This is a genomic window from Streptomyces sp. NPDC048441 (assembly GCF_043200235.1).
In the GTDB taxonomy this organism is placed as follows: Bacteria; Actinomycetota; Actinomycetes; order Streptomycetales; family Streptomycetaceae; genus Streptomyces.
Genome location: NZ_JBICXM010000002.1, coordinates 1 through 56,648, shown reverse-complemented (window position 1 = coordinate 56,648; position 56,648 = coordinate 1). Strand labels below are relative to the sequence as shown.

The 56,648-nt window shown below is 68.9% G+C and carries 47 protein-coding genes, 1 tRNA gene and 6 pseudogenes (1 of these 54 running past the window's edge); 33 read left to right on the top strand and 21 right to left on the bottom strand.

Annotation, left to right across the window (positions count from 1 at the left end; all coding sequences use genetic code 11):
* Positions 1-201, top strand: the 3' end of a protein-coding gene (locus ACGFSB_RS04580) for a GAF domain-containing protein (RefSeq protein WP_393395728.1). The gene continues 372 nt to the left of window position 1, outside the view; only the last 201 of its 573 coding nucleotides appear in the window; the start codon falls outside the window, past its left edge; its stop codon occupies positions 199-201.
* 1 nt (position 202) lies between these two features.
* On the opposite strand, the gene ACGFSB_RS04575 is transcribed toward ACGFSB_RS04580, so the two are convergent.
* From ACGFSB_RS04575 to ACGFSB_RS04565, 3 genes are all read right to left on the bottom strand, one after another.
* Positions 203-2,089 (bottom strand): DUF2264 domain-containing protein, encoded by a 1,887-nt coding sequence (locus tag ACGFSB_RS04575; RefSeq protein ID WP_393393983.1) that lies wholly within the window; start codon positions 2,087-2,089, stop codon positions 203-205.
* Between the two features lie 67 nt (positions 2,090-2,156).
* Positions 2,157-4,586, bottom strand: coding sequence for a polysaccharide lyase 8 family protein (locus ACGFSB_RS04570; RefSeq protein WP_393393981.1), 2,430 nt, complete (start codon positions 4,584-4,586; stop codon positions 2,157-2,159).
* 229 nt (positions 4,587-4,815) lie between these two features.
* Positions 4,816-5,880, bottom strand: coding sequence for a LacI family DNA-binding transcriptional regulator (locus ACGFSB_RS04565; protein ID WP_393393978.1), 1,065 nt, complete (start codon positions 5,878-5,880; stop codon positions 4,816-4,818).
* 160 nt (positions 5,881-6,040) lie between these two features.
* Here ACGFSB_RS04565 and ACGFSB_RS04560 point away from each other — a divergent pair, with 160 nt between their 5' ends.
* The 6 genes from ACGFSB_RS04560 to ACGFSB_RS04535 all read left to right on the top strand — a co-directional run bounded on the left by ACGFSB_RS04560 (position 6,041) and on the right by ACGFSB_RS04535 (position 14,411).
* A complete protein-coding gene (locus tag ACGFSB_RS04560) occupies positions 6,041-7,540 on the top strand; it encodes a M1 family metallopeptidase (protein ID WP_393393975.1) in 1,500 nt (499 codons plus the stop codon).
* Between the two features lie 11 nt (positions 7,541-7,551).
* Positions 7,552-9,765: a right-handed parallel beta-helix repeat-containing protein gene (locus ACGFSB_RS04555; protein ID WP_393395725.1), complete on the top strand. Its 2,214-nt coding sequence runs from the start codon at positions 7,552-7,554 to the stop codon at positions 9,763-9,765.
* A 44-nt stretch (positions 9,766-9,809) separates the two neighbouring features.
* Complete coding sequence (locus ACGFSB_RS04550; protein WP_393393973.1) at positions 9,810-10,994, top strand: Gfo/Idh/MocA family protein; 1,185 nt, start codon at positions 9,810-9,812, stop codon at positions 10,992-10,994.
* A gap of 131 nt (positions 10,995-11,125) precedes the next feature.
* A complete protein-coding gene (gene tdh, locus ACGFSB_RS04545) occupies positions 11,126-12,154 on the top strand; it encodes an L-threonine 3-dehydrogenase (RefSeq protein ID WP_393393970.1) in 1,029 nt (342 codons plus the stop codon).
* Positions 12,155-12,215: 61 nt separating this feature from the next.
* On the top strand, positions 12,216-13,418 hold the full coding sequence (locus ACGFSB_RS04540; protein WP_393393967.1) for a glycine C-acetyltransferase: 1,203 nt from the start codon (positions 12,216-12,218) through the stop codon (positions 13,416-13,418).
* Between the two features lie 93 nt (positions 13,419-13,511).
* Positions 13,512-14,411 (top strand): LysR family transcriptional regulator, encoded by a 900-nt coding sequence (locus ACGFSB_RS04535; protein ID WP_393393964.1) that lies wholly within the window; start codon positions 13,512-13,514, stop codon positions 14,409-14,411.
* On the opposite strand, the gene ACGFSB_RS04530 is transcribed toward ACGFSB_RS04535, so the two are convergent.
* Together ACGFSB_RS04530 and ACGFSB_RS04525 are read right to left on the bottom strand one after the other, a co-directional pair.
* Positions 14,317-14,958: a hypothetical protein gene (locus ACGFSB_RS04530; protein WP_393393961.1), complete on the bottom strand. Its 642-nt coding sequence runs from the start codon at positions 14,956-14,958 to the stop codon at positions 14,317-14,319. The genes ACGFSB_RS04535 and ACGFSB_RS04530 overlap by 95 nt on opposite strands.
* Before the next feature lie 11 nt (positions 14,959-14,969).
* Positions 14,970-15,731, bottom strand: a complete 762-nt coding sequence (locus ACGFSB_RS04525) for a sulfite exporter TauE/SafE family protein (protein WP_393393959.1) — start codon at positions 15,729-15,731, stop codon at positions 14,970-14,972.
* Between the two features lie 84 nt (positions 15,732-15,815).
* On the opposite strand from ACGFSB_RS04525, the gene ACGFSB_RS04520 reads away from it, so the two are divergent.
* Positions 15,816-16,706, top strand: coding sequence for a LysR family transcriptional regulator (locus ACGFSB_RS04520; RefSeq protein WP_393393957.1), 891 nt, complete (start codon positions 15,816-15,818; stop codon positions 16,704-16,706).
* 327 nt (positions 16,707-17,033) lie between these two features.
* Here ACGFSB_RS04520 and ACGFSB_RS04515 read toward each other — a convergent pair whose 3' ends face one another.
* A complete protein-coding gene (locus ACGFSB_RS04515; RefSeq protein ID WP_393393955.1) occupies positions 17,034-18,089 on the bottom strand; it encodes a LacI family DNA-binding transcriptional regulator in 1,056 nt (351 codons plus the stop codon).
* A gap of 244 nt (positions 18,090-18,333) precedes the next feature.
* Between ACGFSB_RS04515 and ACGFSB_RS04510 the strand changes: the two genes are divergently transcribed.
* The 5 genes from ACGFSB_RS04510 to ACGFSB_RS04490 all read left to right on the top strand — a co-directional run bounded on the left by ACGFSB_RS04510 (position 18,334) and on the right by ACGFSB_RS04490 (position 22,439).
* Positions 18,334-19,215, top strand: coding sequence for an ABC transporter permease (locus ACGFSB_RS04510; RefSeq protein ID WP_393393952.1), 882 nt, complete (start codon positions 18,334-18,336; stop codon positions 19,213-19,215).
* Between the two features lie 72 nt (positions 19,216-19,287).
* Complete coding sequence (locus tag ACGFSB_RS04505; protein WP_393393950.1) at positions 19,288-20,316, top strand: ABC transporter substrate-binding protein; 1,029 nt, start codon at positions 19,288-19,290, stop codon at positions 20,314-20,316.
* Positions 20,317-20,357: 41 nt separating this feature from the next.
* Positions 20,358-21,167 (top strand): ABC transporter ATP-binding protein, encoded by an 810-nt coding sequence (locus ACGFSB_RS04500; protein WP_393395722.1) that lies wholly within the window; start codon positions 20,358-20,360, stop codon positions 21,165-21,167.
* Positions 21,168-21,231: 64 nt separating this feature from the next.
* Positions 21,232-21,795, top strand: coding sequence for a helix-turn-helix domain-containing protein (locus tag ACGFSB_RS04495; protein WP_393393947.1), 564 nt, complete (start codon positions 21,232-21,234; stop codon positions 21,793-21,795).
* Positions 21,792-22,439 carry a GNAT family N-acetyltransferase gene (locus ACGFSB_RS04490; protein WP_393393944.1) on the top strand — a complete coding sequence of 216 codons (648 nt, stop codon included), beginning with the start codon at positions 21,792-21,794 and terminating at the stop codon, positions 22,437-22,439. The genes ACGFSB_RS04495 and ACGFSB_RS04490 overlap by 4 nt, the downstream gene beginning before the upstream one ends.
* Here ACGFSB_RS04490 and ACGFSB_RS04485 read toward each other — a convergent pair.
* The 3 genes and pseudogenes from ACGFSB_RS04485 to ACGFSB_RS04475 form a co-directional block, all read right to left on the bottom strand.
* Entirely contained in the window at positions 22,409-23,278 is an 870-nt protein-coding gene (locus ACGFSB_RS04485) for a sugar phosphate isomerase/epimerase family protein (protein WP_393395720.1), read from the bottom strand. The two genes, ACGFSB_RS04490 and ACGFSB_RS04485, sit on opposite strands and share 31 nt — an antisense overlap.
* A gap of 55 nt (positions 23,279-23,333) precedes the next feature.
* Positions 23,334-26,897 (bottom strand): ThuA domain-containing protein, encoded by a 3,564-nt coding sequence (locus tag ACGFSB_RS04480; RefSeq protein ID WP_393393941.1) that lies wholly within the window; start codon positions 26,895-26,897, stop codon positions 23,334-23,336.
* Positions 26,898-27,144: 247 nt separating this feature from the next.
* Positions 27,145-27,234 (bottom strand): annotated as a pseudogene (locus tag ACGFSB_RS04475) (IS5/IS1182 family transposase); the annotation flags it as partial.
* A 405-nt stretch (positions 27,235-27,639) separates the two neighbouring features.
* Between ACGFSB_RS04475 and ACGFSB_RS04470 the strand changes: the two are divergent.
* A complete protein-coding gene (locus ACGFSB_RS04470; protein ID WP_393393939.1) occupies positions 27,640-27,777 on the top strand; it encodes a hypothetical protein in 138 nt (45 codons plus the stop codon).
* Between the two features lie 112 nt (positions 27,778-27,889).
* Entirely contained in the window at positions 27,890-28,183 is a 294-nt protein-coding gene (locus tag ACGFSB_RS04465; protein WP_393393937.1) for a DUF1330 domain-containing protein, read from the top strand.
* Positions 28,184-28,452: 269 nt separating this feature from the next.
* Here ACGFSB_RS04465 and ACGFSB_RS04460 read toward each other — a convergent pair whose 3' ends face one another.
* Positions 28,453-28,587: a transposase gene (locus ACGFSB_RS04460; protein WP_393393934.1), complete on the bottom strand. Its 135-nt coding sequence runs from the start codon at positions 28,585-28,587 to the stop codon at positions 28,453-28,455.
* Positions 28,588-28,726: 139 nt separating this feature from the next.
* On the opposite strand from ACGFSB_RS04460, the gene ACGFSB_RS04455 reads away from it, so the two are divergent.
* The 3 genes from ACGFSB_RS04455 (at position 28,727) to ACGFSB_RS04445 (ending at position 31,770) form a co-directional block, all read left to right on the top strand.
* Entirely contained in the window at positions 28,727-29,776 is a 1,050-nt protein-coding gene (locus tag ACGFSB_RS04455) for an alpha/beta fold hydrolase (protein ID WP_393393932.1), read from the top strand.
* Between the two features lie 89 nt (positions 29,777-29,865).
* A complete protein-coding gene (locus ACGFSB_RS04450) occupies positions 29,866-30,246 on the top strand; it encodes an MmcQ/YjbR family DNA-binding protein (RefSeq protein WP_393393929.1) in 381 nt (126 codons plus the stop codon).
* A gap of 171 nt (positions 30,247-30,417) precedes the next feature.
* Entirely contained in the window at positions 30,418-31,770 is a 1,353-nt protein-coding gene (locus ACGFSB_RS04445; protein WP_393395717.1) for an MFS transporter, read from the top strand.
* On the opposite strand, the gene ACGFSB_RS04440 is transcribed toward ACGFSB_RS04445, so the two are convergent.
* Both ACGFSB_RS04440 and ACGFSB_RS04435 read right to left on the bottom strand, forming a co-directional pair.
* The gene (locus ACGFSB_RS04440; protein ID WP_393393926.1) at positions 31,736-32,677 is read right to left on the bottom strand and encodes a transketolase family protein; all 942 of its coding nucleotides are present in this window, start codon (positions 32,675-32,677) and stop codon (positions 31,736-31,738) included. The genes ACGFSB_RS04445 and ACGFSB_RS04440 overlap by 35 nt on opposite strands.
* 93 nt (positions 32,678-32,770) lie before the next feature.
* A complete protein-coding gene (locus tag ACGFSB_RS04435) occupies positions 32,771-33,529 on the bottom strand; it encodes a transketolase (protein ID WP_393393924.1) in 759 nt (252 codons plus the stop codon).
* Between the two features lie 130 nt (positions 33,530-33,659).
* On the opposite strand from ACGFSB_RS04435, the gene ACGFSB_RS04430 reads away from it, so the two are divergent.
* The 3 genes and pseudogenes from ACGFSB_RS04430 to ACGFSB_RS04420 all read left to right on the top strand — a co-directional run.
* Positions 33,660-33,733 (top strand) — tRNA-Pro (locus ACGFSB_RS04430).
* A 351-nt stretch (positions 33,734-34,084) separates the two neighbouring features.
* Positions 34,085-34,915, top strand: a complete 831-nt coding sequence (locus tag ACGFSB_RS04425) for an HD domain-containing protein (RefSeq protein WP_393393922.1) — start codon at positions 34,085-34,087, stop codon at positions 34,913-34,915.
* Positions 34,870-35,238, top strand: a pseudogene (locus ACGFSB_RS04420) (CRISPR-associated helicase Cas3'); the annotation flags it as partial. The gene ACGFSB_RS04425 and the pseudogene ACGFSB_RS04420, both read left to right, overlap by 46 nt.
* Before the next feature lie 241 nt (positions 35,239-35,479).
* On the opposite strand, the gene ACGFSB_RS04415 reads toward ACGFSB_RS04420, so the two are convergent.
* Entirely contained in the window at positions 35,480-35,857 is a 378-nt protein-coding gene (locus ACGFSB_RS04415) for a hypothetical protein (RefSeq protein ID WP_393395846.1), read from the bottom strand.
* On the opposite strand from ACGFSB_RS04415, the pseudogene ACGFSB_RS04410 reads away from it, so the two are divergent.
* From ACGFSB_RS04410 to ACGFSB_RS04400, 3 genes and pseudogenes are all read left to right on the top strand, one after another.
* Positions 35,774-36,662, top strand: a pseudogene (locus ACGFSB_RS04410) (integrase). The gene ACGFSB_RS04415 and the pseudogene ACGFSB_RS04410 sit on opposite strands and share 84 nt — an antisense overlap.
* Before the next feature lie 46 nt (positions 36,663-36,708).
* Positions 36,709-37,101, top strand: a complete 393-nt coding sequence (locus tag ACGFSB_RS04405; RefSeq protein WP_393393920.1) for a serine hydrolase — start codon at positions 36,709-36,711, stop codon at positions 37,099-37,101.
* Between the two features lie 324 nt (positions 37,102-37,425).
* Complete coding sequence (locus ACGFSB_RS04400) at positions 37,426-38,718, top strand: GNAT family N-acetyltransferase (RefSeq protein WP_393393917.1); 1,293 nt, start codon at positions 37,426-37,428, stop codon at positions 38,716-38,718.
* A gap of 297 nt (positions 38,719-39,015) precedes the next feature.
* On the opposite strand, the pseudogene ACGFSB_RS04395 reads toward ACGFSB_RS04400, so the two are convergent.
* Positions 39,016-40,009 (bottom strand): annotated as a pseudogene (locus ACGFSB_RS04395) (integrase core domain-containing protein); the annotation flags it as partial.
* On the opposite strand from ACGFSB_RS04395, the gene ACGFSB_RS04390 reads away from it, so the two are divergent.
* Positions 39,977-40,159 (top strand): hypothetical protein, encoded by a 183-nt coding sequence (locus ACGFSB_RS04390; RefSeq protein WP_393393915.1) that lies wholly within the window; start codon positions 39,977-39,979, stop codon positions 40,157-40,159. The pseudogene ACGFSB_RS04395 and the gene ACGFSB_RS04390 overlap by 33 nt on opposite strands.
* Before the next feature lie 446 nt (positions 40,160-40,605).
* On the opposite strand, the gene ACGFSB_RS04385 is transcribed toward ACGFSB_RS04390, so the two are convergent.
* From ACGFSB_RS04385 to ACGFSB_RS04370, 4 genes are all read right to left on the bottom strand, one after another.
* Positions 40,606-43,830: an RHS repeat-associated core domain-containing protein gene (locus ACGFSB_RS04385; protein WP_393393913.1), complete on the bottom strand. Its 3,225-nt coding sequence runs from the start codon at positions 43,828-43,830 to the stop codon at positions 40,606-40,608.
* Positions 43,831-44,415: 585 nt separating this feature from the next.
* A complete protein-coding gene (locus ACGFSB_RS04380) occupies positions 44,416-45,051 on the bottom strand; it encodes an integrase core domain-containing protein (protein ID WP_393393910.1) in 636 nt (211 codons plus the stop codon).
* Positions 45,052-45,226: 175 nt separating this feature from the next.
* On the bottom strand, positions 45,227-45,496 hold the full coding sequence (locus ACGFSB_RS04375) for an integrase (protein ID WP_393393907.1): 270 nt from the start codon (positions 45,494-45,496) through the stop codon (positions 45,227-45,229).
* A 272-nt stretch (positions 45,497-45,768) separates the two neighbouring features.
* Complete coding sequence (locus ACGFSB_RS04370; RefSeq protein ID WP_393393904.1) at positions 45,769-46,707, bottom strand: LysR family transcriptional regulator; 939 nt, start codon at positions 46,705-46,707, stop codon at positions 45,769-45,771.
* Positions 46,708-46,796: 89 nt separating this feature from the next.
* On the opposite strand from ACGFSB_RS04370, the gene ACGFSB_RS04365 reads away from it, so the two are divergent.
* Both ACGFSB_RS04365 and ACGFSB_RS04360 read left to right on the top strand, forming a co-directional pair.
* The gene (locus ACGFSB_RS04365) at positions 46,797-47,444 is read left to right on the top strand and encodes a LysE family transporter (RefSeq protein ID WP_393393902.1); all 648 of its coding nucleotides are present in this window, start codon (positions 46,797-46,799) and stop codon (positions 47,442-47,444) included.
* Positions 47,445-47,575: 131 nt separating this feature from the next.
* Positions 47,576-48,094, top strand: a complete 519-nt coding sequence (locus tag ACGFSB_RS04360) for a cupin domain-containing protein (RefSeq protein ID WP_393393899.1) — start codon at positions 47,576-47,578, stop codon at positions 48,092-48,094.
* A 287-nt stretch (positions 48,095-48,381) separates the two neighbouring features.
* Here ACGFSB_RS04360 and ACGFSB_RS04355 read toward each other — a convergent pair.
* Positions 48,382-48,528 (bottom strand): annotated as a pseudogene (locus ACGFSB_RS04355) (IS701 family transposase); the annotation flags it as partial.
* 73 nt (positions 48,529-48,601) lie between these two features.
* The gene (locus tag ACGFSB_RS04350) at positions 48,602-49,615 is read right to left on the bottom strand and encodes a reverse transcriptase domain-containing protein (protein ID WP_393393897.1); all 1,014 of its coding nucleotides are present in this window, start codon (positions 49,613-49,615) and stop codon (positions 48,602-48,604) included.
* Here ACGFSB_RS04350 and ACGFSB_RS04345 point away from each other — a divergent pair.
* From ACGFSB_RS04345 to ACGFSB_RS04320, 6 genes and pseudogenes are all read left to right on the top strand, one after another.
* Positions 49,586-49,804, top strand: coding sequence for a hypothetical protein (locus ACGFSB_RS04345; RefSeq protein ID WP_393393894.1), 219 nt, complete (start codon positions 49,586-49,588; stop codon positions 49,802-49,804). The genes ACGFSB_RS04350 and ACGFSB_RS04345 overlap by 30 nt on opposite strands.
* Positions 49,805-49,816: 12 nt before the next feature.
* A pseudogene (locus ACGFSB_RS04340) lies at positions 49,817-50,035 on the top strand (helix-turn-helix domain-containing protein); the annotation flags it as partial.
* A 1,321-nt stretch (positions 50,036-51,356) separates the two neighbouring features.
* On the top strand, positions 51,357-52,949 hold the full coding sequence (locus ACGFSB_RS04335; RefSeq protein WP_393393891.1) for a hypothetical protein: 1,593 nt from the start codon (positions 51,357-51,359) through the stop codon (positions 52,947-52,949).
* A 345-nt stretch (positions 52,950-53,294) separates the two neighbouring features.
* The gene (locus ACGFSB_RS04330) at positions 53,295-54,803 is read left to right on the top strand and encodes a serine/threonine-protein kinase (RefSeq protein WP_393393889.1); all 1,509 of its coding nucleotides are present in this window, start codon (positions 53,295-53,297) and stop codon (positions 54,801-54,803) included.
* Between the two features lie 218 nt (positions 54,804-55,021).
* Positions 55,022-55,243, top strand: a complete 222-nt coding sequence (locus ACGFSB_RS04325; RefSeq protein WP_393393886.1) for a hypothetical protein — start codon at positions 55,022-55,024, stop codon at positions 55,241-55,243.
* Entirely contained in the window at positions 55,147-56,139 is a 993-nt protein-coding gene (locus ACGFSB_RS04320) for a tyrosine-type recombinase/integrase (RefSeq protein ID WP_393395714.1), read from the top strand. Before ACGFSB_RS04325 ends, ACGFSB_RS04320 begins: the two co-directional genes overlap by 97 nt.
* Positions 56,140-56,204: 65 nt before the next feature.
* On the opposite strand, the gene ACGFSB_RS04315 is transcribed toward ACGFSB_RS04320, so the two are convergent.
* Positions 56,205-56,402: a hypothetical protein gene (locus ACGFSB_RS04315; RefSeq protein ID WP_393393883.1), complete on the bottom strand. Its 198-nt coding sequence runs from the start codon at positions 56,400-56,402 to the stop codon at positions 56,205-56,207.
* Positions 56,403-56,648 lie beyond the last annotated feature (246 nt).

The window sequence follows — 56,648 nt, the reverse complement described above, 5'->3', positions numbered from 1 at the left end:
GGGAATCCGGTGGTCGACGAGATCGGGATCCGCTCGTATCTGGGCGCCCCGCTCATCGACCGCACGGGCATCGCCCTCGGCACGGTCTGTGTCGTGGACGTCGAGCCACGGCCCTGGGGAAGGGCGGGCCTGGAGACGATCAAGGCGATGGCGGCGGAGCTGGTCGAGCAGATTCACCGCCGGGAGGACGGCGGGATCTGAGTCACAGCTCGAGCTCGGTGCCGTCGGGGAAGCGCAGAGTGACGCTTTCGCCGTCCACCGTGCAGGAGATGGACTCCCGCAACGCCGTCGGCCGGACGGTGTCTTGGGACAGCGCGACGAGCGTGACGTGGATGCTCGCGCCGCCCGGGTGTCCCGCGGACGTCAGGTACGGAGTCGCCGAGTGCGGCCCGTACGCGTTGGCCGCCACCTCGCGGGCGATGCCCGTCCCCTCGTCCCAGCCGTGGAGTGCGACGACGGCACTGGTCAGCCCCGATGTCGTACGCGCGAGAGCCCAGCTGGGGCCCTGCTCCGCGTCCGGCTGCGTCTCATCGGCCACCGCATAGCCGCCCTCGCGGACCGTCACGCCTGCCGGGGCCTGGACGCGGTGGACGCGGATCTCCCAGGGGCCGTGCAGCGCGCTGGTCGTCCGGATGGGGAACTCTTCGCCGACACCCGGTAGTTGAGCATCATGCCGGGAGGAGGCGATACGTCCCTCGCAGCTCACCGGGTGGATCCTGCGACGGCGTGAGGGGGTGCCGCCCGGCGTGAGCAGCGCGAGGTGGTTGTCCACGGTGCGCTCCCATGCGCTCGGGGCCGTCTCGGGGGCGGTCGCCGTGGAGTAGCCGAACTTGGCGTAGTGCGGGTCGTCGGCGGCGGGGCCTTCGAGGGGGTTGTGGTCGCTGCCGTGGTTGACCAGGCGGACGATGCCGTCGTGCCGCGTGCCGTGCAGCAGCCAGCCGGGCTCGGGGAGCGCCGTGTACTGGTCGGACTCCTCGACGGGGAGCGGTAGTTCACGCTCCGTCCACACCGGGTGATCGGCGGGCAGGAGCAGACCGAGGAAGCCCTTGCTCGCCCAGTACGGGGACGCGGGGCCCGAGTAGGCCTGCGTGGACGGCAGGAACGTCCCGTACCAGCCGAGCGGAAGAAGGCCGCGCTCGTCCGGGACGCCGCGCTCCACGAAGTGCCGTGCGGTGCCGGACGCGAGGCGCCGGGTGAGGCCGGGCGCCAGCGGAGTGCAGTCCGCGAGGGCGCCCATCCAGACGGGCGCGGTCGCCGCGAAGCGGTACGTCAGCGAGCGGCCCTGATGGACAGGGGCGCCGTCGGAGCCGAAGAAGTGCGGGTAGGTGGTGAGGAACTGGGAGAGGCGCTCGCGGTAGACCTCGGCGCGACCGCCGTCGTCCTGGCCCGCCATCCGTGCCCAGAGGAGCGGGTAGAGATGCATCGCCCAGCCGATGTAGTAGTCGAAGTTGCGTCCGTCGCCGTCGCTGTACCAGCCGTCGCCGCGGTACCAGTCCTCGATGCGGTCAAGGCCGCCGTCGATGTCCGCCTTGCTGTACGGGGCGCCGACGGAGGCCAGGAACTGCTCGGACACCACCTGGAACAGGCGCCAGTTGTTGTCCCACGTCCTGCCGCCGACGAAGCCGGAGAACCAGTCGACGACCCGCTCCTGGACCTTGGGGTCGAGCTTGTCCCAGATCCAGGGGCGGGTCTCGTGCAGGGCGACCGCGATCGACGCCGCCTCCACCATCTGCTGGGAACAGTCGGTGAGTTCGGGCCAGGCCTCACCGCTCGCGGCGCCGCGGTCCGTGCCCGTTGTCAGACCCTGCGCGTAGCGTTCTATGAGGTGAGGGTCCACCTCACCGCCCGCTCCCGCGATCCGGAAGGAGGCGAGGAGGAATGACCGTGCGTACCCCTCTAGGCCGTCCGACACGACCCCCGACCAGCTGCTGCGCCCCGGCAGCCGGTATTGAGCGAAGTTCGGCGTTGCGTAAGGGACGAGCGCCTCCAGCTGCCGGTCGGCGAGCGCCTCCCAGTGGGCGCGGGTCCAGCCGGTGAGCGGGGAGCGGACGCGGTCGGTGGGCGGCAGGGCCAGGTGCGGTGCGGGCATGGTGGGTCTTTGCTCCTTATTGCTGGGGGCCCGGTGAATCACCGGGGGGCCCGGTGGCGGGCGGCCGTCACCTCAACTGCGCGGTGTGCGTATGTCCGCGCGAGCCCGCGACGCGGACGGTGACGACCGGGCGGCGGCCCGGAGTGACGGTGACCGTGTCGTCGGCGCGGACCACTCTCCCTACGGCGAAGGGCAGTTCCAGGGTGACCGTCGTGCCGGTGCGGCCGGGGTCGGCCACGGCCAGTGATATGCCGTCGTCGCCACGTCGCGCGATCACGGTGCAGGGGCCTGATGCCGTGAGCCCTGCCGCGCTGCCCGCCTGCCAGAAGTGCGCGGCGACCAGCCCCGAGCGGCGGTCCTCGACGGCCTGTGCGGTGGCGTTGTTGGCCATGATGCGGACCGGCCGTGAGCGGGCCCAGACGGCGGTGGCGGTGGCGCTCGCACCGGGGAGGAGGACGTAGGCGTACGAGGACGTGGTGGGGGAGATGCCGTGATCGAGCCACAGGGTCAGATAGCGGCGGGTGACCGGGGTGGTGCTGCCGCCGGTGTCCGCACCGGTGTTGACGGCCCGCCAGGTGCCGGTGCGTTCCTCGCGCAGGGCGTGCAGGTCGGGGTGGCCGTCGTGGTCGTCGGGGAAGACATAGCCGCCGGTGCCGTCGAGATGGGCCCAGCGGACGCCCGGCAGGGGCGCCGACCAGCCCGTGCGCGAGGGCTGCTGCTGTCCGTCGACGGTGAGGCGGGGCGCACCGTCCGCGTACAGATTGCGGTTCTCGACGACCGTTTCGATGCTTCGGCCGTCGCTCGCCGTGATGTCCGCGCCCAGGGCGACGATCGCGTTGTCGAGGAAGAACCACGCCTTCCTTGCCCGCAGCGTGCTGCCGTCGGCGATGAGTTCCATCGCGGCCGCGCCGTACCTGCCATCGAGTACGGCACCGCCCGCGACGGCGTTCTTCGGGCGGTACGTCCCCGTCCCGCCGCCCGAGCCGATGTCGGTACGGGCGCGGGTGTCCACGGTGGTGCCCGGCAGGCGGTGCGGATCGACCGTCGCCCAGAAGCCGTCCCCGAACTGGCCGAGGTCGTCGCCGTCGTACAGGTAGGCCATGCCGTCGCCGGTGTACCAGCCGTGCAGGTTCTCGCCGTTGCCCGCCTCGTACGCGGCGATGCGCTTCGAGGAGAGCGAGAGCGTGAGCGCCCAGCCGGGGCGCCTGTGCACCACGCGGTCCATGTCGGCGAACGCGAAGTGCCCGGTGAGCCGATCGGCGGTCGGGACGGCGGGGTCGTCGAGCACGGCCTTGACGCGGGCGAGCGCGGGGACGCCCACCAGGCCCGGATAGGGGTTCGTCGTGTTGCGGGTGACCCACCCCTTGGCCAGCGCGCGCCAGCGTTCGGCGTACTCGGCGGGGGCTCCGGCCGCCAGTTGCAGGATGTTGGTGAGGGTCACCGCGCCGTCCTGATGGTCCGGCGCCTTCTCGCGGGAGATCGCACGGCCGCGCAGGGCGTCCATCATCAGGCCGTCGAAGACCACCGGCGAGAATGTCCGGTCCACCGCCTCGTAGAGCACGGACGTCTTCGGGTCGCTGACCGCCCACTCGGATTCCGCGAGGAGCGCGATGAGCTGGCCCGCGCTGCCGAGCAGGACACTGCCGTACGTCCCTGTGTACGCGACGGAACCGTGCTGCACGAACGACCCGTCCTCGTAGAACCCGTCGCCCGAAGTGACGTACGTGAACAGGCTGTTCCTGCCCTGGTCCCGGACGTCGGACAGGCCGTCGCGGGCCAGCGCCAGCGTGGCCGCGTCCCGGGCGAGGAGGCCGCGAAGGGCCACGATGACGGCCTTGTCGGCGCGGTTGGCGCCGGTCTCGGACAGGGTCGGGGCGTTGGTGCGGCGGTCCGGGTCCGGGCAGAACTTCGCCACCGTGGAGACGTAGGCAGACAGGTCGGCCGGGGGCAACTGCGCCCGGAGCAGCACGCAGGTGTCCATCAGGGCGCGGGGCGCGCCGATCTCCCAGAACCACCAGTTGCCGGATTCGGGGCGGCTCGTGTTGTAGGCGTCGGAGTGCAGGAAACGCAGAGCTGAGAGCAGGACGTCCGCCGCTTCGGCGCTGTCGCTGAGGGAGGTGCCCGGTGTGGCCCAGGCGGTCGCGATCGTCCGCAGGCGGGTGTAGCTCTGGCCGAAGTTGCCGGGGTCCTTCGCGGGGGTGAGGTCGGGCCACAGAGTGGTCCGGTCGGCGGATCTGTCCAACTCCCGCCACCAGTCGGACGCCTGGGTGCCCAGGACCTTCAGGGCCGCCGCGAAGTCCGGGTCGGCGGCGTCGAACGCGCCGCCGGTGAGCTGGGCCGCCGCTCGGGCGAGCAGGGTGTCGTACGGGTCCGCGTCCGATGCGCCCGCGCCCCATGCCGTACCGCCGGCCGTCAGTGACACGGCGGCGGATGCGGCACTCGCGGCGAGGAGCGTGCGGCGTGTCGGGCCGGTGGAACCGGAGAGGGGCGTGTGCATAGGGAACTCCCATGAGGCGTCAGGGCATCGGAGTGGGGGAGAGAGGCGGGGTGGCGGGGTGGGGCGGGGTGGGGCGAGTGAAGTGCGTGTGCGATTCCGCGACAGCATGTAAGCGGTTGCTGTGCGAGGGCAAGAGGGCCTGGGATCTTTCTACGTTCTTTCTGTGCTGGCATGGTCTCTGCGGCGCATGGCCGGGGGTTAACCGGTTACTGCATCTGACGCGCCGCCGTCACCGCGTCCGCCGTGCCGCCACCGAGTCCCGCACCACGATGTGCGTGCCGAGGGTCAGCCCGCCATCGGCCGGCTGCTGCCACGCGTCGGCCTCCGCGCCCGCGTCCGGAACCGCGAGCCGCACCGCCTGGCGGCCCATCTCCTCCAGCGGTACGTGCACGGTGGTCAGGCGCGGCCGAAGGACCTGGGCGGTGGGCACGTCGTCGTAGCCGACCAGGGAGACGTCTTCGGGGACCCGCAGGCCCGCCTCCTCCAGGGCCTGCAGCGCGCCGATCGCCACCATGTCGTTGGCCGCGAAGACCGCGCTGAAGGTGAGCCCGGACGCCAGGAGTTCGGTCAGCCTGCGGTGGCCGAAGGCGGGGCTGAAGGCGCCGGTGTGCACAAGATCCGGCACGGGGGTGACGCCGCGCAGGTCGAGGGCCCTGCGGTGTCCTGCGATGCGGTCACGGGTGGTGGAGAGGTCGGGTGGTCCGCCCAGGTAGAGGATGCGGTCGTGGCCCTGGGTGAGGAGATGGTCGGTCAGGGCGAAGGCGCCACCTTCGTTGTCGTACTCCACCGAGACGGTCGGCACATCGCGGCCCACCGACGGCCTCCCGCACAGCACCAGGCGTGAGCCGCCCACATGCAGGTCCCGTGCCCTGCGGGCGACTTCGCGGCCGTACGCGCGATCCGAGTGCGCGCCGCCGACCAGCACCACCGCGTCCGCGCGCTGCTCGTGCAGCAGGTCGACGAAGGCCAGCTCGCGCTGCGGGTCGCCGTGCGTGCAGCAGACCATGCAGAGACGTCCGGCCTCCGCTGCCGCACGCTCGACGCCGCGCGCGATGTGGGCGAAGAACGGGTCGACGACGTCGTGCACGATGATGCCGACCGTCCGGCTGGAGGTCCCGGCGAGCGCCCGTGCGTGTGCGTTGACGACGTAGCCGAGCTCACGGACGGCTTCCTCGACTCGCGCGCGGGTGGCCCGCGCCACCGGATAATTGCCGTTCAGGACGCGGGAGACGGTGGCCGATGAGACCTCTGCCCGCCGTGCCACGTCGATGACCGTCGCCCGTCGCGACACCACTTGGCTTTCCCCCTTCGCTGCGGAGGGGCCACTGCCCCTGGCGTAGTAAGCGTGTACTGGTGAGCGCCTGTGCGCCAGAGAGCTGATGAAGTTTTCTCCAAGGGGACAGGCTACCGGGGGTATTGACGCTGACAGTAAGCGATTACTACGTTGCGGCCCCATGGCTGAGAAAAGGACCCGAACCGTACGTGCTCGCAGTGCCCGGACCGTCCCAACTCGCGGTACCCGGACCGTCCGCGCCGCGACAGCGACCGCAGCCGCGGCCGCCACCCTCGCGCTCGCCCTCCCCGCCCACGCCGTGCCCTTCGACCCCGCCCCGGGTGCGGACGGCGTCGGCGACCCGCTGTTCCCGACGCTCGGCAACGGCGGCTACGACGTCCGCCACTACGACCTCTCCTTCGACTTCACACCGGTGACGTACGACTTCACCGGCACCATGAAGATCAAGGCGAGAGCCACTCAGGACCTCTCGACCTTCAACCTCGACATCGACTCGCTGGCCATCGACGCCATCAAGGTCGACGGCAAGAACGCCACCTGGGCGATCGGCCCCGGCAAGACGGGCCAGGAGCTCACCGTCACCCCGCCGGGCGGCCTGCACGACAACCGCGCCTTCGACGTCGAACTGACCTACCACGGCAACGGCAAGACCAAGCCGATAGGGCAACCGGGCTGGCGCTACATGTCAGACGGCGGCTTCGCGTCCGCCGCCCAGGCCTCCCGCGCCGACACCTTCGCGCCGGTCAACGACCACCCATCGGACAAGGCCACCTGGTCCTTCCACCTCACCGCCCCCGACGGCTGGACGCCCGGCGCCAACGGCAACCTCACCGGCACGCGCAAGGCGGCGGACTCCGGGAAGACCTGGGACTTCGCCCTCAAGTCCCCGATGGCGCCCGAGCTGTTGGGCATCTCCGTCAACAAGCAGACCTACGTCTACGGACGCGGCCCGCACGGAGTGAAGCTGCGCCACCTCATACCCGAGGACCAGCAGGCGAAGTACAAGCCCATCGCCGAAGAGACGGGCGGACAGCTGGCATGGCTGGAGAGGACCCTCGGCGTGCGCTATCCGTTCGACACCTACGGGGTGCAGATCGTGCGGGACGGCTACAGCGACGCGCTGGAGAACCAGACCCTGTCACTCTTCGGTCCTTCCTGGTTCGACCGTCCCACCTACTCGACCACCATGGTCCATGAGCTGACCCACCAGTGGTTCGGCGACTCCGTCACCCCCGCCACCTGGCAGGACGCGTGGATGAACGAGGGACCGGCCGTCTACTACGCGGCCGTGTGGGCGGACCAGAAGGGGTTCCAGCCCATCGAGGAGAAGATGAAGACCGCGTACGCGAAGCTCGACGCGGTCCGCAAGACCGACGGCCCGCCCGGAAAGCCCACGGGGCTCGGCGGCTTCAATATCTACGACGGCGCCGCTGTCTCCCTCTACGCCCTCAACCAGCAGATCGGGCAGGAGGAGTTCGACGCCGTCATGAAGTCGTGGCTGACGAAGCACCGGCACGGCAACGCCTCCACCCAGGACTTCATCGACAACGCCGTCAAGGTCACCGGCGACGAGTCGGTCGGCACGTTCCTGAACCACTGGCTGTACGACCTCGACAACCCGCCCATGCCGGGCCACCCGGACTGGGGTGTCGCGAAGTGAGGCGCTCACGCATCGCCGCGGGGATCGTCGCCGTCGCGGCGCTCGGAGCGGTCATCGCCCCGCAGAGCGCCGCTCAGGCCGCTCCGGGCCCCAGGACCCTTCACGCGGCCCCGAACGGCTCGGGAGAGGCCTGTACCCCCTCCAGCCCCTGCTCCCCACAGGCCGCCCGCGACGCCGCTCGCACCGTCGACGGACGGGACGTACGCGTCGAACTCGTCGGCGGCACCTACGAGATGAGCGAGCCGCTCGAGCTGGGCGCCGCGGACTCCGGGCGCGACGGGCACACCGTCACCTGGGCCGCGGCCCGCGGGGCCGAGCCGGTGTTCTCCGGAGGGCGGCAGCTCAAGGGATGGTCCGAAGCCGCCGACGGCACCTGGACCGCCGATGTCCCCGAAGGGATCACCCCGCGCCAGCTGTTCGTGGACGGCGACCGGGCGGTGCGCGCGCGTGGCGGGGCTTGCGCCGCGAGCACCTGTGACGCGACGAAGACCGGCATGACGGGCGCCACGGCCACCGGTATCGCGAAGTGGCAGCAACCCACCGGCGCCGAGGCCGTCATCAAGGTCCGCTGGCGGGACTACCACTGCCGGATCGCTGGCGTCGAAGGGGACGACCTCACCTTCGCGCAGCCCTGCTGGACCAACTCCGCGAGCGGCACGAACCGTACGGGACCGGCCTGGGACTCCACCACCGTCGACTCGGCGCGCTACTCCGGAGTCGCCTTCTTCGAGAACGCCCGTGAACTCCTCGACAAACCGGGCGAGTTCGTCTGGGACGCCGATGACCGCACCGTCACCTACCTCCCACGCAAGGGCGAAGACATGCGTCACGCGCGCGTGCTCACCCCAGTGACCGAGCGGCTCATGGTCATCGACGGCGCCCACGACCTCCGCGTGCAGGGCATCGGCTTCGCGTACGCCGCGTACCGCCAGCCGTCCACCGACGAGGGCTACGCGGGCACCCAGGCGGGCCTCACGCTCACCGGAGCCACCGGCCCTGTCGATCACGCGGGCCGCCACTACACGAAGCCGAGCGGGGCGCTGACCGTGCGCGGTGGCCGTGATGTGGCCGTCAGCGGCAGCGAGTTCACGCATCTGGGTGGTGCCGGAGTGATTCTCGAATCCGGCACCAAGGACACGTCGGTCACCCGCTCCCGCTTCACCGACCTGTCGTCCGGCGCCCTGTACGTCGGCGACACCGAGCCCGAACCGGCCGCGGAACTCGCCGGGGAGCGGAACACCGTCGCGTACAACACGATCCGCCGCACCGGCGTCGAGTACACCGACTCGGTGGGCATCTGGGCCGGATACGAGGCCTCTCTCGCCATCGACCACAACACCATCGACGACCTGCCCTACTCAGGGATCTCGGTCGGCTGGGGCTGGAACCAGCCGGAGGCCCAGAAGTCCGTCCTCCGCGACAATCGCATCACCGGCAACCGGATCACCAACGTCATGCGCGTCGAGCACACCCAGCACGACGGCGGCGCCATCTACACGCAGGGCGCCCAGCCCGGCACGGTCGTGTCCGGCAACTACATCAACCGCTCCGCCTACGGGAACACCGAGCGCGACGGCAACGGCATCTACCTCGACGAGCAGTCCTCGTACATCCGTGTCGAAGAGAATGTGATCACGCGGATCGGCTACAAGTGGGTCTCCAACTGGGCCGATTACGGCATCCAGAACCACGCCACCGGCAACTGGACCGACACGCCGCCCCTCGCGGGCACCGGGTCGACGATGAAGGACAACCACACGAAGCTGGACCGGCTGCCTTCGGAGGCGCTCGCCGTGGCGGCACGCGCGGGCGCGCGCGAGGCACCGGCCGAGCAGCTGCGCCCGGACCTCGCCCGTACGGGCACGGCGTCGCAGTCCTCCACGGACGGCGCGGCCCCGGCGGCATACGCGACCGACGGTGACACCTCCACCGACACCCGCACCCTCGCCGAACCGGGCGCCTGGTGGCAGGTCGACCTCGGCGAAGCGCGGCGCGTGGGACAGATCGAGGTCTGGAACAACACCTCCATGACCACGGCCGACTTCGACGTCCAACTCGCCCGCACCGCGGACTTCGCCGACGCCACGACCGTGCACGTCACCGGACGATCACTTCGGCCCACACTCCTCGACACGGACGCGGAAGCCAGATACATAAGGATCAAGCTCACCGGCACGGGACGCGTGGCACTCTCCCACGTACTCGTGCATCCTGCACGGACATAGGCAACACCCGCACCCGCACAGGTATTTGTACGGAAAGGCACACCATGACCGACCTCCGTCTCGGCGTCATCGGCTACGGCTTGCGCGGCTCACTGGCCCGCACCGCACACCGGCCAGGCGCGGGCTCCCGCGTCACCGCGCTCGCGGACCACGACGCCACCGCACGGACGGAGGCGGCCGTGGCCTTCCCCGGCGCCCTGATATCCAGCGATCACCGCAAGGTCATCGAGGACCCGGACGTCGACGCGATCGTGATCCTCACCCCCGACCACACCCACGCACAGCTCGCCTGCGAGGCGCTGCGCGAGAAGAAGCCCGTCTTCGTGGAGAAGCCGATGGAGATCGGCATCGAGGCCTGCGACGAGATCCTGCGGACCGCCCACGACACGGGAACCCGCCTCTACGTAGGCCACAACATGCGCCACATGCCCGTGGTCAGGCTGATGCGGGACATCATCCAGCGCGGCGAGATCGGCGAGGTCAAGACGGTCTGGGTACGCCACTTCGTCGCCTACGGAGGGGACTGGTACTTCAAGGACTGGCACGCCGAACGGCAGCACACCACCGGCCTGTTGCTTCAGAAGGCCGCCCATGACATCGACGTCCTGCACTGGCTCGCGAACGGCTACACCCGCCAGGTGCAGGCCCTCGGCGACCTCATGGTCTACGGAGACAACCCGCACCGCCGCGAGCCGGGCGAGCCGAAGGCGGACGACTGGTACACCAAGGACGGCCACTGGCCGCCGCACACCCAGCGCGACCTCAACCCCGTCATCGACATCGAGGACGTCTCGCTGGTCAACATGCGCCTCGACAACGGGGTGCTGGCCTCCTACCAGCAGTGCCACTTCACCCCCGACTACTGGCGCAACTACACCGTCATCGGCGACGCGGGCCGCCTGGAGAACTTCGGTGACGGCCCCGGGGGAGTGGTGAAGGTCTGGAATGCGAAGCGTTCGACCTACCGTCCCGACGCCGATGCCGAATATCCGGTCCCCGACGCCCAGGACGAGGGCGGGCACGGCGGATCCGACCCGCTGCTCATCGAGGAGTTCGTACGGTTCGTCCGCGAGGGAGGGCGCACCGACACGTCGCCGGTCGCGGCCCGGATGGCGGTGGCGGCGGGCGTGCGCGCCACGCAGTCGCTGCGGGGCGGGGGCACGCCGCAGGAGGTGCCCGCCCTCGACCCGGAGCTCATCGCGTACTTCGAGCGGGGGCAGACCCGCTAGGGCCTGTCCGGCCAGGGCCTGAAGGAAAGCTGCGGCGGCGCTTAAGAAATCCTCGATGGACCGGGGCGCCGCCGTAAGGAAGATTCCTGTGTCGTCGGTGGAAGAAGCGACGTACGACAGGAGCCGTTGCGTTGAAGGCGCTGGTCAAGGAGAAGGCGGAGCCAGGGCTCCGGCTGATGGACGTACCGGAGCCGGTCATCGGCCACGGAGACGTCCTGATCAAGGTGCTCCGCACCGGGATCTGCGGCACGGATCTGCACATCCGGGCCTGGGACGGCTGGGCGCAGCAGGCGATCTCGGCGCCGCTCGTCGTCGGGCACGAGTTCGTCGGCGAGGTCGTGGCGACCGGGCGCGACGTCGCCGACATCAAGATCGGCGACCGGGTCAGCGGCGAGGGCCACCTGGTCTGCGGCAAGTGCCGCAACTGCCAGGCGGGCCGCCGCCATCTGTGCCGCGCGACGGTGGGGCTCGGCGTCGGCAGGGACGGGGCGTTCGCGGAGTACGTCGCCCTGCCCGCGGGCAATGTGTGGGTGCACCGCGTTCCCGTCGACCTCGATGTGGCCGCGATCTTCGACCCGTTCGGCAACGCGGTGCACACCGCGCTCTCGTTCCCGCTGGTCGGCGAGGACGTACTGATCACCGGGGCGGGCCCGATCGGCCTGATGGCCGCGGCCGTGGCCCGGCACGCGGGCGCCCGCAACGTCGTCATCACGGACGTCAGCGAGGAGCGCCTCGAACTCGCCCGCAAGATCGGCGTGAGCCTGGCGCTGAACGTCGCCGAGACCTCCATCGCCGCCGGACAGCGTGAGCTCGGCCTGCGCGAGGGCTTCGACGTCGGCCTGGAGATGTCCGGCAACCCCGTCGCGATGCGCGACATGCTCGCCAACATGACCCACGGCGGCAAGATCGCCATGCTCGGTCTGCCGTCCGACGAGTTCGCCGTCGACTGGTCCCGGATCGTCACCTCCATGATCACGATCAAGGGCATCTACGGCCGCGAGATGTTCGAGACCTGGTACTCCATGTCCGTGCTGCTCGAAGGCGGCCTCGACCTGGCCCCCGTGATCACAGGACGCTACGGCCACCGCGACTTCGAAGCGGCCTTCGACGACGCGGCGAGCGGCCGCGGCGGCAAGGTCATCCTCGACTGGACCTCCTGAACTCCGACCGCCCCGACCGCCCCGAGCGTCCCGACCGCCTCAGCTGCTGAAGGAATCAAGCATGTTCGACTCCGTACGCGACGACCTGCGCACCACTCTCGACGAGATCCGCGCCGCCGGTCTTCACAAGCCCGAGCGCGTCATCGGCACCCCGCAGTCCTCCACGGTCGCCGTCACCACCGGGGGCCGCCCCGGTGAGGTACTGAACTTCTGCGCGAACAACTACCTCGGCCTCGCCGACCACCCCGAGGTGATCGCCGCCGCGCACGAGGCACTCGACCGCTGGGGCTACGGCATGGCGTCCGTGCGCTTCATCTGCGGTACGCAGGAGGTGCACAAGGAGCTCGAGGGGCGCCTGTCCACGTTCCTCGGCCAGGAGGACACGATCCTCTACTCGTCCTGCTTCGACGCCAACGGCGGTGTCTTCGAGACGCTGCTCGGCGAGGAGGACGCGGTCATCTCGGACGCGCTCAACCACGCGTCGATCATCGACGGTATCCGCCTCAGCAAGGCGCGTCGATTCCGCTACGCCAACCGTGATCTCGCCGATCTGGAGCGGCAGTTGAAGGAGGCCCAGTCGGCCAGGCGTCGCCTGATCGTCACCGACGGTGTCTTCTCCATGGACGGATACGTCGCCCCGCTGCGGGGGATCTGCGACCTCGCCGACCGCTACGACGCGATGGTGATGGTCGACGACTCGCACGCCGTCGGCTTCGTCGGCCCCGGCGGCCGAGGCACGCCCGAACTGCACGGCGTCATGGACCGCGTCGACATCATCACGGGCACGCTCGGCAAGGCGCTCGGCGGTGCCTCCGGCGGCTACGTCGCCGCCCGTGCGGAGATCGTCGCGCTCCTTCGCCAGCGCTCGCGCCCGTACCTCTTCTCGAACACCCTCGCCCCGGTGATCGCGGCGGCCTCGCTGAAGGTGCTCGACCTCCTCGAGTCCGCGGGAGACCTGCGGGAGCGCCTCGCCGCGAACACCGCGCTTTTCCGCTCGCGGATGACCGAGGAGGGCTTCGACATCCTGCCGGGTGACCACGCGATCGCCCCGGTGATGATCGGTGACGCCTCGGTCGCCGGGCGCCTCGCGGAGCTGCTCCTCGAGCGGGGTGTGTACGTGATCGGCTTCTCGTACCCCGTGGTGCCGCAGGGCGCGGCCCGGATCCGCGTGCAGCTGTCGGCCGCGCACTCCACGGAGGACGTGAACAGGGCGGTGGACGCGTTCGTGGCGGCGCGGGCGGAGCTGGACGCTGCGGGTGCCTGAGCGCATACGGGTGCCTGAGCGCATACAGGTGCCTGGGTGCTCGCTCGGGGCCGCTGGTGTCGGTGAGGCCCGCAGTTTGGGACAATCGACCTCATGATCGAAGCGCGGCGGCTGCACATCCTCCGTGCGGTGGCCGACCACCGCACGGTCACGGCCGCTGCCGCCGCGCTCTACCTCACGCCGTCCGCGGTCTCCCAGCAGCTGACCGCCCTGGAGCAGGAGACGGGCCACCGGCTCGTGGAGCGGGGCGCCCGCGGGGTCCGGCTGACCCCGGCGGGGGAGATCCTCCTCTCGCACACGAACGAGGTCCTCGCCCAGCTGGAACGGGCCGAGGCGGAGCTCGCCGCGTACAGCTCGGGGGCGGCGGGGACGGTGACCGTGGCGTCCTTCGCCACCGGGATCGCCCTCGTGGTCGGCCCCGCCCTCGCCCGTCTCTCGTCCGGCGCGCCCGGGATCCGGGTGCGGGTCCAGGACGCGGAGGGCGACGCGAGCCTGCCGATGGTGCTCGACCGGCAGGTGGACGTAGCGGTGGCGGTGGAGTACCGGGGCGCGCCGGGTGCGGACGATCCGCGCCTTACACGGGTGCCTCTGTACGCGGAGCCGTTCGACGCGGTGCTTCCGGTGACGCATCGCCTCGCGGGCGCGGAACGGGTGCCGCTCGCCGAGCTGGCCAAGGACGCGTGGATCGGCCCCTTCGTGGGGAACCCCTGCCATGACGTGGTGATACTCGCCTGCGAGGCGGCGGGCTTCCAGCCCCTGCTCGAGCACTGGTCGGACGACTTCCGGGCGGTCGTCGCCCTGGCTTCGGCGGGCGTCGGCGTGGCGCTGGTGCCCCGGTCGGCGTTGCGGGGGATGGACGTATCGGGGGTGGTGATCCGCCCGGTGGACGGCGTCGCTCCTACCCGCCGGGTGTTCGCCGCGGTGCGGTGCGGGGCGGAGGAGCATCCGCTGATCCGTCCGGTCCTCGACGCGTTGGGGGAAGCCGCCGAGTAGGGGCTTCCTGCCGGGCCAGGCCGCCGGAGACCGGCGCGGTGCCGAGGTCGTCGTTCCCGTCCGCGTGGCGCAGGACCCAGTCGTCGAGGTCGAGCGCGGTTTCCAGGGGGTCGGCGGGAATGTGGCCCCGCCACCAGCTCATCTCTCCGTCGGCCCCGTCAGCTCCGTCACCCGTGTCGGCCCTGACGCTCTCGGGGGAGCGAAGCTGCTCGCGGAAGCAGGCCTCGGCCATGGCGAAGCGGACGCGTGCGGTGGCTGCCTCCGTGCCCAGGACATCGCCGACGCGTTGCCAGCTCGCGCCGCCGAGCCGCTCGAACACCACGGCGGCCTCGAAGAACCGACGCGCGGCCCGGAGGACGTGGGCGGCGTCGGCCAGCACGGAGCCCGGCGATTCGACGCCGCCGTCGGAACGCAGTTCGTGCCCGCCGATCGGGACCGCGGCCCGCGCGAGATCGGCCAGTTCGTACGCCTCGTACGCCATCACGACACGCGCTCGGCCGGCATCGGTGTACGACGGTGCGGCGGCAAGGGAGTCGTCATCGGTCATGTCGGTGGGCCTCAACCGCGGAGGAAATAGAGGACGGTCATCGTCACGGCGGTCGTCAGGATGATGCTCCGTAGTACCCGGGCGGGGAGACGGCGCGCGAGGTGGGCTCCGGTGAAGCCGCCCGTCACCGCTCCGATCAGCATGGCGGTGAGGAGCAGTGGAGTGCTCAGGGCGTCCGATGCGACGAGGAACAGCGCGGTCGCGCTGAGATAGATGGCCGCGACCTGCACGACCCGCATCGGATTGCTGACCGCGGCGTCGAGTCCGAGGCCGACGCTCCACAGGGCCAGCATCATGATGCCTACGGCTCCGCCGAAGTATCCGCCGTACAGCGCGAGAACGAACTGGCCGATCAGAACGGTCCGCGAGCCCATGCTGAGCGGCCGCCCGCGCGAGCTGCTCAGCGCTTTGGAGAGGTGCCGTCCGAAGGCGAGGAGCACCGTGGCGAAGGCGAGCAGCCACGGCACGGCGGCGTCGAACGACGCGGCGGGCAGCGCGAGCAGCAGTCCTGCGCCGAGTCCGCCGCCGAGCACGCTGATCATGGTCAGCGCGGGCGTGGGCGTCGCCCCGAGCGGGGTGAGTTCACGCCGGTAGACCCAGCCGCTCGCCACCGCCCCCGGCACGAGGGCGATGGTCGACGACGCGTTCGCCGTCACGGGGGACAGGCCGGACGCGACGAGGGCGGGCAGCGCCACGAAGGTGCCGCCGCCCCCGACGGAGTTCAAGGCCCCGGCCGCGACACCGGCGAACAGGACCAGCAGGATCTCGGACACCCGCCGAGCATCACCCTGTGAGTAGGGGTCCCACAATGCGTAATCGCGGTAGTGAGCCTAAGGCTGTGGCATAGGCTCGTGAGGGTGCGCTACGACCTGGACGATCTGCGGCTCTTTCTCGACATCGTGGAGGAGGGGTCCATCACGGCGGGCGCCCGCCGGATGCACCTGAGCCTGCCATCGGCCAGCGCACGGGTGCGTTCACTTGAGCACCAGGCCGGAGTGGCACTGCTGATCCGTGGCCGGCGGGGCGTGCGTCCCACTCCGGCGGGGACGACGCTTGCCCGGCACGCGCGCGAGGTCCTCGCCCAGACGGTGCGGCTCGAGAGCGCCGTCGCGAGCTACACCCGGTCGCCGACCTCCCCGCTGGTCCTCCTGGGGGGTGGTTCCGCCATGCATCAACTGGTGCCGCGGGCCCTGGTCTCGTTCCTGCGGGACTACCCGGACGTCGACGTCCAGGTGTCCGAGAGCCGCACCCCGCAGACCGTGCGGACACTTGTCGACGGCGAGGCGGACCTGGGGGTCGTGGTCGACGACGAGGCCCGGGGCTGCGGCCTGGAGATGGAAACCCTCGGCGACGACTCCCTCGTAGTGATCGGCCAGGCCGGAGGGATCCTCACCGGTCGCACCGCCCTGACCTACAGCGAAGTCGCCGAGCACCCGCTGGTCGGGCTCGACGCGGCCTCCGCGCTGCGACGCTGGGTCGAGAAGCACGTCGGTCCCCACGCGCCGGTCGTGCGCTACCGCACCACCGTCGCCGACCTCAACGTCCTCATCGCCCTCGCGGCCGCGGGCGTCGGCCTCGCCGTCGTGCCACGCCGCGCCATCGACCCCGGCAGACCGCTCGACGTATGCGAACTGAGCGACGCCTGGGCCCGCCGCCACCTGCTCCTGGCCTGGGGTGCCAGAAACGGTCCATCACCACCTGCGGCGGAGGCACTTGCGGAGCATCTGCGGATGGCGTCGAACGTGTAAGTCCGGGGGGCTTGCGTGCGGGGCCTTCGGCCGGGGGCGGCCCGGGTCTCTGCTCCGGCGCTGGGCACCCCCAGCCGGGCCGCCCCGTAGCGGCGCGCGGTTCCGGCTGTTCTGATCCGCGGCTCCTGTAGTTCCCGTGGCTCCCGTGGCTCCCGTGGCAGGGCTGCCCGATGTCACGCTGGTCCACGGCCTTCTTGGCGGGGGCGGCAGGCGCAGGCGCACAGGTCTCCCAACGTGTGGGTCTCCCAACGCGTAGGTCTCCCAAGTGGAGCGGCTGCGCACCGGCACAGCACCCTCAGCCGGGACGCACGCCCCGTAGCCCTCACCTCATCCGGGACGCCCCGTACTGGCCCGCAGCACCACCTCGCCCCGTACCCGCTCCACCCGGGCCCGCGCACCCGGCTCGCGGAGGGCGAGGGCCAGCACGTCCCGCCCCATCCGTGTCAGCGGCAACGCCACCGTGGTGAGCGGCGGCGTGAGTTCCCCGACCAGGGGGATGTCGTCGAAGCCTGCCAGCGACACATCCTCCGGCACCCGAAGCCCCCGCTCCCGCAACGCACCCAACGCTCCCACGGCCATCACGTCCGTCACCGCGAAGACGCACGTCGGCCGCTGCCCCCGCCGCAGCAGTTCCAGCGCCGCCGCACGGCCCCCGTCACGAGTGAACGCCCCCTCCACGATCCGCTCGGCGGGCAGGCCGACCCCTGCGTCGGCCAGCGCCTCACGGAACCCGGCGAGCCGGTCCGCCACCGTGGTCAGCCGCTCGGGGCCCGTGAGGACCGCGAACTCCCGGTGGCCGAGGGACAGCAGCGCCCGCGCCAGCGCGGCGGCACCCGCCCGGTTCTCGGGCTGCACCGTGTCCACCCGGAGACCGCGGTGCCGGCTGACGACGGCGACACGGCCCCCGTCACGCATGTAGGGGGCGAGCTCCGACCGCAACGACCGTTCCCATGCGGGGTCCTGGAAGCCCGAGCCGATCAGCAGGATCGCGCGGGCACGCTGCGCCCGCAGCATGGAGACGTACGCGATCTCCCGCGCCGGAGCGCGGAAGGTGCTGGCGAGCATGACAAGGAGATCCCGCTCGGCCGCTGCCGCCATCACACCGCTGGCGATCGCCGCGAAGTAGGGGTCGCCGACGTCGTGGCAGATGACGCCGACGGTGTTGTTCGAGGCGCTGGCGAGTGCCTGTGCGTGGGCGTTGGGGATGTAGCCCAGCTGGTCCGCGGCTTCGAGAACCCGGATCCGCAGGTCCTCGCGGACGCGCGTCGTGCCGTTCAGCGCCCGCGAAGCGGTGGCCGGGGATACCCCGGCGGTACGGGCCACGGCGTGCAGGGTGACATGAGGCCCGTGCTCGCGTGCGCGGCCCTGGCTGGGGTCTCGCACGATTCCGCGCTCCGATCCGGGATTCCCGCGCCCCCACCCCGGCCCAGGGCCCCGCTCCCGTTCCCGCACCGCGCCCCCTTCGTCTCGCGCCGCGAAACTTCGAGCCGACCTATTGACCCTGCGGTCAGCCAGTCATTAGCGTGGCGAACACCTTATCAGAAAGCGCTTTCTGAAAGCGGTTTCCGCACAAGAGCCGAACTGATCCGCTCCGCAACTGCCTCCGAATGCCTCCGAAGTTCGCTGAATGCCAGGGGAGTTCACCGTGAGTCAGAGCGCACTGCAGGCAACTCCCGTCAAAACGGCAGGCGTTGCCGACCGAAGCCGCCCGACTCTGCGGCAACGTACCGCCGAGGCGGCCGAGAAGAGCTGGCGGCCGCTCGTCCTGTTGATCGTCTGCTTCGGCGCCTGGTGGCTCATCGCGGCCACCGAGATGGTCGAGGCCTACCTCGTCCCGTCCCCCGGCGCGACCCTCGACGTGATCCTCGACAAGCCCGACTACCTGTGGCAGCACACCTGGGTCACCACGTACGAGACCCTGCTCGGTTTCCTCATCGCCGTGGGCGTCGGCATTCTCTCCGCGGTCGTCATGGTCTACTCGACGACCGTCGAGAAGACCCTCTACCCGATTCTTCTCTTCGCCCAGGTCGTGCCGAAGATCGCGATCGCGCCGCTGTTCGTCGTCTGGCTCGGCTTCGGCATCGCTCCGAAGATCCTCATCGCCGTTCTGATCGCCTTCTTCCCTGTCGTCATCTCCATGGTGACCGGCCTCAAAGCCGTCGACCCGGAGATGCTCCAGCTCTCCGCCACCATGGGCGCGCGGCCCTGGCAGACGTTCCTCAAGATCCGCTTCCCGGCGTCGCTTCCGCACCTGTTCTCCGGCCTGAAGGTGGCCGTCACACTCGCCGTCACCGGCGCTGTCGTGGGCGAGTTCGTCGGCGCGAACGAAGGTCTCGGCTATGTGATCCTCCAGGCCAACGGAAACCTCGACACCCCGATGCTCTTCGCGGGGCTGCTCGTCATGTCGCTGATCGGCGTCGTCCTCTTCGTGCTCGTCGAGATCGCCGAGAAGCTCCTCCTGCCGTGGCACGCGAGCCGCAGGGACGTGGCCGCCACCACGGCCTACTGACACCCACCACGTGGTGCCGGCGCACCCACCCCGCCATGTCCGATGCTCGACGTACGCGAGAAGGGCCCGCCCATGCACGCGCGCAGACTGCTCCCCGGCCTCGTCCCCCTGGCCCTCGTCGCGGTGACCGCGACGGCCTGCGGCGGCGATGACGACAAGACGAGCACCAGCGATTCCGGCAAGAAGCTCGACAAGGTGACGCTGACGCTCAACTGGTATCCGTACGGCGAACACGCGCCGTTCTACTACGGCAAGCAGCAGAAGATCTTCGAGAAGCACGGCATCGACCTGGACATCAGGGCGGGCCAGGGCTCGCAGAAGACCGTGCAGGCCACCGGCGCCGGGCAGACCGACTTCGGCTGGGCGGACACGCCCGCTGTGCTCGCGGGCGTCGACCAAGGCGTCAAGGTGAAGAGCCTCGGCGTCTTCCTGCAGACGACACCCGCCTCCGTGCAGTACTTCGAGGCGCAGGGCATCAAGGCGCCCGCCGACCTCAAGGGCAAGACGATCGCGGGCACGGCGGGCGACGCGCTCACCAAGACCTTCCCGATCTTCCTGGAGAAGAACGGCATGGACGTCTCCGACGTCAACGTCCAGAACACCGACCCGGCGGGCAAGATCGCCGCGGTGATCTCCGGCAAGACGGACGCGCTGCTCGGCTACGCGAGCGACCAGGGCCCCACGATGCAGAACAAGGCCAAGAAGGACGTCTCGTATCTGCGTTTCTCGGAGAACGGCCTCAACTTCTACTCCAACGGCCTCATCGCCGGGCCCAAGACCCTTCAGGGCAGGGGTGATCTGGCCAAGCGCATGACCACGGCCGTGAGCGAGTCATGGGCGGCCGCCGAGAAGAGCCCGCAGCCCGCGGTCGCCGCCATGGAGGGCGCGTCCGAGCAACTGCCCCCGGAATCCGTGCTGTCGGAGCAGTTCAAGACGACCCTGACCCTGCTCCACACCGACGCCACCGAAGGGAAGGCGCCGGGCGCCAACACCGAGGCGGACTGGCAGCAGACCATCGACGTCTTCTCGAAGGCGGGCCTGGTCAAGAAGGCCAAGCCCGTCGCCGAGTACTGGGACGCGGCCAAGGGGATCAAGGGCTGAGGGGCGGCGGACGAATGACGAAGGATGCGACTCTCAAGAAGATGAGCGACGGGGTGCGTGCGCCGGCGGGGGAGGGGGCGGCGCCCGCCGTACGGCTCGACGACGTCGCCGTCCGCTTCCGTACGAAGAAGAAGGACGTCACGGCGTTGCAGGAGGTCTCGCTCGATGTCGCCGCCGGCGAGTTCGTCGCGATCGTCGGGCCATCGGGCTGTGGCAAGTCCACTCTCCTGAAGCTGGTCGCGGGACTGCTCACCCCTTCGTCGGGCGACGTACTCCTCGGTGGCGAGCGGGTGCGCGGGCCCCGGCGGGACATCGGCTACGTCTTCCAGCGCGCCGCCCTCCTGGACTGGCGCTCGGCCCGCCGCAACATCCTGCTCCAGGCGGAGATGCGCAGGATCCCCGGCGCCGAGGCACGCGCGCGTGTCGACGATCTGATCCGCATGACCGGACTCGGAGGCTTCGAAGACGCCTATCCGCACGAGCTGTCCGGCGGGATGCAACAGCGCGTCGCCCTCTGCCGCGCCCTGCTGCACGAGCCGCCGGTGCTGCTCATGGACGAGCCCTTCGGCGCGCTCGACGCGCTCACGCGCGAGCAGATGAACGTCGAGCTGAACCGGATCTGGCGCGAGACCGGGACCACCGTGCTCCTGGTGACCCATTCGATCGCGGAGGCCGTCTACTTGGCGGACCGCGTCGTCGTGATGAGCCCGCGCCCCGGCACGGTGACGGAGATCATCGACGTCGGTCTGCCTCCCGAGCGTGCGTACGCGACGACGCTGGCGACGGCCGAGTTCCGCGAGGCCACGGGGCGTATCCGGAGCCTGTTGGGGGCGGCGACCGCGCACGAGTGAGGCATGTGCGCGGCAGGCGCAGGGGACTTGCCGCACGTTTCATATCTGGGATAGCGTGCCAAATATGGAACACGATGGCGTCGACGGCCGCCTCGCCGCCCGCCTCGCCGAGCTGCGCGCGGAACACGGCTGGTCGCTCGGCGAGTTGGCGGACCGCAGCGGCGTGAGCCGCTCCACCCTGTCGCGGGCCGAGCGCGCGGAGATCAGCCCTACCGCGTCCCTCCTGAACCGGCTCTGTGCCGTCTACGAGCGCACCATGTCGCAGCTCCTGAGCGAGGTGGAGGCCGAGCCCGCACAGCTGCTGCGCGCGGGCGAGCAGAGCATGTGGACGGACAGCGCATCCGGCTTCGTACGGCGGTCGGTGTCGCCGCCGCACGCGGGGTTGCGCGGTGAACTCGTCGAGGGCCGCCTGGAGCCGGGCGCGGACGTCGCCTACGACCGGCCTCCCGTGCCCGGCATCGAGCAGCACATCTGGGTGCTCGACGGGACGCTGGAGGTCACCGTCCAGGGCGAGACACATGCCCTCGACGCAGGAGACTGTCTGCGGTTCCGGCTGTGGGGGCCGACGCGCTTCCGGTGCGTGGGGGAGCGGGCCGTGCGGTACGCCCTGGTGGTGATCGCGCGATGAGGGCCCTGTCGAAGCGGGTGGTGACGCGCCTTTCCTCAGCTGAACTCATCGAGTCCGCCGACGACTTGGCCGAGCTGCTCGCCGACGTCGTGGAGGGCGGATCATCCCTCGGCTTCCTCGCGCCCCTCGACCGGGAGGCCGCCGCCGACTGGTGGCGCGGCCTGGCCCCTGCGGTGGCGGGTGGGCGGCTCGCCGTCTGGGCCGCCCGGGACGACGCCGGGCAGCGGGTCTCCGGGACCATCAGTGTCGGCTTCGTGGACAAGCCCAACGGCAGGCACCGTGCCGAGATCCTCAAGCTGATGGTCCACAGCCGCGCACGCGGCCGGGGCCTCGCCCGCACCCTCCTTGCCACCGCCGAACACGCGGCGGCCGACGCGGGCGTGACCCTCCTGGTCCTGGACACGGAGACCGGCAGTCCCGCCGAGTCCCTCTACCGTTCCGGGGGGTGGACGGCGGCCGGGGTCATCCCCGACTACGCGGCCGACCCGGCCGGGGCGCTCCACCCGACGACACTCTTCTTTAAGAAGATGAGCGGTTCGGGCGCACCCCAGCCGGATGAGCGGGATCAGCTGGACGAGCCGGACCGGCCCGTCCAGCCGCCGGATCCGGCACCTCAGTACCGCAGCGCCGCCAGATACGCGTAGCTGTTCCGTGCCGTGGCGAACGGATCAGCGGGGCTGTCGTGCTCCACCAGCCACTGCTTCACGCCGCCCACGCGCGCGTGGTCGAACATCGCGGCGAAGTCGAGCGTCCCCGAACCGACGTCGGCGAAGTCGCCGTTCGGCGCCATGTCCTTCACATGGAGCGCGGGGAACCGTCCCGGATGGCGTACGAAGTACGCCGCCGGATCCGCGCCGCCCTTCGTCGCCCAGTACACGTCCAGTTCGAAGCTGACCAGATGCGGGTCCGTATCGGCGACGAGGATGTCGTACAGACTCGTGCCGCCCACCACCACATGGTCCGTGCCGTGGTTGTGGAACAGGACCGGACCGAGGCCCGCGTCGCGCGAGGCCTGCCCGATGCGGTTGAACTCCCGTGCCGCTTCGCGGAATCCGTCCGGCGTGTGCAGCGCGCCGGGCAGGCTCGGGACGACGGGCCACTTCGCGCCGAGGGTGTGAAGATCCTCCAGCGCCTGGGGGAGGCCGCCGCCCTTGAGCGTGTCGTACGCGACATGCTCGAGGACCGCCCGCAGGTCCACCGCGTCGAGCATCCGCCGGATGTCAGCCGCGCCGTACCCGTGCCGCCCGCTCACGCCCACGGTGGCGTAGCCGATCTCCGCGAGCTGCTCCAGGGTGCCAGGGAAGTCCTGCGCGAGGGCATTGCGCATCGTGTAGAGATGCATACCGATGCCGCCGCGCGGGATGCGCCTGCGCCGGGACGCCTCACCCGCGCGCGCGGGCAGTGCGGTGCCGACGGCTGCCGCGAGCCCCATCGACGTACCGAGAAAGGCTCGTCTGGTCCCGTTCAGGCCGGTTCTCTTCATGTCTGTCATGTCTGTCATGTCTGTCGTAGCTGTCGTAGCTGTCATGGCTGACCCCTCACTTCGCCGTGATCCGGACAGCGCCGGTCGTCGTGTCGCCCTTGTCGTCGGTGACGGTCAGATGGGCCGTGTACGTCCCCGCGCGCGCGTACGCGTGCTCGGCGCTGCCGCTCTCGGTGCTGCCGGGCTTGGAGTTGTCGCCGAAGTCCCAGTGGTACGAGGCCGCTGTGCGGCCCTCCGGGAGCTTCACCGTGCTCGTGAGCTTGACGGCGAGGGGCGCTGTGCCGCTCTCCGGGGCCGCCTTGACCGTCACCTTCGCGCCGGCGTTCTTCTCGACTCCGGGGCCGTTGAAGCGCAGCCAGTCGACCGTGAGGAGATCGGGTTTGTCGGCGGACCACTCGGGGTTGGTGAAGACGGCGTACAGCTTCGTAGTGCCGTCGTAGTCGGCCAGTTCAGTGGTCGGCGACACGAAGTTGCCCCAGCCGCCCGTGTTCGGCACGCTCACCTTGCCGAGCAGCTCGCCCGTGGGAGACCCGGCGCGGAACTCGACGTCGCCGCCGAGCCCGGCCGAAGCTGCCCCCACCGTCACGGAGTCGACACCCTTGAGATGTACGGGGTCGAAGGAGACCCAGTCCCCGTCCTCGATCTCGATGAGCCGCTTGCCGCCGGACGCGTCCGTGCGGTCACCGGTGACCGCACCCTCGTGCGCGCCGCCGGTCGCGGTGCGGTGCTCGGCCTCGCGGAAGGAGGTCCGCAGGGTCAGCGAGGAGGAACCCGTCAGAGCGGGCACTCCGGCCGCGCCCTTGTCCTCGTACTGGGCCGTGACCCCGTAGTAGAGATTCTGACCGGGCCCATGGCTGTCCCCGGCGTCCGTCACGATCTCGCCCGCGCAGCCGGTGTAGTTGTCCAGCGGATGCAGATGGGTGTCGTGGCCGAGCTGGGACTGGACGACGACCCGCTTGCAGTCGATCGGCCCGTCCTCCTTGTCCGTCACTTTCACCTTGAACGGAATCGTGTCCCCGAAGCTGAAGGTCCCTCCATTGGGCGGCTGTTGGATGGTCACCACGGGCCGGGTGTTCCCGACGGTGACCTCCTGCACGGCCAGGCCGCTGAGCCCATCCGCGCCCGTGACCTTCAGGCGCGCGCTGAACTGCCCCTTCTTGGTGTAGGTGTGCTTCGGGCTGGCCTCGGTCGAGTCGGTCGTGCCGTTCCCGTCGAAGTCCCACGCGTACGTGACGGGCTTGTTGTCCGGCAGCCCCGAACCCGCGCTGGAGAATTTCACCTCGAGCGGGGTCGCGCCGTTGTCCGGGGTGGCCGAGACGCGGGCGTCCGGGAGCCTTCCGTCCGCCACGTAGTCGATGCGGTAGATGCCCGCGCCCTCGTTGCTGCCGCCGCGGCCCGTGCCGCTGCCGAGACCGAAGTCGATGACGTACATCGCACCGTCAGGACCGAAGTCGGCGTCGAACGGCTGGTTCCATTTCATGTCGGGGAAGATGGAGTTGACCGATTGAAGATCGCCCGCTTTCGCGGGCTCGAAGCGCGGATCGGTGAATGTCTGGTCCTTCTCCTGCATCGAGAAGACCTTGAACCACTGCCGTGTCAGCTCGTAGTTGAACCATTTCCCCTCGAAGTACTCGGGGAACTTCGTCTTGTATGTGTTGTCCGCGTCGTAGTCGTAGACGGGACCGCTCATCGGGCCGCCGCCGCCCGTGCCGAGTTCCGGGAACTCCTTGGAGGCGGAGTAGGCGTACCAGACATTCGCGGCCTTGGCCGGGGGCAGATCGCGCAGGCCCGTGTTGTTCGGCGAATCGTTCACGATCTTCGCGCAGTCGAACTTCGCGCCCGACTTCTTCGTCGCGAAGTCGTAGTCGTTGAACGGGGTGTTGTCGCCGATGCAGTAGGGCCAGCCGTAATTGCCCGCCTTGGTGACGCGGTCGTACTCGACCGTCCCCTCGGGGCCGCGGTCGGCGACGGCCGCCTTCGCGTCGGGACCGTAGTCGGCGACGAGAAGCGCGCCGCTCAGTGGGTCCGTGGTGATCCGGAAGGGGTTGCGCAGGCCCATCGCGTAGATCTCGGAACGCGTCTTGTCGGTCCCCGCCGCGAAGAGATTCCCCTCGGGCACGGAATACGTCCCGTCGTCCTTCGGTGTGACGCGCAGGACCTTGCCCCGCAGGTCGTTCGTATTGCCCGCGGTGCCTTGCGCGTCCCAGGCGCGGCGGCCTTCGCGCTCGTCGATCGGGTTGAATCCGTCCGAGGCGAAGGGATCGGTGTTGTCGCCCGTCGCGACGTACAGGTCGCCCTTCTTGTCGAAGGCGATCGAGCCCGCCATGTGCGAGTTCGCCCGGCCTTCGCCACGCCACGTGGGAATGGTCAGGAGTCGCTTCTCCGTCGCCGGATCGACCTTTCCGCCCGCCTCCGTGAACCGGGACAGATTGATCCGTTTCTCGGTCTTGTCGGAATTCAGGAGATAGACCCAGTGGTTGTCCTTGAACTTCGGGTCGAGCGCGAGGCCGAGAAGGCCGTCCGACTGGCTCGTCATCTCGGGGGTGTAGTCGAAGTCGTACGCCGTGGAGACCTTCAGCGACTCCTGGTCGATGATCTTCAGCTTCCCGGTGCGCTGGATGAAGAACACCCGGCGGTCGGGGGCGACGGCCAGCTCGAACGGGTCGGCCAGATCGTTGGTGGCGAGCGGCGTGCGCTGGAAGGCGCCGGTCTTGGTGGCGGTGCAGTCGCCGGACTTGTTGCCCGCGGCCCACTCGATGCCGCCGAGGATGTGCTTGAGGAAGCCCTCTTCCTGGAAGGCCGACTTTGCGTGCCCGCCCGCCGTGTACCAGGAGCGCCCGCCGTCATAGTTCTGGCACCAGGACCACGGCTGGTCGACGCCCTCGTCGAGCCCGGTGACGCCGTCGCGCACCTTGACCTGCGCGAGCGTGTGCACCTTCCCCGTCGGATTGGCGCGCCAGTTGTACCACTCCTCCGTACGCTCCCAGAGTTCGGGAAGTCCCTTGGTGGAGGGGTGCGCATGGTCGAGCACCTTGATCCGGCCGGTCTGCACCTCAGGGTGCTTGTCGAAGATCGCGCCGACCAGACCCTCGTACCAGCTCCAGTCCCGTTCACTGGCCGATGCCGCGTGCAGACCGACCCAGCCGCCGCCCCCACGGACGTACTTCTGGAAGGCGGTGCGCTGCGCGGCGTCGAGCAGATCGCCCTTCTCCGGGGTGGAGTTGGTGTTGTTGAAGACGATGGCCTGGAAGCGGGCGAGATTGGCGTCGGTGAAGGCGGCCGCGTCGTCGGTGGCCTCCACTTCGAAGCCGTTCTCGCTGCCCAGCTTCTTGATCGCCTCGACGCCCGCGGGGATCGAGTCGTGGGGGAAGTTGGTGACCTTGGAGAAGACCAGGACGCGGAAGGGGGCCGCTGCGGCCGTCGGATCCGCTTGGGCTGTCGCGCGGGGCGGGGAGGTCAGGCCGAGGCCGATGACGAGGGCGAGCAGGGCGATGATCGCGAGCAGAGGTCTGTGTGCGAGCAGGGGCCTGTGTGAGAGCAGGGGTCTGAGTGCGAGCAGGGGTCTGAGTGCGGTGGGACCCGTACCCGTTCTTGGCACGGTGGAACTCGTGGAACTCATGGCGCTCCCTGGGCTGGGCGGGTGGACGGCTGCCGGTAGCCGGGTGTGCGGTGAGTGCGAGTTGCTCGTTGCTCGTTGCGTGGATACTGGCTAGAAAGCGCTTTCTCCTGCGCGTTGTTCAGCGTAGGTTCCGCCCTGATGGAGGGTCAATGGGTCGGAAGGGCCTGGCGTGAGAAGGGAGTCGCTACGGGGCGCTGGTATGAGGCGCCGTGTGCGGGGCAGTGGGCGGTTGGGTCCCGTCGGCCGATCCAGCAAGGGCGAGGTTGTGCGGTCGAGCGATGCCGCTCATCACGTGAGGAACGCCGACCCCCTTGAGGCGGCAGTCACGCAGGATCTCAGCCAGCGGGCTCGGCGCCTCGACAAGATCCTTGCCGAGCTGGGTGAGGCGGTAGCCATCGCCGTCCAGTCCAGGGCGAGCAGGCGGGCGCCGGAAACAGCTCCTCGATCCGGGTACTGAGCACGCTGGAGGACATGCGCTCGCATCGGCGCTGCAACTCACGCAAGCCGGGCGGAGCTTGACTCGGTTTCCACAGGATCCGCATCGTCCAACGCCGTCCGGGCAGGTCGAGTGCGGCCATCACTGGACGACCCGATTCGGACCCCCGCACCGGCACACCCGGACGTGGCGCTCTGGCTTCCATGCTCATTCCTTGCTCATTCCTTGCTCATTCCTTGCTCATTCCTTGCGCTTCGGTTCTCGAAGCGTCATAGTGATTCGAAAAGCGAAGCAGGAGGTGCCGAGATGCCACGCATCGAACCGCTCACCCCGCACTGCACCGCCGACGTCGACCGGGCGCTCCGCCGATGGATGCGGCCGGGTGTGCCGCATGAGCCACTCGCGCTGTCCCGCGTACCGCACCGCAACCCGGAGCTGGCGTGATGGCATCGGCGCCATGGCGATCACGACGCTGACAAGCCTCGCTCTCGCCCGCTGACGCCCGTCCGAGACCAACCCGTAAGTCAGATGCGTTCTTGCCAACACTGGAGGTTCTATGCCCAAGGGCTACTGGGTCAGCGTCTACCGCACCATTTCAGACCCTGAGAAGCTGGCTGCTTACACCAAGCTGGCCGGTCCGGCCGTCAAGGCCGGGGGCGGTCGGACCTTCACCCGTGGCGATCGGGTCGTGGCGCATGACGCCGGAATCGCCGAGCGCACCATCCTGGTCGAGTTCGACAGCTTCGAGCAGGCCGTCGCGGCGCGCGAGAGTGCGGCCTACCAGGAGGCGCTGGCCGTCCTCTCCGATGGCGTCGAGCGCGACTTCCGCATCGTCGAAGGCATCGACTGACCGAGGTCCAGTCGTAGCTTCACTGAAGATCCACCATCTTGGTTTTCGCTGGTGCCGCTGCTGGTGCCGCTGCTGGTGTGGCTGCTGGTGTGGCTGCTGGTGTGGCAGGCGGGCGGGGATCGTGCGGATTCGGTGAGGATGCGCCTGGTCTTCAGGTGCGCGAAGCGGTGCTCGACGGGGGCGCGGCCGGCGGCTTTCAGGTGCTCGACGATGTGGTCGTGGCGGGCGGCGGTGATGTCGTGGGTGCGTCAGGGCCTCGCGGCGGAGATTCAGATCAGGCGTCCGCGTTCGTCGGTGAGCGCGAGGACGTGCAGGCCGTGGCGCTTGTGCTTCCCCGAATAGTTCTTGCCGTTGTCCTTGCCGGTGCGGCGGCGGGTGGGGATGAGGGTGCCGTCGATCAGCACGGCCTCCCCGCCACGCTTCCCCGCACGGTGACTACGTTCCGCCCCTACCCAGGCGTCGACCAACATCGCGGGACAAGCCTTAGCCTCATCGCCCAGCCATAATGCCCAGCCTTATCGCCGTACAGGGGAGCCTCCCGCAATGCCTGACAGCACCTCGACACCCGCCCCCGCCGCGTACACCGCCGGACTCGTGAACGCGGCGGGCGGCGTACCCGTCGCCACGTACACCTGGCTGCCGGACGGCGGCAGGCCGCGCGCCTTCGTGCAGATCGCGCACGGCGCGGGCGAACACGCCCTGCGCTACGACCGGTTCGCGCGCCACCTGACGGCGCACGGCTATGGGGTGATCGCCTCCGACCACCGGGGCCATGGCGCCACGGCGCAGGCGACTGGCGGCTATGGCGTGACGAGTGCGTCGGCTGCTGCGGCGGTGGATGCCGCTACCGACGTCGACGCCTCTACCGACGCCTCTACCGACGTCGATGCCTCTACCGATGCCTCTACCGACGCCGACAGCTGGCGCGCCATGGTCGACGACCTCAAGGCGATCGGCGATCAGGTACGCACCCTCCACCCGGGCACCCCCCTCTTCCTGCTCGGCCACAGCATGGGCTCGCATCTGGCCCGGGACTACGCCCAGGAGTACGCCGACGGCCTCGCGGGCCTGATCCTCTCCGGAACCTTCCGCTCCCTGCCCGGAGTCGAGACCGAGGAGTCGATCGCCCGCCTGGAGCGCGAGATCGCCGACGACGGCCGTGCGGCGCTCTCTTCCTACCTCCCCGAGCTCTTCGCCGCCTTCAACGACCCGTACCCGCACCGCACCGGTTTCGAGTGGCTCTCCCGCGACGAGAGCGAGGTGGATGTGTACGTGGCCGACGAGCGCTGCGGATTCCCGTTCTCCGCCGGGCTCTGCCTGGACTGGGTGCGTGCCGTACGCAAGATGAACGACCCGCGGAACCTGGCCCGGATCCCGGCGGACCTGCCCGTCCACATCGCAGTCGGCACCGAGGACCCCTGCAACCAGGGCATGACGCTCGTACACGAACTCCTGGAGGACTTCCGCTACGTGGGCGTGGACGACCTCACCTGGAAGGGGTACGAGGGAGCACGCCACGAGATCCTCAACGAGACCAACAGGGACGAGGTGCAGGAGGACCTGCGGAGCTGGCTGGACAAGCGGGTGCTGTGACCTGACCGGGTGGCCGGGGGCGCTGTGGGGTGCTGTGCTGTGGGGTGCTGTGGGGGCCGCTGTCAGTGGCATTGGCTACCGTTCATGGCATGTCTCGAGCTCATGCCAAGGCCCAGGTCACGGGCGATGATGTGCGCCGTATCGCACTGGCCCTGCCGGATACGACGGAGAAGATCGCCTGGAGCATGCCCACCTTCCGGGTGGCCGGAAAGATGTTCGCCACGCTTCCCGAGGACGAGACGTCCATCGCGGTGCGATGCCCGAAGGAGGAGCGCGAAGAGTTGGTCCTCGCGGAGCCGGCCAAGTTCTGGATCGCCGACCACGAGGCGATGTTCGCCTGGGTGCGCGCACGCCTCGCGGCCCTCGACACGGACGAACTGACCGACATCCTCGCCGACTCCTGGCGCCAGGCCGCCCCCACCCGACTCCTGGACTCCTACCCGGAGTTGGGACTGCCGCCGGCGAACTAGGCGAGCGAAAAGAGATCGGCCGCTGTCAGTGCGCCGTGGCATGATCCAGGCAGGGGTGGAGGGCGGGGGTCCGTTGGGACGACGGGCCCGGCGCCGCCGCCGGGGGAGGGGACAAGGGTGCCGTCAGGTGACGGGGTCGAAGAGGGCGGGGAGCGGTCTCTTGCCGACCGCATGAGTGTGCGTACGGCCACCGCCGCCGACGGCCGGACAAGCATCTGGTCGCGGGACTTCGGGTTCTTCTTCGGTGCGCGGACCGTGGCCAAGCTGGGCGACACCATGCTGCCCGTCGCGCTCGCCGCGGGGCTTCTTCAGCATGGATACGGGGCGGGGGCCGTCGGCCTCGCGATGGCCGCCACCACCGTGTGCTTCGCGGGTCTGGTGATCTTCGGCGGGGTCTTCGCCGACCGTTTCAGCACGCGGCTGCTGATGATCGGCGCCGACCTGGCCAGGCTCGGCACGCAGTCGGTCGCCGCGGTCCTCTTCTTCTCCGGGCACGTCGTCCTATGGCAGATCTGCGTGATCGGCGCGGTCAACGGCGCGGCTGGGGCCATCTTCCAGCCCGGCGTCGCCAGCACGGTCCCGCGCCTGGCCACCGACGTCCAGAAGGCCAACGGCGCGATACGCGTCGCGGAGTCGGCCGCGGCCCTGACGGGTCCTGCCGTCGCCGGTGTCCTCGTGGCCTTCGCATCGCCCGGCGCAGTCTTCGCCGCGCACGCGGGAACGTACGGCTTGAGCGCCCTGTGTCTCCTCCTGCTCAGGCTGCCGCCCGCACTCCCCGGCTCGCTCCCGCACAGCAGCGGCTTCCGGGCCGATCTGGTGCAGGGCTGGCGGGAGTTCAGGTCCCGCACGTGGCTCTGGGGCGTCATCGCCATCTTCTGCGTCCTGATGATCACGACGACGGGCCCGTTGACGCCACTCGTCGCGACCCTCGTAGTGCAGGAGCACGGCTCGGGCGCGTACGGCCTGGTGAACTCCGCCCTGGGCGCGGGCACCGTACTCGGCGGCCTGGTAGCCCTGCGCCTGCGCCCCCGCCGGATGCTCCGCGCCGGTTCCATCGCCCTGATCGGCTACTGCGCGTTCCCGGCGGCCGTCGGCGCCCAGTTCGGCGTCCCGCTGATGGCGGCCGGCGCCGCGGTCGCGGGCGCCGGGCTCTCCTTCTGGGGCGTGATGTGGGCGACGAGCGTCCAGACACAGGTACCGCCCGACGTCCTCAACCGCATCCACGCGTACGACGTCGCGGGATCGATCGCGCTGCTGCCGGTCGGCCAGGCGCTCGCGGGGCCCGCGGCGAGCGCTTTCGGCGCGGAGAAGGTGCTGCTCACGGGTGGTGTGACGACGATCGTGGTCTGCCTGGCCATGCTTTCGGTACCGGCGATACGAGGGCTGGTGAGGGTGGACACGAGGGCCCTCGCATCGGGCGGTGGAACGGGCCCTGGAGCTCGCCCGCCTCGGGAGACGGCAACGACCGGAGGGCCAGCACACGAAGCGGCTATACGAGAGCCCGCGCCCCCAGAAAACCGGTGATCCGCTCCCGCAGCGACCGGGCGTCGAGCCCGTGCGCGGCCATGTGCTCATCGATCTGCCCGTAGCGGCGCAGCTCACGCCGGCCGACGCCGAGCCCGAGGACGCGGTGCGGGACATCGGCGAGGGCGTCGTTCGCGGCGGCGGTGGAGGTCCCGGCCAGATAGGGCTCGACGATCACGACATCGGAGGCTGCGGCGGCCCCCGCGGCCCCCGCGGCCCCTGCGGCCCCCGCGGCCCTGCGCAGCGCCTCGCCGTCGAAGGGCCGCACAGTGGTCGCGTACAGCACGGTGAGATCAAGCCCTTCACTCGCGGCGAGTACGTTGTCCAGCATCGGCCCGACAGCGATCACGACCCCGCCGAGCCCTTCACGCACAGTGCGGAACCGTGCCCCGTCGACCGGCAGAGCCCGGGAATTCGACTGCACCGAGAGCCGGACGTACACCTTGTCGTCGCCTGCGGCGACAGCGTGCCGCAGCAGTGTCTCGGCCTCGTCAGGATGCCCGGGAACATGCACGGTCCAGCCGTCCAGGGTGTCGAGCAGCGCGACGTCCCCCGGCGACATATGCGTATAGCCACCGGACGGCCAGTCGAACGAGGCGGCAGCACTGACCAGCACCCCGCCCACATCCTGGTGCCCGAAGTCCAGCTTGAGCTGCTCGAAGGGCCGCTCCACGAGAAAGCTCGCGAAGGTGTGCACGACCGGCCGCAGCCCGGCGAGGGCGAGCCCGGCGCCCGCCCCGACGAGCAGCTGCTCCCGGATCCCGACATTGATCACCCGGTCCGGGTGCTTGCGCTGCGTCTCGGTGAAGGCGTCCGTACCGATGTCGGCGAGGACGACGGCGACGCGCGGATCTTCGTCGAGCAGCCGCGAGACGACGGGGGCGAAGCGATCACGCATGGTGTCCATGGCAGGAAAACCCTCCGATAGAAGGTGGAACTGAAGCCGGTAGAAACTGAAGAAGAACCCAACCCACCAACGGCCAGGGTGGCCGTCTGCAGGTCAGTCGGCGCTGGACTCACTCGCAGCCCACTTCGACTCGACCCGGGCCACGACCACCCGCGGCCGACCTGGATGAGGCGCGGTGAACGCCGCGTGCAAAGCCTCGTGATCACGCCCGTCGACGGTCTCGGCGGACCATCCGGCGGCCTCGAAACGCGCGGCGATACCGCCGGGCCTCGCATGTCGCGCGGAGGCGTTGTCGATCACGACGGTGTGCAGCCGCTCGAGGCCGGACGGCCCGGCGAAGGCGATGGCCTCGTGATTGCTGCCCTCGTCCAGCTCCGCGTCCCCCACGAGCACCCACACCCGCGCGTCGTCGATCCCCCGAGCGCCGAGCCCCAGCGCCGTCCCGACCGCGAGCGGCAGCCCGTGCCCGAGCGACCCGCTCCCGATCTCGACCCCCGGCACGAGCACCCGGTCCGGGTGGTGCCCGAGGGGCGAGTCATACGCCCCGAACCCCTCCAGCCAGTCGACGGGAACGAAGCCCTTGGCGGCGAGTACGGCGTAGTACGCCATGGGCCCATGCCCCTTGGAGAGCAGAAACCGGTCGCGCTCCGGGTCGTCCACGCGCTCGGGTGTGACCCTGAGCACCCGGTCGTAGAGCACCCAAAGCACGTCGAGGGTGGACGTCGCGGCGGGACCGTGCTTCTCGTCTCCTGTCATCAGCTTCATGAGGCGGGACAGGTCTGGGTATCCGTGCCCGTGCTCGTGCCCGTGCCCGTAGCCGTACCTGTATTCGCGTTCGGTTGTCGTCGTCATGACAGAGAGCGTGCAACCTCAAGTGAGCTTGAGGTCAACAGGGCGCGAAAGGCGTGAGCGATCACGGGTTGGAGTGCGGTATTGTTTCGGTGCGCGTTCGGCCAGGGGAAACCCCAGGTCATACGGGCACCGGGACGTGGCGCAGCTTGGTAGCGCACTTGACTGGGGGTCAAGGGGTCGCAGGTTCAAATCCTGTCGTCCCGACGGAAACGTCGCAGGTAGGGGCCATCTTCGGGTGGCCCCTTCTTGGTATTTGGGAGCAATTCTGGGAGCGGGGAGCCGCTCCCTGTGCTCCCTGGGAGCGGGAGTCTGGGAGCGACGTCAACCGACGGTCGACCGCGGGTCACCCGATACGGTCGCTCCCACGGAGAATCTGCGCTGCGTGACGTGGCGTGGGCGTCAAGGGGTTTCACCCTTCGCCCCCTTGTCCGAATATTGGTCAAGGGGCTGCGCTCCCACTCGACCCCTTGACGGCTTTTGCCGACCCCTTGTCTGTGCGGGCTCCGTGTCTTGGTGCGCACGGCATCCAGAGGTTGAACGCTGTAGCGAGATGCTGTGCAGGTCGTAGGCGGGGAGGGGCTGGGGGCGACTGCTCCTGTGGGTCCCCTTGCCGGGGCGGCGGCACCTGCGGCGCTCGGATTCGGCGACGGCACGGCTGAACGCGGGGCGGTCGACCGAGTCGCGGAGATTATCGGAGGGCATCACGGACGGTTCTTCCGTCTGGAACGCGACGTGACCGATGCTCCGCACTACCAGGCACTCTTGGGCGGTTCGACGTGGAAGCGGCAGCGGGCCGCTCACGCAGAGACGGTGTTCAAGGCGCTCCGATCCCCTCAGCCGCCGACGCAGTTCAAGGCACCCGTGGCGGTGCTGGTGACGGGGGTCGTGATCCTCGCGGATTGGCTGGTCAGCCAGGAACACTTCCTTGCGCGGCGACAGGGTCGCCTGCATGTCCCTCTGGAGCAGCACTTCGCCGAGGTCAGCATTGAGACGGAACGCCTGGTGCGGGAGGCCGGGCTGCTACCGGCGGAGTTGGAGCGCAAGCCGTTCGCGGAGGCGTACGGAATCGACGGGGAGCCCAACCCGCTGCAGCGATCGATCGCACAAGACCTCGCCCGCGCGATTCCCCAGCAGGGAGCGGCATCTGGGAAGGTGGGGATCCTGCTTGTTACTGCCGCGCCGGGGGATGGCAAGAGCGAGGCTGCGCTGGAAGCCGAGCGGGTGTTGTCTGCTGCCTTTGGGACACGAGGGTTCGTATTCCGTCGTTCAAAGCGCCCTACCCGGGCTGGCTGTATGTGGATGCCCAGGAGGTGGCAGAGGCCAAGGTATCCCGCGTGGAGATGTCGAAGAGCGGACAGGCGGAGCAGGCGGCTCAGCGCTCCATGACCCTGCAGGTCCAGGTGGAGCCGGTTACCGACGGCCCCAGGGAAGGAGTGGGCAGCCGACTTGCGGTCATCGAGCGCTGCCTGCAACCTCTGGTCACGCAGGGCGGCTGCGCGCTCGTGGTGTGCAATACCGTGGGGGAGGCACAGGCGACGTACACCCGGCTCCGCGCGCACTTTGAGGGGCAGGGCCTGGCCGCCGATGATCTGCAACTCCTGCACGCCCGGTTCCCGGGCGATGTCCGCGAGGCACGCACCCAGAGCGTCACGTCCGGGATGGGCCGCAACGGGCCCAGGCCGCAGCGCCGGATCATCGTGGCCACGCAGGTCGTGGAGCAGTCGCTCGACCTTGACGCCGACGTAGTAGTCAGCGATCTGGCCCCCTGGCCTTGCTGCTGCAGCGGGCCGGGCGATGCTGGCGACACGAGACCTGGTGGGCGGCGCACGGCCGACCCGGCGGGCGGCGGCGTCCCGCCTGGGCCGCTGAATCAAGCCCCCGCCTGGTCGTGCTTGACCCCCTGGCGGCCAACGGAAAGGTCTGTGGGTGCCGATTATCCGTCCGGCCAGGTCAGCGGCCTGATGGCCGTTCGAGCCTGCGCGCCGGAATGGCTCGGTTCGGAGCCGGTCCGATCGCCGGGTCGTGGCCCGTGGGCGGCAGGTTTGTCCTGTGCTGCGACTGGCTTACCTTGCGATGACGAACGCCTTCGCCCTCATACGCCTGCTGTCGATGGGCGACCGCGACAAGGACGTGGAAATCCTGGCACTGCGGCACCAGCTCGCTGTCCTGGACCGTCAGGCAGGCAAGCCGGTGTTCACTCCGGGCGACCGCACGCTGCTGGCGGCGCTCCTGCACCACCTGCCGATGGCGAAGCTGCGTCAACTCCAGTTGGTGGTGCGCCCGGACACGATTCTGCGCTGGCACCGTGATCTGCTCAACCGTCGGCATGCCGCGACGTGTGCACCCAAGCGCCCCGGTCGGCCGCGGACCCTGCGCTCGATCCGGGCCCTGGTGTTGCGGTTGGCTCGGGAGAACAGCTCGTGGGGCTACCGCAGAATTCACGGGGAACTCGCAGCTTTGGGCATCAGAACCGCCGCTTCCACGGTATGGGAGATCTTGAGGGAGCACGGCATCGACCGCGCGCTGCAGCGGGACCGCACCACCTGGGCCGGTTTCCTGCGTTCCCGGGCCGATGCCCTGCTGGCCTGCGACTTCCTGGAGACCCGCACCCTGGCTGGCACGCGGCTGTACGTCTTCGCCGTGATCGAGCACGCCAATCGGCGTATCCGGATCCTCGGCGCCACCAATGGGCCCACGGCTGACTGGACCACCCAGCTCGCCCGCAACCTCGTCATGGACCTACAGGACGCCGGCAGCAGAGCCACGTTCATGATCCGGGACCGGGACTCGAAGTTCACCGCCGCGTTCGACGCTGTCCTGGCCGACGCCGGGCTTCGGGTCGTCCTCAGCGGCATCCAGACACCGCGGATGAACGCGATCTTGGAGCGCTGGGTGGGTACCTGCAAGCGTGAAGTCCTGGACCGGACCCTGATCTGGAACCAGGCCCACCTCCTGCACGCACTCCGCGAGTTCGAACATTTCTACAACGAGCCCCCACCGCACGCTCCGCAGCGCTGCCCCGCGGCGACTGCTGCCCGATCCAATCGTCGAACGAGCCCGATTGGATCACCTGGGCATCCGTCGGAAGGACCGGCTCGGGGGAGTGCTCCACGAGTACCAACACGCCGCCTGACCAGGCCGGATGAGAAATCGGCACCCACAGTGCCGATGGACCATCCGTGGGCGCCGACGGCCCGTCCTGGAATCTGCGCGGCAACGGCGGGATGCTCTCCACGGCCCGGGACATGTTCCGCTGGCATCGCGCCCTCACCGGCAACAGCGTCCTGTCCGGCACCGCGAAGCGGAAACTGTTCGTCCCGCAGGTGCGGGTGCCGGAGCTGGACGGGGCCTATGGCTATGGCTGGGTCGTCGTCGACTCCGATGACGGCCGGGTCGCCTGGCACGACGGGGGCAACGATTGGTCGCTGGCGACGGTCGCGGAGTTCCGCCGCAACAGGATCATGGTGTTCTGGGTGAGCAATCAGGCGTACCAGAAGGGGAAGTGGAACCTTGAGGACGATCAGATGAAGCTGACTCATGGCATTGCTGAGCGGCTACGACGCCGCGCCTGACGACAAGGGCCGTCGGTGCGGGCATGGTGGCCGGCCACCTCGGACAGGCCGTCGTCCGCGCCGACCTGTCGGCACATAGCGGCCATCGAGTCAGCCCTGAACGCCAGTCCCGCTCACGCTCGGTGTCCTGTTCGTCTCCTGTGTCCGGCCCGACGAACTGCTGTGGCCCGGGACGTCGTGCACGCTCGGCGCACGTGCGCCCAGTGACGGTTCGTAGCATCGCCCCCTCGTGCCTTGTGCACTGTGGCACACGACTGGTGACCTCCCGCGCCTCTAGCCTCGCCGCACCGGCGCGGCAACGAGAACGATCGAGGGGCGGGCCCTGTGAACTGGCTGATCCATGACTACCGCGAGAGCGATCTCGCCGCGGTGGTCCACCTGATAGACACCACGGCCGAGCTCGGCCAGGAATCCGTCTTCTCCGTGGCGGAATGCATCAGTGCCCTGACATCCCGCCAGCCGGGCGTCGTCGCTGTCCACCAGGGCCTGCCCATCGGGATGGCCCTCGCCTGCGTGGCGGGGGAGCGGGCCTGGGTGATGCGGATTGCGATCGCCCCGGCCTGGCGGGGACGCGGCCTGGCCAGTGCACTCCTGGTCGAGCTGGAGCGCCGCCTGGTCACCGCGCGGGTCGGGCGGATCGCCTATGTCCTGCCCGAGGAGGACCTTTTCGGCGATGGACTCCTCAACGCGGGCTACACCCGTCGGCCTGCCGTCGCCTACTTCGAGAAGGTCGAGCCGGTGCACGGGCCCGCCGCCAGCGTCCTCGACGACCTCGGCGGCCGGCTGCTGCCCGGTGATCTGTGGGCCAAGGTCGTCGGCATGGAGCGTGAGAAGAACCTGATCGAACGACGGGTCGTGCTTCCGCTTGCCGAACCGGAGCGTGCGGCGCTCCACGGTGTGCGCCCGCCGAGGGCAGTGGGCCTGTTCGGCCCGCCGGGTACCGGCAAGACGACCTTCGCGCGTGCGATCGCCTCGCGGCTCGGCTGGCCGTTCGTGGAGATCCTGCCCTCACGGCTGGCCGACGGGGGCAATCTGGCGGCCGCGCTGCGCTCCGCATTCGCGGCCATCGCCGAACTGGAACGAGTCCTGGTCTTCATCGACGAGGTCGAGGAGATCGCACCGGTCCGCCAAGAACCGGCGCAGCCCGGCGGGATGCACGGGGTGACCAACGAACTGCTCAAGCTCATCCCGGGCTTCCGGGAGCGCGACGAGCGGCTCCTGGTGTGTGCGACGAACTCGATTCGCTCTCTGGACCCGGCTTTCCTGCGTCCCGGCCGTTTCGATTATCTGATCCCGATCGGTACACCGGACAAGGCCGCCCGGGCGGCGATCTGGGCGCGCTACACCGACGGCAGGCCTGAGGCGGACGTCGACGAACTGGTGGCAGCGAGTGACCTGTTCACGCCCGCCGACATCGAGCACGCCGCCCGGATCGCCGCCCAAAACTCCTTCGAGCGCGATCTGGTCTCGGTCGGCGGGCAGATGGCCGCCGTGGAGGCACTGCCGGGAGCGACCACGGCGGGCTACCTGGAGGCGATCGCCCAATGCCGTCCCACGGTGACGCCTCAGATGATCAACCAGTTCGAGTCGGACATCACCACCCACGCCCGGTTCTGACCCAGCACAAGCCTCCGGAAACTCTGCCGATTTTCCGGAGGCTTCGGCCAGCCCGCCGTGTCCCTTGGCGGCAGTTCGCTGCCGGAGTACGGCGCCCGTCTTGCAGGCAGTTGCTGACTGCCAGGTGCCAGCGTCTCCTGCCTTCGAAGCGCTTGTCCACGAACGCCGCTGGCGAGGCCCCCCGAAACACCCCGCGTCGGCGGAGAGGACGACATCCTGACCTGGAGGTCCGTCCTGACCCGCGGAACACTGCGCCTGCCGAAAACTCCATCCGCGCTGTTCAGGCGGCATGTTGGTAGCGGCATGTTGGAATTCGTGCAGGACTCCGCCGAGGCGGTCTCTCCGGCGTACCTTCAACTTGGTGATCTGTGCGTGGGGGAGTGGTTCGGGGGTGGCGCGTAGGGGTGCTGTCTGGTCTATCGCTTGGTGGGGCCGGTGGGTGTTGTAGTGCAGTTCGAACTGGCGGAGCGCGTGGCGTAGATGGCGCTCGTTCCAGATGAGGGTGCGGTCCAGCAGTTCATGGCGGCAGGTCTGTACCCACCGCTCCATGAGGGCGTTCATACGCGGCACCTGGACGCCCGTGAGCGCGACCCGGATGCCGGCGTCGGCCAGGATCTGGTCGAAGAGGGCAGGGTATTTCGCGTCCCGGTCCCGGATCAGGTACCGGACGGCGACGTTGGGGTCTGTCAGGTCCATCGTGAGGTTGCGGGCGGTCTGAGTGACCCAGGTTGCGGTGGGATGGGCGGTGGTGCCGAGGATCCGGACGCGTCGGGTGGCGTGCTCGATCACTGCAAGGATGTACTGACGCTGCCCGGTCAGGGTGACGGTCTCAATGAAGTCGCAGGCCAAGAGGGCGTCGGCCTGTGAGCGCAGGAAGTCGGCCCAGGTGGTGGCGGTCCGGTCGGGCGCCGGGTCGATGCCTGCAGACGACAGGATCTCCCAGACGGTGGAGGCAGCGACCTTGATACCGAGGGTGGCGAGCTCGCCGTGCACCCTGCGGTAGCCCCAGGGAGGGGTTTTCACAGTCCAGACGCAGGACGAGTGCGCGGATCGAACGGATGGTGGGTGGCCGGCCCGGTCTCTTCGGCCGGCATGTGCGGGCATGGCGCCGCTTCATCAGATCGCGGTGCCAGCGCAGCACGGTGTCGGGCCGGATCAGTAACCGGAGTCGACGCATGCTCTGGCGGGGCAGGGGCGCCAGTAGCGCGGCGAGGAACGCCCGGTCGGCGGGAGTGAACTTGATCCGGTCCGTACCGAGTTGTCGTTCCAGGACGGTGATCTGGTGGCGCAGGGCAAGGATTTCCGCGTCTTTGTCGCGGTCGCTCAGCGGCAGCAGTCGCAGCGCGGCGAACGTGTTGGTGATGGTCAGGTAGGCGAGACGAAGCAGCACGAGTGCTTATCCTGCCGCACCGTCGAAGACGCTCACGAACTGCGCGGATGAAATTATCGGCAGGCGCAATGGCCGAGCCGACAGTCCCGCCCACCACGTCAATCAAGTCCTGAGGACACAGCGTCAAGCAACTCCTGAGCCCTCGCACATCACCGGCGTAGTGCCCGCGTGAGGTGCTCGGGGTCGGTGAGGCGGTGTTGGCCTGGCATCCCGGTGCACCAAGGGGCATGGGTCGTAGCGCCCTCCGGCAGGACGCCGCGCCCGCCCCCCCCAACTGCTGGGGTACGGGCGCGGGCCGCAAAGCCGACGATCTAACTGCTACCTTCGCAGGCGGCTTGCGAGTGCGATACCGAGTCCGGCCACGATGGCCGTGCCCCCTACGGCCATCAGGACGTAGCCAGGGCTAACTCCGGTCAGAGCTGCGATGCCGAATGCCACCCCGGCCAAGGCCAGGATGCCGACTCCGGCAGCGGCTCGCTTCTTGGAATCGCTGGTCACTAAAAGGTGTCCTTGAAGAACGCGTAGGAGGCTCCTACGGAAGCGATCGTAGTGCCGCCCGCGATGAGGGTGGGCGCGCAGCCCACGACGGTGACGCATGCGGGGGCAGTGCTGACAGTAACTATCCCTGATCCGACAGCGACCACCGCTGAACCGAGTCCCCCCATGAAATTGCCAAAGTCAAACAAGCCCGCGGGGTCGATCCGGTTGGTCGGGTCACCCGAGGCGTAGAGGTACGGGTTGGTCTCCAGGCCCGAGGGGTCGGGCTGGGTGAAGCGGCCGACGTTCGGGTCGTAGAAGCGGGCCTTGAGGTGGTAGAGCCCGGTCGGGTCCTGGTAGCCCCCGGCGAAGCGGTACGGCTGGGGAACCTGCTCGTCGGCCGTGGTGACGCCGCGCGGGCTGTACGTGTAGCTGTTGACCTTCTCGCCATCGGCGTTGACCACGGCCTCGGTTGTGCCGATGGCGTCCGCGAGGTAGTAGTACGTCTTGCCTTGGGTGCGGAAGGAGTTGAGGGTGCCGTCGGCTTCGTGGGTGAAGTTCGTGTCCACGCCGCCGGTGGTCTGGGACGAGAGACCGAGCGGGCCGTGGTGGAAGGCGGTGCTGCCGAACTGGGTGCGCTCGGAATTGTCAGTACTGGCGTAGCGGCCCTTGTAAGTGGTGCCGCCCTGGGTGATCGACGTCTGCTGGGAGAAGTCGCTCCACTCGCCCCCTGTGCGGGTCGTCTCCGCGGTCGGGGCTGCAGCGGTTTCGTTCCCGGCCTGGTCGTAGGACCAGTTCGTGGTCGAGCCGTTCTTGCCGGTGATCTGCGAGGCGCCGTTGTAGGTGTAGGTGGAGCCGCCCGGGCACCCGGCCGCCGTGCCCTGCGAGGTGAGGTTGCCTGCTCCGTCGTAGCAGTAGAGCCAGCTGTTGTTGGTCGCCGTGCCCTTGGTCTCCTTGGTGAAGGTCAGGCGCCCGGCCGAGTCGTAGTCGTACGTTCGCTTCAGCCCTGCGGCGGCGTCGGTCCGGGTGCGGATCTTCGTGCCGTCCTTGGTGGTGCTGCCGCTGGTGTACGCGTAGGTGTAGGCGAGGTCCATCAGGGTGCCCTTGGGCGAGGTGGCTTTGATGGCTGTGGCCCGGTTGGACTTGTCGCGGCTGATGGACTGGACGGTGCCACCCGGGTAACTGATCTTGGTGCGGGCGTCGTTGGCGTTGTACTCGTAGCCCGTCTTCTGGCCGAAGGGGTCGGTCAGCGACTCCAGACGGTTGGTCTTGCTGTAGGTGTAGCGGACGGTGCCGGACGGGTCCTTGTACGTCTCGACGTTGCCGTCTGCCGTGTAGGTGAGCACGGTCTGCGAGCCGTCCTGGAGGGTGCGGACGGTCTCCCGGCTCAGCGGGTCGAAGTCGTACTTGGTGATGCCGGTGGAGTCGGAGCGCTGTTTGAGGTTGCCGTCCCCGTCGTAGGCGTAGGTCACGGTGGTGTTCGTGCTGGAGACTTTGGTGATCCGGTCGTGCTGGTCGTAGACGTAGACGGTCTTGATGCCGCGGCCGTCGGTGGAGGTCTCCGGTCGGCCCAGGCTGTCGTAGGTGTAGCTGGTCGCGCCCACGGGGCCTGGAGGGGTGACCTTGGACAGGTTCCCCTTGGCGTCGTAGGAGAGCTTCGTGGCGTTCTGGTTGGCGTCCTTCGCCTCGCACCGCTGGCCCTCGAAGCCGCCGCAGGTGGGGGTGGCGGGGTTGTAGGAGAAGGAGCGGCTGCCGCCCTCGGTTCCTGCGACCGTCTCCTTGGTGGTGTTGCCCGCGCTGTCGTAGCTGTAGCTGACGGACACGCCGTCCGCTGTGGAGACCTTGCCGGGCACGTCAGCGCCGGCGATGGTCTGGTAGGCAGTCAGCGAGGAGGTCGCGCCGGTCGGCAGCTTCAAGGACGTCGGGTTCGACCGGCCGTCCCAGCCGTAGGCGGTCACATTGCCCGGCGTGCCGCCCACACCCAGTGCGTCCGTCGCAGTCGCCACGTTCCGGTTTGCGTCATAGGTGCGGTCGCGCGAACGGCCCAGGGCGTCGGTGACCTTGGTGATCTCACCATCGGCAGCGTGCTGGTACGTCGTCGTGTCGCCGACCGGGTCGGTCACCGTGGTGGTGCCCGCCGGATTCGGCGTGTCCGCCGAGTAGTCGTAGAGGTAGGTGGGGCCACTCTCGCCGGACCCGTCGAAGGTAGTCGCCCTCTTCATTGAGGTGACACGGTTCTGGCTGTCGTAGGTGAAGACGGTCACCCGGCCCTCGGGTGTGGTGATCTTCGTCAGGCGGCGGTCCGCGTCGTACCCGAAGCTGGTGGCCTTGCCCTCGGCGTCGGTGGTCTTCGCCAGATCCCCGGTCGCGTTGAGGTCGTAGACGACGGTGCGGCCTGCATTGTCCTTGGCCTGCCACTGCGACGCGTTCGTCTTGGTGAGGTCGATCGAGCGGCCCGAGCGGGACTCGGTGAGCTTGAAGCCCTTGTGCTCGGTGCCATCGTCGTGCTGCTCGACCACGATGTTGCCGCCGTTGCGGTCACTGACCTTCACCAGCGTGCCGGCCGCGCTGTAGGTGTCCTTCGTGCCCGAGCCGCGCTCGGTGACTGTGTAGTCGCCGCTGGAGGTCTTCTTCAGGTCCAGGCGGTAGCCCTCGGGGGTGGTGAACGTGCCATCTGCCTTCTTGGTGAAGGAGATCGACGCTCCGGTGGCGTCGTAGAGCACCACCTTGTCGGTCTCGATCTGCAGGTAGCGCTCGTAGCCCTGCCACCAGCGCTGCGAGACCTTCCCCCAGGGAGCGTCCAGCGAGTTGTACGTCCGCGTGAGCTGCAGCGACTTGTCGACCCCGGCGATCTGGAAGTCGGTGGCCGCGAGCATCAGGTTGCCGGTGGAGTAGTTGACCCGGGCCACCAGGGAGTCCGTCACCCGGACGTCCGAGATCTGGTGCCAGGGCACCTGGCCTTGGCCCTTGGGCACGACTGCTTCCAGCGCCTTGGCCGCGCGCGCCCGTTCCCCGGTCGCGGTGCGAGCGCGCTGCTTCTGCTCCGCGCGCCACCGAACTAATTCCGGAGAAGGCTCGCGCTCCTGGACGGATGCCGGTGCTTTGGTCTTGCCGACCTTTACCGGCGGCATCTCCGCCTTGGTGCCGTCCTTGCCCCAGGCCGAGGACGGGCCGCCGGGGTCGCCCTGGGCGAAGGCCGCGGGCATTACTCCAACCATCAGCGCCACTGCGACGGAGGCGGCCATGGCGGTGTGTCTTGCGCGAATCGACTTACGTCTGTGCGGTGTTCCTGTGGTGCGTGAAGACATGCTTCTCCCTCAGGAAGTCACCCAGTGACCCCCACGGCCACTGGGTGAGCGCACGCTAACCAGCGCCACACGAAAATCGCACACAGATTCCCTTTGGTTGCCTGGTGTTTCAGCCCCGATCTTTGCCACGAAAGCGACAAGTGGCCCTCCATGTGGCTGCGGTGGGCACTTCGCAGCGCAACCACCAGCAATGGAGCCTCTACCGCGAGCTTCGGCCTGAAGCGAGCCCCTACTTGTCCCCGGATTCACAAAGTCCACATCAGGCACAGGTGGTGGCGACTCGCTTCGATTGGTGCAAGCAAAGCCCGAGACATGATCCCGCTCTAGAAGGGGAGTGAATCTTGATCCGATCTTGGTGTGCCGTTCAGGAACTGCCGCGAACATCCCTTACCGGCGGCGTACGTCCTGCGGTGACTCATGGCGGATGTTGAGGGCGTCGGCGGACCAGGCGCTTCTGCCTGTGCTCCAGGGATGGACGGAGCACTGCGTACGCCTGTGGGTGCCGATAACCCATGTCGCCCGCTACGCGACCTGCGTGTATTCATGGATCAGCCCTCCGAGCCGGTCGTGCCGGATGATCCGGGTCTGCTCGTCTTCGGCGGGTCGTGAGGGCGCGTGGAGACTGTTTGGAGATCGCTGTCTGAGTGATCGGTGGGCGCGGTGATCGTTGTAGTGGTGGGCGTACTCGTCGACGACGAGGCGCAGATGCCGTTCGCTCGTGATCAGAATGCGGTCGGTGGCCTCGCGCCTGCATGATCCCACCCAGCGCTCGGCGATCGCGTTCATTCGGGGCACGCCCGGCAAGATGGGCACTACCCGTGCGCCGACGGTAGTGAAGACCGCGTCGAAGCCCTCGGTGAAGTAGCCCGCGTTGTCCCGTATGAGGAATCCGATGCCTTCGGCGCGTGCGTCATCCCAGCTCATGAGGAGATTTCGGGCGCACTGGGTGGCCCCGGCGGTGACGTGTCGGGTGACGCCGGCGATGTGGACGCGGCGAGTGTCGTGCTCGATGAAGAAGAGGACGAACAGGCGCCGCAGGAGGACGGTGTCGACATGAAACACGTCGACCCCAACGATGCCCGTGGCCTGCGCCTTGAGGAACCGGGCCCAGGAGTGGTCGGCGCGCTGAGGCGTTGGATCGATCCCTGCCTGCTGCAAGGTCTCCCAGACGGTCGAAGCGGCAGCCTTCCAGCCCAGGTTGAGCAGTTCGCCGTGAATCCTGCGCTACCCCCAGCCGTCGTTGTCTCTCGCCAGGCGCAGCACCAGAGCCCGCAAAGCGGCGCGGGCTTGGGTGGCCGCCCCGGCCGGCGGTGCGGATAGGTCCATTTCCGCTTCACCAGTCTGGCGTGCCAGCGCAGGACGTGCGCGGGCTGACCAGGAGTTTCAGGCCGAGGCGCTCACGCTTCCTCAGCAGGCGAACGAGCGCGGTGATCACGGCACGGTCGCCGAGTTCGAAAGCCGGCTTCGGCCTGCCGCGCTCCAAAACACTCAGCTGATGGCGCAGCACCAGGATCTCGACATCCTTGGCCGCGGAGGACCGCGCCAGTAGGCGCAGCCAGCCGAGCAGGAGGCAGCCGAATCGGTAGACCAGACGGAACGTCACGATTCCCTAGCGTGCATCGACGGGCTCACGTACGTCCGCGACGTGATCCCATCGTGGCCCTGAAGTCGCAGTTCAGCACAGGTGACAGGGTTGTCGGCACCCTCAGGCTGACCAATTCACCTGCCTGGCTCGAATCTCGGTCAGAGCGAAGACCAACACCAACCCAGCTGAGTAGGAGGTTGTGATCGAATCTCGTATCGACTGCGACGCATGCGCAAACCTGAAGAGGGCTTCGACGACCGCGACCAGCTTCGGCTGGCCGTCGCCGCCCCTTAACCGCGCGACAACGCCGCAGTTGGTGACAGCGGTCGGCTCTGATCGGCTGCGGCCGTGCGCAGTGCCGCGAGGCCCCGGGCTATCACGGGGTGATTCTCGCTGCCGCGCCGCACGCAGGCGACGAACCGCCGTACCGGGGCGGGCGCGCCTCGCAGCGGCACCCGCACCAGCTCCGACGGCACGGGCGCAAGGCGCGGTACCAGTGCGATTCCGAAGCCGTGGGCGACCAGCGCGGCCACGGCGTACCAGTCCACCGCGGCATGCGCCGTCCGTGGTGTGAACCCGGCCGCCGCGCCCGCCGCCGTCAGCAGTTGTTCCTGATCGAGGGGATCGCCGGCTTTGACCCAGGTCTCCTCGGCGGCCGCGGCCAGGTCGATGCCGTCCGTGCGCGCCGCGAAGGGGTGCCCGGGTGGCACCAGTACATCAAGTGGCTCCTCCAGCAACGGTAGTTGAGTAAAGCGTGCATCGTCTTGTGCTGGGCCGCCGGGCGCCGGGATCGCCACCGCGATGTCCGCGCCTTCCATCATCAGCAGGTCGTACCGGTTCTCGCCGTGGTCCTCACCGATCTCCACCGTTATCCGCGGGTGTTCGTCGAGGAGGCGCTGGGCCGCGGGGGCTATCAATGCCGCGATGGCCGTGGCTGCCCCGGTGAACCGCAGCCGCCCTGCTTCTTCGTTGCCGTAGGTCGCCAGCTCGGCCCTCGCCTGCTCCCAGCGTGCGAACAGTGCGTCGGCGTGCCGGATCAGGGCCAGCGCCGCGGGTGTGAGCCGGACCCGTCGCCCGTCCGGTTCCAGCAGTTCGACGCCTACTTGGGCCGCGAGTTGTCGCAGTTGCTGGGAGGCGGTGGAGGGGGTGATGTGCAGCGCGCGGGCGGTCGCGGTGACCGTGCCCTGTTCGTGCAGGACGCGCAGGGTCTGCAGCCGGGGATCGATCATGCAGCCATCCAACCATTCGACACGGCCACACGGTTCCAGGCGGAAACAATCGATGGACGCACACGCTCGCAGCCGCTGAGACTGCCTGCATGGCCGTCTCCGAACTCCTCAACGATGCCTTCCTGCCGGGCCTGTGGGCCGGGTATGCGCTGGCCGTGCCCGTCGGCGCGCTCGCCGTGCTCCTGGTGGGCCTGACCGCGCGGACCTCGCTGAGGGTAGGCACCTCGGCGGCGCTCGGCGTGGCGACGGCCGACGGTCTTTACGCGGCGCTCGCCGTACTCGGCGGGACTGCCCTCTCCCGGATCGTTCAGCCCGTGGCGGGTCCGCTTCGCTGGGTCGCCGCTACGGTCCTGCTGGGCCTCGCGGCACGGACGGCACTCACCGCGGTGCGTGAACGGGGCGCGATCCCGGACGCTGCGTCGCCGCCGTCCGCCCTGGGCCGGCCGGGACGTGCCTATCTCGGCTTCCTCGGTCTGACCTTGCTCAACCCCTGGACCATCATCTACTTCTCGGCCCTCGTACTGGCCGGGCCCGCGCGCGGGGATGGCGGCGGACCAGCCCGCGTCGCGTTCGTCGCGGCCGTGATCGCCGCCTCCGCGAGCTGGCAGTTGCTCCTGGCCACGGGTGGAGCCGTGCTGGGCAGGGCACTGACCGGCCCTCGGGGGCGGCTCGTCACCGCAGTGACGTCGAGCGCGGTGATCGGAGCTCTCGCGGTGAGCCTGGTACTCCCGCCGTGACTATCACGGTCGGCCGTCCGCGACGGCCGACAGAGTGGAGCCGCCTCCCGAAAGGCCGATGCCGACCCGATCCCGCAAGAACCAATCATGACAGCGACGACCAACCGGACGACCTACCAATGGAGAACGTCATGTCGAACCCAGAGCACTTCACGTACCCGGCGCCCCGCTACCTGGGCGCCGAGGGCGAAGTGAACGCGTCCTTCCGCTCGGCCGACACGCCGCCGGAGGTCTCCTCACCCGGCGGCGCCACCCACTACCTCGCCACGCAGGAGTCGACCGGCGGTGAATTCGGTCTGTTCAAAGGTGAGTTGGGCCCAAGATCCGCCGGTGCCAGGACTCACTTCCACCGGGCGATGTCGGAGTCCTTCTACGTCCTCTCGGGTGAACTGGAGCTCTACAACGGCGAGAAGTGGGTCACCGGCCGTGCGGGCGACTTCCTCTACGTCCCGGTCGGCGGTCTGCACGCCTTCAAGAACGTGACCGACGAGCCCACGTCCATGCTCATGCTCTTCTCGCCGGGCGGCCCGCGCGAGGAATACTTCGAGCGGGTCGCTGAGATGTCGCAGCGCGGCCCCGAGGAACTCAAGGAGTTCCGCATCCGCCACGACAGCTACTTCGTGGCGGACTTCGAGCCCTTCGCCGATTAGTGCTCCAGCAGGATTCTGCTGTCTGACCTGCGAGTTTCGCTGGGCGGCTGGAGTGTAGCGGGTCGCGGAGTGGCGAGGGACAGTCTCCGTGACACCGCCCCTCAAACGCGCGACAACGCCGCAGATAGTGACAGCGACGGGCGACTGCTTGGCGTCGCCGGCGCCAGTTCGGCCAGCTCCTCGTGTGACGCCGGCCTCGGTGTCCGCGCAAGTGCGGGGGTCGCGGACGACAAGCTGCCAGGAGTCGCCGAACTTCCGCCACTGTGAGCTCGATGGCCCCAGCTGCGTCACTGGTTCCGCCCCTTTTTCCTGGCCTGGTGTGTCGTGGCCGTCAGGAAGGCGTGCGCGAGCATGGCGAGGGTGATGTGCCGGTACCAGCCCACGTAACGGCGGACTTCGTACTGACCCAGACCGCACTCGTTCTTCGCAGCCTGGTCGGGTAGCGGGGACGCATTACTGCGTCCCCGCCCCTCAGAACCGTGCGGGCCCGTTGTCCGAGCACACGGCTCAAGCAAGCCCTGTTGGCTCGCAGGCTGGCAGAGGTGCCGGCTTGTGCTTGCGACGTCGTTCGGCCCAGCAGTCGGCGAGGGCGGGGTCGTCCACGGATGCCGAGCCCTTGACCATCTGATGCCGAACGATCTTCGTCCAGGAGAACTTGGCGAGGTAGCGGCCGCTGTCGCGGTCGCCGAAGACCCACCTGTCCCGCCTGGCCCTGTTGAACGCGCCGAAGTAGCGGGCCACGACCCAGTGCTTCGGCTTGTTCGGGTGCGTGTGGGTCGCCCACTTGTAGAGGAGCTTCCACACGTAGGCGTCCAGCGTGTGGAACACGCGGCTGGACACCGCACTCCGGTAGTAGGCCGCCCAGCCCCGGATGATCGGGTTGAGTTTGTGGATCACCGCCTGGGCGTTGGCCCCTCGCAGGGCGTCAACCTCGGCGGCCAGCCTCTTCCGGATCCGTCGCACGGCTGCCGTGCTCGGCTTGATCAGCAGCACCGTCCCGCCGCGGTAGCGGCGGATGTTGAAGCCCAGGAAGTCACAGCCTTCGGCGAGGTGGACGATGCTCGTCTTGTCCTCGTTGAAGACCAGCCCCCTGGGTCTCAGCCAGGTGCCCAGTTGCGCCTGGACCTGTTTGGCCTCGGCCCTGGAGTGGGCGAAGGCGAGCAGGTCGTCGGCGTATCTGATCAGTACCGGGGAGCCCGGAACGGTTTCACCGGCGTGTGTCCCGCCGGTGTAGTAGCGGACTCCGGCAGCCTTCTCCATCCCGTGAAGGGCGATGTTGGGCAGGAGGGGGCTGATCACGCGGCCTTGAGGAGTTCCCTCTTCGGTGGCGGTGAAGCACTCCTCCTCGATGACCCCGGCCGTCAGCCAGCGGGCGACCATTCCCTGGGCAGGGAACGTTCCCAGCATCTTGATGAGGTGCTCGTGATCGATGCGGTCGAATGCCGCCGCCAGGTCTGCGTCCAGGACCCACTGCCGCTTCGGGTTCTTCCCGTGCGCGACGGTGAAGATCGCCTGGATCACGTCCTGGCAGCCCCGGCCCGGTCCGCGGTCGTCTCACTGCTGCTCGCCGCTTTCACCGACACCGCCCCCGAGCGGATCTCCGTCGCCAGCGCCCTTGCCGACCGCATCCGTGCCTATGTGCTGGCCAACCTCGACGACGACCTGCTCTGTGCCGAGCAGGTCGCACGTCGGCACCAGATCTCCGTCTGACACCTCCACTCACTCTTCCAGGGCGATGACCTGACCTTCGCCGCCTGGGTCCGGCATGAACGTCTGCTGCGGGTTCGCCGCGACCTGCTCGACCCTGCCTTCGCAAACTGCTCCACATCCGCGATCGCGTCACGGTGGGGAGTACTCGATACCAAACACCTCGGCAGGGCACTGAAACGCAAGTTCGGCGAAACCGTCAGCGACCTACGCCGCAGCCAAGAGGACGGCTGAGGTGCCGTGCGGGCCGCTCCCTGCATGATGCCGACACAGGCGCTCGATCTCGTCGTACTGGGCGACCAGCCCGGGGGACCGCCAGAATCTTGAAGGTGTCGTCCTTTCGGCGCTGACCAGCGGGAATCGGCTTGTGCCGCCCTTTGACCTGGAAGGACGGGCGCTTCCGGAGCTTTCACGTTGCTGTTCGTTTGCGTGGTCGATTCTCCCCAGCCGCTCCCCAATGGGGCTTAGTTCTCCCCAGGTTCTCCCCAGCTGAGGCTGCCTGGGAGGGCGGGTCGCTGCCAGCCAGGAGCCCGATCCAGGTGTCGGGACGTGCTACGCAACGTTATTGGAAGTGAGTCAGAGCAGCGAGGGTGTTCGGTTTCGTGGACGAAGACTGCATCAACGAATCGGATTCTTCTCCTCAGCCCTGTTCCGTTGAGATCACCATCCCTGGCCCGGGAAGCGGGCTGGTCGGGCCGTCGTCTGTGCCACCGTTGCACCTGTCGATGACCGGCGGCGCAAAGGGGAGATGGCGTGCGACTGTCGCGGGAGGTCACGGGGTGGGCGTTCAATGCCGATGTGAAGGGGGTCCGACACGCCGGTCTGGCCGTCGGACCGTCCAGCATCAGCCCGTTCACCACTGGAGGCGGCGCGGGGCGGGAGGCAGCCTGCTTGCCCGTGCGTACGCTAGGGGCCTCCCAGCGCTCCTCTCACTGGACGAATTGCCGTTCAGTCAACCTGTCTCTCCCCGGTGGTGTGTCACGCAGGGCGAAGGAGATGCGCTGTCCGTTCTCGGCCCTGACGGTACGCCCTTCGTGCACGACCTCAACCTGGAAGTGCCGCCAGGGTGGCGGGAGGCGGCAGACGTCTCGGGCTCGGTCATGCTGGTCGTGTCCCACGTGCTGCCTGCCACAGACGATCCGCTCGGCGCGCTGGCCTTCGAAACTCGGCGAGGGATGGTATGCGCTGGCGCAGTGCGCTTCGGCGAGCTTGCTTGCGAGGAGCACGGCCAACCGACAGTCACGTTCGTCATCGACCCCGTCGGCGTACTCATGGAGCTGGCACATTACGTCTGCGATCGGATCATGTCGTTGGACGAGGCGGGAAGAGGCACGCGAGACGCTGACGCAGATAGCCACCGAGTACCGATTGAGCCCGGCCTGGACGTTCAAGGTCGCCCGGATGCTCCGGCTCGCCCTGGCCGTGCGCGAGGCCGAGGGGGGTCCAGCAGCTGCCCGAGGGCATGCTGCGAGACCTGCCGGCCAACGGGGACGCGGTCCGCTCGGTCCTGCTGTGGTCCGGGTTCCTCCAAGAGGCCCCAGAGCCGATGCGGTTCATGCAGAAGGACCAGCCGACCCGCACCCCCTACATCACCACTCCGGCTCCGCCGCGGCTGCCGCGCCAGTGCCGCGACTGCCATGCGTGGATGCCTTCCGATGGATGCGCCGGGTTCCGCTGCGACCCGTGCCGACACTGGCGGGAAAGTCTGGAGCGGGGCCGATGCTGTCGCTGCGGCCGCGACAAGCTGCCGCAGCGCGACGGCCGTTGCCGCGGCTGCCACCCCTACCGGCTCCTCGACGAGGTGCCCCCCGCCACGCAGCTAGCGTTCGCTCTGCCGACGGGCAAGGTCTTCCCGTTCGTGGCGTTCCCGGTCGACGCTGAGAAGGCCCCGGATCACGGAAAAGAGCGGCCCGCGATGCACACCATCCGCGGCCAGGAACCGCTGTTCACGCTCCGGCGGGACTGGGCGCCAGTCCTGGCCATGCTGCGGAGCATGCCTCCGGGCGAGCCACCGCTGACCAACTCCGCACGGAGCCTGGTCGAAGAGTTCACTAGGTTCCGAGCAGGGCAGTGTCCCAAATACCGCAAGAACATCAGCACACTCACGATTCTCATGTACTGGCTCGGCGCCGAGACGGCCATCTTCGAACGTGACGTGTATGACCTGACCCAGCTCGACGAGCATCTCGCTGCCAAGCCCGTCTGCCAGTTCCTGCGCGCCCGCGGCCTGCTGGTGGAGGACCCCGGTCTGCACCGGAACGCGGATCTGGCGTGGATCGAGTCGGCTCTTGCCGCGCTGCCGGAACCATTCGCGAGCGAGGTGGCCACCTGGGTCAAGGTCATACGCGAGCAAGGCCGACGCGAAGGCGAGCCTCGCGGGTACGACGGCATCCGCCACTACCTCTGGGCGCTCCAGCCCACCCTCACCGCCTGGACCACGACGGCCAGCGTGACCTCGCTGAGGGAAATTACCACCGACCAGGTCGAGAGCGCCCTGGAGGGCCTTACCGGCTACACCCGACAACGACTGGCTACGGCCCTGCGCAGCCTGTTCCGCGCGCTCAAGCGCGAGCGAGTGATCTTCCGCAATCCTGCCCGGAACCTGCCGGTCGGCACCCTCAAGACCATCCCCAAGTCCGTTCCCTCCGACCTCTTGACGGGGCTGCTCGACCAGGCCGGGACACCGCTCGGCTGCCTCATCATTGCCTTGGTCGCCATCCACGCACTGCCCGGACACGAGATCCGATCCGTGCACACGACGGGCCTAGACCTCTCGCGGGGCACCCTCGAAGTGAGGCGCGGTCTGCTGCGGCACACCCTCTACCTGGAGGAGCTGACCCACCAACTCGCCATTGACTGGACGGCCTACCGCCACCAGCGCTGGCCCGCTTCGACCAACCCACACTTACTGGTCAGCCAGGTAAGTGCGGTCGACACCGACCATCCGGCCGTCAGCATGGGCCTTCTGAGCGGCGCTCTTCCCCGGGGGCTGACGCTGAGCGGGTTGCGACAGGACCGCATCCTCGACGAGGCGTCCGAAAGCGCCGACCCCCTCAGACTGATGCGTCTGTTCGGTGTCACCGAACAGACGGCCATGCGCTACATCACCGCGGCCCACCCCGAGCGCACCGCGAAGTTGCCTCGGTGACGGTGGCCGAGGCGAAGTCTGCGAGCGACTACGGCTGACGGAGCTACCGGACCACACGCGGACGTTGATTCGGTATCCGCTCCATGCCTGCGACCACATCATGCACACGACGGAACGTCGGGCCGAAACGTGAACACGCACACCGACGGGCGACACCAGACCATCCAGAAACGAACTCAGCGCCCTCTGAGACCGTGTGGCCTTCGGCGAGTTCCTCGACGATCTGATCCTGCATGGCCTCGACTCGGAGGAGCTCGATGCGGAGAAGACGTCTGCACGACGCGGCGCGGCCCGGTCTTCGTGATCCCCTGTCACCCCTCGCGTACCGTCACTATCTTTGTCCCCATGGTCGAGGCTGACGGGGCGAGTTCACGGTTGATCGGCGGACGATACGCACTCGGGGAAGTGCTGGGCCGCGGCGGGATGGGCATCGTGAGAGCGGCGCAGGACCAGGTCTTGAGGCGCACGGTCGCCGTCAAACAGCTCGTGGCTCCCCTTGGGCTGGAGCCGACTGACGAACACGCCCTCACCGTACGGTTTTTGAGAGAGGCTCGGTCCGCCGCCTCCCTCGATCACCCGTCCATCGTCTCCGTCTACGACGTCGTGGAGGACACCGAAGGGACCTGGATGGTCATGCAGTTCGTCAAGGGCCGCTCCCTCCACACCGTGCTTCAGCAAGAGGGCGCCCTGCCCGTCGGTCGAGTGGCCGAGATCGGCCTCGCACTGCTTAGTGCGCTGGGCTGCGCCCATGGTGAGGGGATCATCCACCGGGACCTCAAGCCGGGAAATGTCCTGGTGGCCGACGACGGTCGGACCCTCCTCACCGACTTCGGCATCGCCGCGGCCTTGGACGCCACAGCCCTCACCCGGACCGGCCAGGTCATCGGCACCCCGGGATTCATAGCCCCGGAGCGGGTCATGGGCGCGCAGGGCGGCCCCTTATCGGACCTGTGGTCCCTGGGTGTAACCCTGTATGCGGGTGTGGAAGGGCACTCCGCACACGGCGAGCCCCCGCAGCGCGCGGGCATGCTGGAACCAGTCCTCAAAGGACTCATGCAGCAGGACCCGAACGAGCGCTGGACCTCCCCACAGGCGCGTGCCTATCTCGAATCCCTCACCGATACCGACTCTGGAAGCATGCTCCCTGCCACCAGGCGGCAGACCGGCGCGTCGGGCGAACCGGTCCGAAACAAGCCCGTCTCGGCGCAAGAGCCACAACCCCCAAGCGAAGCCTCACGAGACACGCCACGAAGCACGTCGAAAACCGCTCGCCCTGTGGTCCTCTCATCAGTCATCGCCGTTCTCGCGCTCGCCCTAGGCACCAGCCTTCTGATGAACCTGCGGGACGACGGAGGGTCCTCGAGTGACAAGCCGACCACACCGAAGTCCGTGGCAGTACCAGACCTCTGCGAACCCCTCTGGAAGAACCCCAACATGAAGGACTGGGTCCCGCACGCGCGGAAAGTACCGACCGCAACACTCCCCAGCGGGAAACAGTCCAGCAGGACCTGCCAATTCATGGGCAAGGTCAACGACTACGATCACGACCTCACCGTTTCCGTCGTCGGTTACCAGGACACCAAGACCGCAAGCGCTCGACTGATGTCAAAGGTGCGCGCTGCCAAGGCAGAAAAGACCTATACCGACGAAGACCACGGTGCGCAGGGCCCAAAGGGCTTGGGGAAGGAGGCCTACTACAACTACGACGAGCAGGCATTGGTCCTCTTCCGAGTCGGCCCATACGTGGCCAAGGTTACTTACGACGACGACACGTCGTCCCCCTATCTCTACGCGGAGGAAATCGCGCCCTGGGTGTACAGGCAGTTGGAGGACGCTACAGCCGGCAGCAATTGACGGGTGCGCGGCGCGAGCCGGCGTTCACGCACCCGCCGGGAGTTCCCGCACCAATTGCGTCGTCAACAGTTCACCGGCGCGGTCGGCCAGGACGGCCATCTCAGTGGACGTTAAGTCCCGTCACCGGAGCTGTCGTCGTAGGGACCAACAACCAGCGCACCGCCCGCTACGGGAAGGGCACCCGGTACCGGGTCGCCGGGATCCCCGGCGTCCGGAACATGTCGTTCGACACGCTGGAGGACGCCAAGGCGTGGCTGCGTAGGGCCGGAACCGACAGCGAGCGCGGCGAGTTCGTCGACCCGCGCGACGGCTCGATCATGCTGGCGGACTACGTGACCCGCTTCTGGAAGGAGGGTGTGCGGGCGCCCCTGGCACGATCAAGCGCGTCGACGAGCGCGTCCGCCTCCACATCCTTCCGCACCTCGGCACGGTGGGCCTGAGGGACATCTCGGCGGCCGTCCTGCGCAGCTACATCGCCACGCTCGAAGTCGAATGCGCGCCGCGCTACGCCCGCCAGATCCTGACCACCCTCTCGAACGTCTTCGAGACGGCCATCGATGACAAGCGCCTGGTACGCAACCCGATGCGCGCCAAGTCGGTGCGCTGGCCGAAGGCTCCGGAGGACCAGCGGGAGGCATGGCCGCTGGAGACCGCGCAGCGCATGCGGGACGCGATCAAAGCGCGCTACCGCATCGCGGTCGTGGTCGCCCTTGGGTGCGGGCTGCGGCAGGGGGAGGTCTTCGGCCTCTCGCCGGAGGACGTCGACTTCCAGCGCGGCGTCATCCGCGTGCGCAGACAGGTCCAACTACTCAATGGTCGCTTGTACTTCGCCCTGCCCAAGGGCGGGAAGACGCGCATCGTCGACATGCCGAGGTCGGTCGGGGCCGAGCTGGCAGCACACTTCCTTCAGTACCCGGCGGTCGAGGTCGAACTGCCGTGGGGCGGGCCGGAGCCGGAGCGGGAGAAGCGGACGTTCCCACTCGCGCTGACGACGACGTACGGCAACGCACTGAGGGCGAACATCTTCAACGACGAGGTCTGGAAGCCCGCCCTCGCCGCGGCCGGGGTCATCCCGATGCGGCAGAAGGGCCAGCGCTGGAAGGCATCCCGCAAGGACGGCTTCCACGTGCTCCGGCACACCTTCGCCTCGGTCATCCTCGAAGCGGGTGAATCCGTCGTCACACTGGCCCGTTGGCTCGGCCACTCCAGCCCGACGATCACGCTCGACCACTACGCGCACTTCATGCCGGAGGCTGGCGGGAAGGGGCGGGCGGCTGTCGATGCGTTGCTCGGGGTGGTTCCTGAGTACGTACCAGAGGGCTTTGTGAGCGTGTGAGGGGGAACAGGTGGCACAGCGCACGCTGTGCCACCCGTTTTGCTGCACCTGAGCGAGCTCGGGATTCACCAACTTGCCCACAAGAGGCACTGCTCGCTGATGACGCCGAGGCCGTGCGACGTCGTGCCGCGACCAACCCCGCCATCGCGGATCTTTCCGGTCACCGCGGGCAGCCCGATCCGCGGCACGATCTGCTTGGCCTGCATCGGCTTCGCGGCGTCGGTAAGGACCTCGATGATGTCCCGGTAGACATCCGGCAGCACCGCAGCCGACAGCCCCTGGCGCCAAGCGGCACCGTGATCGCCCCGACCACCCGCACCCCGGGGTGCACCGGGTTCTCCGGCTCCGCGCCGCCGGCCACCGTGCGGTCGCTCCGGACCCGCCCAGATCCATGATCACCTCGGCCACCGTCTCCCGGGCGATCCGCAGCCGCGACCATGCCTCCCGCTCGTCCTCCAGACGGGCCGTCAGCCGGGCGAGCTCCGCTTCGAGCGCCTCCACCCGGGCCC

What these genes read in the sequence shown, in the direction of transcription:
- ACGFSB_RS04505 (WP_393393950.1), top strand. Translation starts at nt 19,288, where the DNA reads ATGCACGCGCGCAGACTGCTCCCCGGCCTCGTCCCCCTGGCCCTCGTC.
- ACGFSB_RS04480 (WP_393393941.1), bottom strand. Translation starts at nt 26,897, where the DNA reads ATGAGTTCCACGAGTTCCACCGTGCCAAGAACGGGTACGGGTCCCACC.
- ACGFSB_RS04570 (WP_393393981.1), bottom strand. Translation starts at nt 4,586, where the DNA reads ATGCACACGCCCCTCTCCGGTTCCACCGGCCCGACACGCCGCACGCTC.
- ACGFSB_RS04540 (WP_393393967.1), top strand. Translation starts at nt 12,216, where the DNA reads ATGTTCGACTCCGTACGCGACGACCTGCGCACCACTCTCGACGAGATC.
- ACGFSB_RS04470 (WP_393393939.1), top strand. Translation starts at nt 27,640, where the DNA reads ATGCCACGCATCGAACCGCTCACCCCGCACTGCACCGCCGACGTCGAC.
- ACGFSB_RS04560 (WP_393393975.1), top strand. Translation starts at nt 6,041, where the DNA reads ATGGCTGAGAAAAGGACCCGAACCGTACGTGCTCGCAGTGCCCGGACC.
- ACGFSB_RS04530 (WP_393393961.1), bottom strand. Translation starts at nt 14,958, where the DNA reads ATGACCGATGACGACTCCCTTGCCGCCGCACCGTCGTACACCGATGCC.
- ACGFSB_RS04455 (WP_393393932.1), top strand. Translation starts at nt 28,727, where the DNA reads ATGCCTGACAGCACCTCGACACCCGCCCCCGCCGCGTACACCGCCGGA.
- ACGFSB_RS04465 (WP_393393937.1), top strand. Translation starts at nt 27,890, where the DNA reads ATGCCCAAGGGCTACTGGGTCAGCGTCTACCGCACCATTTCAGACCCT.
- ACGFSB_RS04335 (WP_393393891.1), top strand. Translation starts at nt 51,357, where the DNA reads ATGCAGAAGGACCAGCCGACCCGCACCCCCTACATCACCACTCCGGCT.
- ACGFSB_RS04550 (WP_393393973.1), top strand. Translation starts at nt 9,810, where the DNA reads ATGACCGACCTCCGTCTCGGCGTCATCGGCTACGGCTTGCGCGGCTCA.
- ACGFSB_RS04575 (WP_393393983.1), bottom strand. Translation starts at nt 2,089, where the DNA reads ATGCCCGCACCGCACCTGGCCCTGCCGCCCACCGACCGCGTCCGCTCC.
- ACGFSB_RS04510 (WP_393393952.1), top strand. Translation starts at nt 18,334, where the DNA reads ATGCCAGGGGAGTTCACCGTGAGTCAGAGCGCACTGCAGGCAACTCCC.
- ACGFSB_RS04500 (WP_393395722.1), top strand. Translation starts at nt 20,358, where the DNA reads ATGAGCGACGGGGTGCGTGCGCCGGCGGGGGAGGGGGCGGCGCCCGCC.
- ACGFSB_RS04385 (WP_393393913.1), bottom strand. Translation starts at nt 43,830, where the DNA reads ATGGCCGCCTCCGTCGCAGTGGCGCTGATGGTTGGAGTAATGCCCGCG.
- ACGFSB_RS04365 (WP_393393902.1), top strand. Translation starts at nt 46,797, where the DNA reads ATGGCCGTCTCCGAACTCCTCAACGATGCCTTCCTGCCGGGCCTGTGG.
- ACGFSB_RS04330 (WP_393393889.1), top strand. Translation starts at nt 53,295, where the DNA reads ATGGTCGAGGCTGACGGGGCGAGTTCACGGTTGATCGGCGGACGATAC.
- ACGFSB_RS04440 (WP_393393926.1), bottom strand. Translation starts at nt 32,677, where the DNA reads ATGGACACCATGCGTGATCGCTTCGCCCCCGTCGTCTCGCGGCTGCTC.
- ACGFSB_RS04415 (WP_393395846.1), bottom strand. Translation starts at nt 35,857, where the DNA reads ATGCCGACGGTTGAGCAGATCACGGTGCCAGCGCAGAATCGTGTCCGG.
- ACGFSB_RS04445 (WP_393395717.1), top strand. Translation starts at nt 30,418, where the DNA reads ATGAGTGTGCGTACGGCCACCGCCGCCGACGGCCGGACAAGCATCTGG.
- ACGFSB_RS04490 (WP_393393944.1), top strand. Translation starts at nt 21,792, where the DNA reads ATGAGGGCCCTGTCGAAGCGGGTGGTGACGCGCCTTTCCTCAGCTGAA.
- ACGFSB_RS04435 (WP_393393924.1), bottom strand. Translation starts at nt 33,529, where the DNA reads ATGACGACGACAACCGAACGCGAATACAGGTACGGCTACGGGCACGGG.
- ACGFSB_RS04325 (WP_393393886.1), top strand. Translation starts at nt 55,022, where the DNA reads ATGTCGTTCGACACGCTGGAGGACGCCAAGGCGTGGCTGCGTAGGGCC.
- ACGFSB_RS04370 (WP_393393904.1), bottom strand. Translation starts at nt 46,707, where the DNA reads ATGATCGATCCCCGGCTGCAGACCCTGCGCGTCCTGCACGAACAGGGC.
- ACGFSB_RS04485 (WP_393395720.1), bottom strand. Translation starts at nt 23,278, where the DNA reads ATGAAGAGAACCGGCCTGAACGGGACCAGACGAGCCTTTCTCGGTACG.
- ACGFSB_RS04450 (WP_393393929.1), top strand. Translation starts at nt 29,866, where the DNA reads ATGTCTCGAGCTCATGCCAAGGCCCAGGTCACGGGCGATGATGTGCGC.
- ACGFSB_RS04495 (WP_393393947.1), top strand. Translation starts at nt 21,232, where the DNA reads ATGGAACACGATGGCGTCGACGGCCGCCTCGCCGCCCGCCTCGCCGAG.
- ACGFSB_RS04535 (WP_393393964.1), top strand. Translation starts at nt 13,512, where the DNA reads ATGATCGAAGCGCGGCGGCTGCACATCCTCCGTGCGGTGGCCGACCAC.
- ACGFSB_RS04360 (WP_393393899.1), top strand. Translation starts at nt 47,576, where the DNA reads ATGTCGAACCCAGAGCACTTCACGTACCCGGCGCCCCGCTACCTGGGC.